Below are 57,671 nucleotides of genomic sequence, written 5' to 3'. Positions count from 1 at the left end.
TTGAGCGTGCCGTAGGGCACGAACTCGGCGGACGCCGCGATCTGGTTGGCCTCGGGCACCCAGGCCGGAACGACGTTTGCGATCCGCTCGTCGCGCTGGAGCTGTTCGATGATCGTGCGGTGCAGATTCGAGGCACTGCGGTACTTCGTGATGACGAGGCCGATCTCCCGCACCGTGTGCCCGGTCCGCTTCGCGAATTCCTGGATCTTCGTCTGCAGCGGCGGAATTCCGTAGGTGGACAGGATGTCGGGAATCGTGGGGACGAGATAGCCGTCGGCGAGACGCAAGCCGTTGAGGGTGAGGATCCCGAGATTCGGCGGGCAGTCGATCAGGATGTAGTCGTACCGGTCGGCGATGGGCCGCACGGCGGAGAGGAGGAGCTCGACGGGACGGTGCGAGCCCGGATCGGCGTACTGCTGGTGGGTGAGGCCCTCCTGGATGTCCATGAGATCCAGGGACGACGCGAGCAGGTCGAGATCGCGGACCACACGTACGGGCGAGACGCCCTTCTGGACGGCCTTCTCGATGTCGAACGCGTCGGCGTCGGGCGCGATCGCCTTACGGAAGAGTGTCGCGAGGGTCAGACCGAGCTCGTTCAGTTCGCGCCAGCGCTCCTCCCCCACCATCATCGTGGTGAGGTTGGTCTGCGGGTCGAGATCGATCATGAGCACCCGCTGCCCGAACTCCGCCGCCATGAACTCACCCAGAGCGGCCGTCGTCGTGGTCTTGCCGACACCACCCTTCAGGTTGATCGTCGCGATTACCCGTGCCACCCCACACCTCTTCGGGAAAGAAATTCACTACTCGTTGTTGCGAGCAAAACTACCCGAAGGCGGACATACGGGGCCGCCGGGTGGCAGCTGCCGGGTCAGCGACCCCTCGACTCGACCGCGAGACGAGGCATGCCGGCGAGTTCATCGGGGGTGACGTACGAATCGGAGGTCGCGAAACCGCTCAGGTACAGCGGCGGCTCACGGTCTGCGACCGCGCGCACGATCTGCCCCTCCGAGACGAAGACGATGAGCCCTTCGGCATCGGATCCCGGCATGTTCCGCCAGGTGGTCCCCGGGGTGTGCATCACGCGGTTGAGTTCGCTCATCAACACCGGGACACGGAAGTAGTACATCCGGTCCCACGACTCGACACCCGCTGCGGCCGCGACCTCCCCGAGCGTTCGGGACCGTCCGGAGACGAGCACCGATTCGAACTCCGCCTCGAGCCTCGGGTCGTCGACGACGGACACGCTCGTCGCCCCCGAGCAACCCGAGACCCCCAGCGCCGCAGCGACAGCCAGCGCAAAACCAGTACGCACGAACCGCGACGCCACCGCGCCCCCCTGTGTATCGACCCCCGATAGGACGCGAGGAAGCTACCACCGGTTCGGACAAATGCACCAGTGAAGCCGGTCACTTTCCACGAGTTCGGGGATCCGGCCCGAAGCACAGCCGAATCGATGTGACCGATGACAGTAACTCCGAGTTACTCCTTTGCGGTGAGCTCGGCGATGTCCGTCCACAGAGCACTGCGGAGCGCGACCATCGGTTCGGCCGCAGCGCCGAGCTGGTCGCCGACGAAATCGGTGTTCTCGGCAGACAACTCGCGCGCGCCCGACCTGCCGATCAGATCGTCGATCCGCTGGTCGAGGCTTGCGGTGCGCTGCGCGATGTGCGCGAGATGCAGATGGTCCTCCGCCCGCGTGAGCAGGTCGCCGATACGCGCGAGCGCGGTGACCCGCGCCAGGATCTGATCCCATACCGGTTCGAGCGCTGCCACACGGGATTCGAGACCGGACCGCGCCTCCGGTGCCGATCGGATCGCGGACTGCAGCTCGTCGAGCAGGTCGCGCAGGGCGACGGTGTCCACCGCGATCTGGGTGAGTTCCTCGGCGAGGTCGAGCTGAGCTCGTTGAACCTCGAAGTACCCCGAACGCCACGCGGCCGACGCCTCGATGCGGTCGTACAGGGACCCGGCGAGGAAGAGCAGTGTGTCGTAGCGGTCGACGAAGCGGTCGTCGCCGGAGGGCACCTCACGTCCGAGCCGCTCGGCGACGCGGCGACCCGCCTCGGCCAGCGGAGTGCGCTCGGACCAGCGACCCACGCGGTCGACGGCGACACCGAGCACCATCCCCCGGGCCTGTTCGACGGGCGCGACGGGCATGGGCGCGGGGGTGCGTTGCAGTGCGGCGAACAGTGCCTCGCGTTGTTCGATCTCGAGGTGCAGGCCGTCGCGCCGGTCGCGGCGCACGGCGCGGACGCCCTGGGCGTAGTGCAGGGGTGAGTGCACGACGGTCTGCCGCGCTGTCCGGATGCGTTTGCCGAGTTCGTTGGCCCGGTATTCGAGTGCGAGTCGCGCGGCGCCGGGACGCAGACCGTCGATGCGTGCGCGGATGCGGGCGTGCTCGTCGGACAGCCGGCGCAGCTCACCGAATCCGTCGAGGCCGGGCAGCCGGCGCCCGACGTGCCGGCGGTTCGCCAGCACCGCACGTGCCGATTCGTCGAGGTAACCGGCGGCCAGCGCGACCGCGGCGGCATCCGACAACGGAGCGTGCCTGCCCTCGATGCTGCTGGTCTCGCACCACCGGCGGACCTGCCCGGCGATACGTGTCCGCCGGTCCACCGACGGGATGTCCTGACCGAGCGCGTCGTCGCGTCCCGGGAGGTGGGGTCGATCGGCTTCGGACACGGGAATCCTCCTCGCGGCTCGTCCGCAGGCGTGCGCTGTCCACTGTTCCAGATTCCGCGCGGACTCGGAGAAATGCCCGGTAACGGCCCCGATACCGCGCGGTCCACTGTCACGATCCGACGCGTAAGCGACCGCTCTCCGGTTCGGTTGAGACCTTCGCGTTTTCGCGCCTCGTGACGGATGTCACAGCATCGTCGAGGCGGCTCGGAACGGTTTGTCCGATCCCGGATCGCGCCCGATCCGGGGCGCGCGAAAACCGGTGCGTACCAGCGGAAACGAAGGGTCGCTCGAGACAGGCTCCGGACGCCTCGGAAAGTTACCGACCGGTGTTACTGCACAGTACCGGCGGCGCCCGGAACCGGAGATCCCCGTCCCGACACCCGCTACCGAACGAAAGCCCCTGCGCGCGAATATTAGTGAGAGGACTCGACCGCGAGAAGGCCGCCGATCGCTCCGCATGGAAGCAAAACGTGACAAACCCTCATGTTTCCTCCATGCTGTTATCCGAACGGAGCCTTCGCCCAGGGGGACGTGACCGTCACACCGACGGCCGTAGCTGCGGAGACCTGTTCGAAACGGTCCTTCGGACACCGCGGATGTTGCCCGGTGGATCGACGACGAACACGCATGCCCATGCCAACCACGAGGAGCCGACCGCTACATGTTCCCGCTCGCGTCGCCAACACGAGACGTGGGACGTAGGACCGGTTAGTTTGTCCTCCTCATTGGGGTGGAGCTTCGAGACGCGCGCCCGATGCGTGCACAAACCATGGAGAACGGTGGCAACGAGTATGTTCAAGCGGATCGCAGTGGTCAATCGTGGTGAGGCGGCCGTACGCCTCATCCGGGCAGTCCGGGAGCTCAACTCCGAGCACGGTTACGACATCAGGACGATCGCTCTGCACACCGACGCCGAACGACGGGCGATGTTCGTCCGTCAGGCCGACGAAGGAGTGACCCTCCGTCCGTCGACGACGGCGGCGACCCCCTACCTCGATCATGCAGAACTCGAGCGCGCGCTCCTCGAGGCGAAGGCCGACGCCGTGTGGGTCGGCTGGGGCTTCGTCGCCGAGGATCCCGCCTTCGCCGAGCTGTGCGCCCGCCTCGGGATCACCTTCATCGGCCCCTCCGCCGACGCCATGCGCCTGCTCGGCGACAAGGTCGAGGCGAAGCTCCTCGCCGAGAAGGTCGGCGTTCCCGTCGCACCGTGGTCCGGTGGACCGGTCGATTCCCGCGCCGACGCACGCCGTCACGCGCAGGCCATCGGCTACCCGCTGATCATCAAGGCCCGCTCCGGCGGCGGTGGCCGCGGCATCCGCAAGGTCTACGCCGAGGACGAGCTCGAACTCGCCCTCGAGCGCACCCAGGGTGAGGCCGAGCGTTCCTTCGGCGACCCCGTCGTGTTCATCGAGCGTCTCGTCACCGACGCGCGCCACGTCGAGGTCCAGGTCATCGCCGACAAGCACGGCAACGTGTGGGCCCCGGGCGTGCGCGACTGCTCGATCCAGCGCAAGAACCAGAAGGTCATCGAGGAATCCGCTTCGCCGCTGCTCACCAAGGAGCAGTCCGACCACCTGCGCGCGGTCTCGGCCGATCTCGTCCGCGCCGCCGGCTACGCCGGTGCCGGCACCGTCGAGTACCTCTACCAGCCCGACCTGAAGATCTTCACCTTCCTCGAGGTCAACACCCGCCTGCAGGTCGAGCACCCCATCACCGAGGCCACGACCGGCATCGACCTCGTGAAGCTGCAGATCCTCGTCGCCTCCGGTGAGAAGCTTCCCGGCGAGTGCCCCTCCGAGTTCGGTCACGCCGTCGAGGCGCGCCTGAACGCCGAGGATGCCGCCAACGGCTTCGCGCCCGCCCCCGGCACCGTGCAGCTGCTGAAGTTCCCGCTCGGCTCCGGCCTGCGTGTCGACACCGGGATCGCCCAGGGCGACGTCATCCCGCCCGACTACGACTCGATGGTCGCCAAGATCATCGCGTGGGGCCGCGACCGCGACGAGGCACTCGCCCGCCTGCGCACCGCTCTGCGCGAGACCACCGTCGTCCTCGACGGCGGCACGACCACCAAGTCGTTCCTGCTCGATCTGCTCGATCGTTCCGAGGTCATCGACGCCTCCGCCGACACCGGCTGGCTCGACCGCACCGGCGCCGGCACCGAGACCGGTCCGTCCAAGGTCGCCGACGTCGCTCTGATCGCGACGGCCGTCGACGTCTACGACACCGACGAGGCCCGCGAGCGCTCCGCCTTCCTCGCCTCGGCCCGCGGCGGTCGCCCGCGTGCCGGGCACGCCGTCGGACGCAAGATCGAGCTGAGCTATCAGGGCCAGGCCTACGAGCTCGTCGTCGGCCAGGTCGGCCCGCACCGCTACCGCGTCGACACCGGTTCTGCCGAGTTCGACGTCGACGTCGAGCGGCTGGGCGACTACGAGTCGCGCCTGACCCTCGGCGGACGCCGCCACAACGTGGTCTCGATCGCCGGTCCCGCCCACTTCCTCGTCGAGGTCGACGGCATCAGCCACCAGATCAGCCAGGACGAGGCCGGCGTGGTGCGCACCCCTGCCCCGGCCGTGGTCGTCGCGGTTCCTATCGCCGTGGGTGACGAGGTCGAGGCCGGCCAGACGCTCGTCGTGCTCGAGTCGATGAAGATGGAGACCGCGGTCCGCGCTCCCTTCGCCGGTAAGGTCCGCGAGATCCTCGCCGTCGTCAACGCGCAGGTCGACGCGGGTGCCCCGCTCCTGCGGGTCGACCAGATCGTCGAGGAGGTCGTCACCGAGACCGTCGAGCGCGTGGAGTTCGCCGCACCGGCACCCTCGATCAGCGACGACGTCGCGGCCGACGCTCTCGCCCGCCTCGATTCGCTCGCCGCTCTGGTCACCGGGTACGACGTGTCCGCCAAGCGCACCGCAGCCCTGCTCGCCGAGTACGAGCGTCTGTCCGGCTCCGTCGACTCGTGCGCGCTCGTCCGCGCCGAACTCGCCCTGCTGACGACCTTCGCGGACGTGTGCGAACTGTCGCGCAACCGTCCGACCGAGGAGGAGAAGAACAGCGACGACCGGGTCCACAGCCCCCGCGAGTTCTTCCACGGCTACCTGCAGTCGCTCGACGTCGAGGTCGGGGGTCTGCCCGACAGCTTCCGTGCACGTCTCGCCCGCGCCCTGCGGCACTACGACGTCCTCGAACTCGATCGCACCCCGGAGCTCGAGGAGGCCGTCTACCGGTTGTTCCTCGCGCTCGAGCGCATCGAGGCCCACGTTCCCGTGGTCACCTCGCTGCTCGATCGCTGGGTCGAGCGCGACGACACCGAGGTGGGGATCTCCCACGAGCTCAACGAGGTCCTCGACCGGCTGATCGTCGCGACCCAGGTCCGCTTCCCGGTCATCGGTGACACCGCCCGCAACCTGCGGTACCGGTACTTCGAGGAGCCGGTGATCCGCAAGGCCCGCGAGCAGGTCTACGACGGGGTCCGCGGTTCGCTCGCGTACCTCGCCGAGCATCCGCAGGCGACGGACTACGCGGAGCGCATCGATTCGCTGGTCGCCACGCCCGAGCCGCTGATCGATCTTCTCGCACAGCAGATCACGCGTCCGGAGTCCGTTCCGGGCCCGCTGCTCGAGGTCATCGTCCGACGGGCGTACAAGATCCGCACCCTCGAGGACGTGCGTTCGTCCACGGTCGGCGGGCATCAGTTCGTCACCGGCAACTTCGATCTGCGCGGCACGCGTCTGTACCTGATGTCCGCGGAGGCTCCGCAGGCCGAGTTCGCGTCGCTGCTCGACGCCGTCGAGGAGTCGGCGGCCTCGGTTCCCGACACGAAGAACCTCGTGATCGACCTGTACCTCGCGTGGGACGACGCTCCGGCCGATGCCGACGCCCAGGCCGACGCGCTGCGCGCCGAACTCGCCGCACGCCCCGTGACGGGCGGTGCCCGTCGCGTGACGGTGACGGTCTGCCACACCGACACGGCCGAAGAGCATGTGTTCACCTTCCGCCCCTACGAGACCGGATACGCGGAAGAGGCCAACATCCGCGACATCCACCCGCTCACGGGTCAGCGTCTGGATCTGTGGCGCCTGAAGAACTTCGACGGCACCCGCCTGCCCGCCAACCCGGACACCTACCTGTATCACCTGGTGTCGCAGGACAATCCGTCCGACGAGCGGTTCATCGCCCTCGCCGAGGTGCGCGACCTGACGCCGCAGCGCGACGAGTCCGGCCGCATCGTCGGACTGCCCGCCTTCGAACGGGCTCTCGCGAGCTCGCTCGACGGTATGCGCCGCGCCCAGGCCACCCGCGGCGGGCGTCGTCTCGACGCGAACCGTGTGGTGCTCTACGTGTGGCCCGCCGTCGATCTCGACATGGAGGACCTGCGCCGCATCGGCCGCAACGCCGCGCCGCTGACCGTGGGTGCCGGCCTCGAAGAGATCACCGTCATCGGATCGTGGCGTGACCGTCAGGACGAGCCGGCACGCGAGGTCGCCCTGCGCTTCTCGTACCGCTCCGGTGCGGGCGTCATCGTGCGGGTCACCGAGCCGCCGAAGGAGCCGCTGAAGCCGCTCGACGAGTACACCCAGAAGGTCCAGCGGTCCCGTGCCCGCGGCACCGTCTACCCGTACGAGCTGATCCCGCTGCTCACCGGCAGCGAGGGCACCTTCGTCGAGTACGACTTCGACGAGCAGGGCACCCTGGTGCCCGTCGACCGGCCCTACGGCCGCAACACCGCGGGTCTGATCGTGGGTGTCGTCGACACCCCGACCCCGCGGTACCCCGAGGGCATGAAGCGCGTCGCGCTGTTCGGTGATCCCACCAAGGCGCTGGGCACCGTCGCGGAGGCCGAGTGCTCCCGCGTCGTCGCCGCGATCGACCTGGCGGAGAGCCTGAATGCTCCCGTCGAGTGGTTCGCGCTGTCGTCCGGCGCGACGATCTCCATGGGCTCGGGCACCGAGAACATGGACTGGGTGTCGCGCGGCCTGCGTCGTATCATCACGTTCACGCAGAACGGCGGCGAGATCAACGTCGTGGTCACGGGCATCAACGTCGGCGCGCAGCCGTACTGGAACGCCGAGGCGACGATGCTCATGCACACCAAGGGCATCCTCGTGATGACCCCGGACAGCGCCATGGTGCTCACGGGCAAGCAGTCGCTCGACTACTCGGGTGGCGTCTCCGCCGAGGACAACTTCGGTATCGGCGGCTACGACCGCGTCATGGGCCCCAACGGCCAGGCGCAGTACTGGGCTCCGAACCTCAGTGCCGCCATCGAGACGCTGTTCGCGCACTATGCCCACGCCTATGTGGCGCCGGGCGAGCGCTTCCCGCGCAAGGCCGTGTCCGCCGACCCGGTCGACCGCAACGTGTGCGTGTACCCGCACGTGCATCCGTCCAGCGACTTCACCACCGTGGGCGACATCTTCTCGTCCGAGACCAACCCGGATCGCAAGAAGCCGTTCGACATCCGCACGGTGATGCGTTCGGTGGTCGACCAGGACCACGCCGTGCTCGAGCGGTGGGCCGACATGGCCGACGCCGACACCTCGGTCGTGTTCGACGCACATCTGGGTGGAAACCCGGTGACGGTCATCGGCATCGAGTCCCGCGCGATCCCGCGCAAGGGCTGGTTCCCGGCCGACGGACCGGACCAGTGGACCTCGGGCACGCTGTTCCCCAAGTCGTCGAAGAAGACGGCGCGGGCGATCAACGCGGCGAGCGGCAACCGCCCGCTCGTGGTGCTCGCCAACCTGTCGGGCTTCGACGGCTCCCCCGAGTCGCTGCGCAACCTGCAGCTCGAGTACGGTGCCGAGATCGGCCGGGCGATCGTCAACTTCGACGGTCCGATCGTGTTCGTCGTGGTCTCCCGCTACCACGGTGGTGCCTTCGTGGTGTTCTCGGGCGCACTGAACGAGAACATGGAAGTCCTCGCCGTGGAGGGTTCGTTCGCCTCGGTGCTCGGTGGTGCTCCGGCGGCCGCGGTGGTCTTCACCCGCGACGTCAACAAGCGCACCGCGAGCGATCCGCGGGTCGTGGAACTCGAGGCCCAGCTGCGGGCCGCCGAGGACGGCGACAAGGCACGACTGGGCGTCGAGCTCACCGCTCTGCGCACCGCGGTGCGGTCGGAGAAGCTCGGTGAGGTGGCAGCCGAGTTCGAGGCGATCCACAACATCCAGCGCGCACAGCAGGTCGGCTCGGTCGACGCGATCGTGCCGGCGGTCGAGCTGCGGCCGCAGATCATCGCGGCCGTCGAGCGCGGCATGGCACGCACGCTCGCGTAACCCACGCAAGTAGAGCGAGACCCCACCGGAACACTTCCGGTGGGGTCTCGTCGTCGTGGGGCCGTCGTGCGGGTCGGTCGTCGTGATCGTCGTCCCGGTCGTCGTCGTGCAGATCGTCGCAGCGGTCGTCCCACTCGTCGTAGAAGTCCTCGACGTGGTCCGCCGCCGTGTCCTCCCAGTCCTCTAACCACGCGTCGCACGTCGTGACGTCGATGTAGGGGATGTCGGTGGGCCGAAGATGACGAAATCTTCATCCGAGACGCGTACGGATCCACTCGACCAGGATCCGGGCCACCTCGTGAGGAGCCTCCGGGACGAGGGCGTGCCCGCAACCCGGCACGACGGCCGTGGAGACGAGTCCGCTTCCGAACTCGTCGACGAGCTCGCCTCGGGTCTCTGCGGGCCGGAAGACGTCCTCTCCCGCCTGTACGTCGAGCAGAGGTGACGGTGCCACCGTCCACCACGATTCCTTGTCGGTCGCGGCCATCGCTGCCCGCTGCGAGACGATCGCGTCGGGCCACCACCCGTCGAGCCACACCGCCGGATCGTGCCCTTCGGCGAAGAAGACGTCGCGCAGGTGCACGAGCCGTTCGTCGTCGGGAAGCGACAGGTCGGAGCACTTGGCGACACGCTCGGTCAGCGAGGCCGGGAATCGGCGGGCGCCGGCGGCGAGCACGGCGACACCCCGGACGAGTTCGGGCCGGTCCGCGGCGAGGACCCGGGCCACGTAGTGCCCGAACGCGTGGCCGGCCACCACGGCGGGTGCGGCGTCGAAGTGCTCGATGACGGCGGCGACGTCGCCCGCGAGGTCGTGCAGGTCGAGGTCGGTCATGGGTCCGCGGCTGCTGCCGATACCTCGGGGTTGCGGTCGCAGAGCGGTGAATCCCGCTGCCGCGAGGTCGCTTGCAATCGGATCGAATTCGTAGGAATCGCGTCCGAGGGAGGGAAGGAGGACGACTGCCGGTCCTTCCCCGTCGAGACGCACCTCGAGTTCGGCCACCGGTGTTTCGACGAGACGAATGCTGCTCACGGGGTCATCCTCTCATCGCCGGAAGAGCTGTGCTTCGACACAATCACCCGGCATGGTGTCGAGAATCACACCGATGCGAGGTGTGGCGCGTTTTCGAACGGGGAATACAGGGAGACTCGTCCCGGTTGCAGTCCGGCGGCACGGAGTGCGCCCCTCCCCGAGGAACGCCCGGCGACAGCCTCCGCATACGATTCGTCGCAGAATCCGTTCTACTGCACCATATTTCACAGTCGCTCCCGAAACAGCTTCTCGTTCATGCCATGTGCACACAGTCGTACCTGACTTGCCGGTAGTACGTTGTGCCATTCTGGAACACTCGCATTCGTGCAGGCTGTACGTCCATGACGGGTACGGACATTCAGCATGTTCGTACCGCGCGGTAACCCATTTTCCCGACCTAATTCTATTGCAGTACATGCTTTCTCGATTCAACCGGACAAATCGGCGCGATTTCGGAGTCCGAATTGTTTCTGGTGACAACATGATCGAGGTGTTGCATGATTGTCGCCGCAGGGAGTTACGAGCCAATGGCGGCTCGTTTCAGAGGACACGCGTTCGAGTCAGGGGGATTCGAAACGTGCTCCTCCACAGGGAAATCAACGCGCAGGGGGCGTTTGCGCGACGTCGGCGACCAGCCGCGCCCTTCGCCCCCTCGCACAGCGAGGAGATCAGCATGACCAGCACCATCGAACCCAGCTCGCAGATCGCTGCCGGCGGAAACAAGCTCCGCGGACGCGTCGCCTTCGTCACCGGCGGCACGCGCGGCATCGGTGCGGCGATCAGCCGCAGCCTGGCGAGCCAGGGCGCGACCGTCGCCGCAGGCTACGGACGCAACACCGCCCAGGCGGATCAGTTCCTCGCAGACCTGAACGAGACGGGTCGCAAGGACGTCCGTTACTCGGTGCACCGCGGTGACGTCGCGAACGCCGACGACTGCCGACGCACCATCGACGAGGTCATCGAAACGCACGGCCGTCTCGACATCCTGATCAACAACGCCGGCATCACCATCGACCGCACGGTGCTGAAGATGCAGGACGAGGACTGGGACACCGTCATCGGCGTGAACCTCTCGGGTGCGTTCTACCTGGCACAGGCCGCACTGCGGCACATGCTCGAGCGTGGCACCGGACGCATCGTCAACGTCTCCTCCGTCATCGGCGAGACCGGCAACATCGGCCAGGCCAACTACGCGGCATCGAAGGCCGGCCTGTTCGGTCTCACCAAGACCCTCGCCAAGGAAGCGGCCTTCTACCTGGCCAAGAACGACAAGCTGGACCCGAACGGCATCGGCGTCACCGTCAACACCGTCACCCCGGGCTTCGTCGCCACCGAGATGGTCGAGGCCATCCCCGAGAAGGTTCTCGCGCGCATCACCGACACCATCCCCGTGAAGCGACTGGCCGACCCGCAGGAGATCGCCCGGGTCGTGCACTTCCTCGCCGCGGACGCCTCCTCGTACATCACCGGTCAGGTGTGGGGCGTCAACGGCGGCCTGGACATGTGATCCGGCCACCCCACCCATTACTTCGAATCGAACGGTCCCCTCGCACATGCAGCCCTTCGAGCTCAATCGGCACGGCCGAATAGTCTTCCCCTCCAATTTCGTTCCCGAACTCGACTTCTCCACGCTGAGCAGCGTCGACCACCTCGACGCCGTCATCCGCCGCGACTTCGACACCAAGGCACCCACCGTCTCGGAGATCCTCTCCCGACACGAACTGGGCAAGTACGCCTCGAAGTTCGAGATCATGCGGGACATGGCCCTGAACGTCTTCTGGGCCGACCGATTCCCGCTGATGATGTTCGAGCGGCGCGTCACCCGCTGGGGCGACGTTCCCCGCAACCGCGACGACGTCTACATGCCGCGCCTGACTCCCTGGCCTGAGGCCGAGGAGCGGTTGGGCGCGGTCGAGGAGGCCTACCGCGCTCTCCCCCGCGCCTGGGACAGTGCCGCCGAGGACCGCATCTTCGATCGGCTCTTCGCGGTCTTCGGTTCGCGCCGCCACTTCGCCGGCGACCTTCCCACGGTCAAACCGACCGTGCCGCAGCTGCTCTCCGATCCGGAGAACATCACCCTGCGCGTTCGCCACTACGATCCGAACCACCCCGTCTTCGGATACGACGAGATCCTCGACTGCCACGAGGACATCGCCGAACTCGAGGCCCTGAGCCGCTGGTCGATGGTTCTGCACAACCAGCAGCCCTGGGACGGAAGCGAAACCGAACTCGTCCGGGTCGCGGACCTGAAGGACGACGACTACGTCGTGGTGTCCCATCCGCGCAATCGCGAGGTCCAGCGGTTCATCAACCGGGTCATGTCGGGCAAGACCCGCAAGGCCACCTCGTACACGCGGCACGAACCTGTGGCTCCGTCTGCGCCCTACCCGGCCGTCGACGTGCGCTCGGAGTTCGCGATCGCACCGCGCATCGACGCGATCGCGGTCGCGCACGGCGACCAGGTGTGCACCAACGAGGACCTGATCCGCAACACCGCCTACAACTGGTCACCCATGTCGGCCGACGAGATCACGGCCAAGACCGGGATCGAGCAGCGCCGGTACACCTCGGGAACCTTCGAGGACCTGGCCCTGACGGCGGCGAAGCAGGCGATCGCCCACGCCGGTGTCGGCCCGCAGGACATCGGCGCGGTCATCACCTGCACGTGCACGAGCGGCCGGCTGATCCCGTCGCTGGCCACGTGGATCTCGGGCGAACTGGGCATCGGGCAGACCCATGCCTCGTTCGACCTGATCGCGGCGTGCGCGGGAATGCCCTACGGCCTGGCCGAGGCGACCCGCATCCTGCAGCAGGTCAAGCGCCCCGTCCTCGTGGTGTGCGTCGAGAAGTTCTCGGACAAGATCGGCACGGTCCGGCCGTCCCGGATGATCTTCGGTGACGGCGCCGCGGCAATGGTGATCTCGCCGGCCGCCGAGGGCGAGGCACCCGACCTCGAGTTCTTCAACAGCTACGCGAGCGGCCCGACGAGCGAGGTCAACTCGATCATCTGGCCGAATCCGGACTTCGACAACTTCATCACGGTCTACGGACCCGAGGTGAAGACGCTCGCCGGTCGCTATCTGACGCAGATGCTCGACGAGATCAAGGCCATTCCGTCCCCCGACGACGCCGAGCGTTCGCTGCTCGACGACATCGATCTCATCGTTCCCCACCAGGCGAACAAGACGATGGTCATCGAGCTGGCTGCGAACGCCGGACTCTCGGCCGACCGGTTGTACTTCAACATCGAGAAGGTCGGCAACACGTCGTCGGCGAGCATCCCGCTCGCGATCCACGACGCCGTCCGCGAGGGAGTCATCACCGAGCCGGTGCGCATCTTCGCTCCCGGCTTCGGCGCCGGAGCGGTGGCGGGGTACACCGTCATGCGGATCGACCCGAAGGTGGTCGTGCCGTTCGAGGAGACCGCCGCCGGCTGAGCCGGCAGATGACGACCGCCGGCTGAGCCGGCAGATGATGACCGCCGGCTGAGCCGGCAGATGGACCGACGCCGGCTGATCCCGGCGTACGACAGGCATCCGGGCCGTCCCCCGGCAGGCCCGGAGTACATCGGCCCGCTCGCGACATCCGGTCGCGAGCGGGCCGATCGTCGTCTGCGACCGCGCGACGTAACATCCGCGACATCCAGGCCGACATTTCGTTCGGATCCGGCAAATCGGATCCGGACGAAGTACAGAAAGGCCTCGCGCATGAAGTTCCGCCGCATCGTCGCTGCGACGCTGGGGTGTGTGGCTCTGACGGTCGCCGCACCCTCGACCGCCAGCGCCTTCCCTCTCGTGGACCTGCTCCCGAAGGGCATCGCCGATCTCGTTCCGAGCGGATCGTTCAATCCGTTCGCTCCGCCGCCGGCACCTCCGGCTCCCCCGGCCCCGCCGGCACCCCAGGCGGCTCCGCAGGTGGCACCGGCTCCCCCGGCTCCCCGTCCGGCTCCGTCCGCACCGAGCGGCGGGTTCAAGAACTGCACCGAGGCATGGAACGCGGGCGCTGCTCCGGTCCACCGCAACGACCCCGGATACGCTCCGCGTCTCGACCGCGACAACGACGGGATCGGTTGCGAGCGCGATCCGCGCTGACCGTTCCGACCGATGAACGGGCGAAGGCCCTTCCGTCCCCGGGGACGGAAGGGCCTTCGCCCGTTCGTACGTGCAGAAAGCTCAGAGCCACCGCGGCGGTGCGAGTTCTCCGCCGGTGATGCCGACGGCTCCGCGACCGGCCGCCCAGCGGACGACACCGGCGAGATCTCCTCGGACCGTGTGGGTGGTCTCGGCGTCGCCGTTCACGCGGACCGCGTCGCGTCCCTCGACCTCGAGCGCGATGCCCGCACCGAGGTCCTTCTTGCGCCACATTCCGACGATGTCGTCGAGCAGCGAGTCGAGGACGACGGGCGGGAAGTCGCCGAAGCGTCCACCGTTGTCGAGGTCGACGGCGTGGATCCACACTTCGCGCGTGCGCATCCAGGCGGTCTCCTCGGCCGGCACGAGCCGGCCCTGTGCGGTGCGCACCTGCGCCTGCCACGCGGTCTCCGGCAGGTGCCGCCACTTCTCGTCGAGACGGGCGACGGTGTGCGAGAACAGGTTCCGCAGAGCGGCGGGATTCAGCGTCGCGCCCTCGGCGATCTCCTGCGCCCGCTGCTCGGTGGAGGAGTACATCGGGGTCTCGACACCGGTCGCCGCCCAGTCCATGAGCCGGCACAGTGCCGCGGCGTTGTAGCCGATGTGCGCGACGAGATGCCGGCGCGTCCACCCCTCGAGCAGGGTGGGACCGTCGAGTTCGTCGTCGGTCAGCTCGGCCAGGCGCTGCGACAGGTACGCCGTGCCCCGGCGGGCGATGAGGAGTCGCTCGGACAGGTCGAGATCGTTGAATCCCACGGTCGGCTTCTCCTACTTGATGATCGTCTTGTTCCGGACGGTGCCGAGGCCCTCGATGGTGACCTCGCAGACCTCGCCGTTGCCGATGTACCGCGCGGGCTTGCGGGCGTGGCCGACACCGCCGGTGGTGCCGGTGATGATGACGTCGCCGGGCTGCAGGGTCACGATGTGCGAGATGTAGTCGACGAGCTTGGCCGGGGTGAAGACCAGGTCGTTGGTGTTCGACGACTGCATGACCTCACCCTCGAGGCGGGTCTCGATGGCGGTGCCGAGCTGGTAGTCGGTGTCGAGGAAGGGACCGAAACCGCTGGTCTTCTCGAAGGTCTTGCCCTGATCCCACTGCAGCGTGCGGTACTGGTAGTCGCGCATCGTGTAGTCGTTGATCACAGAGTAGCCGGCGATGTACTCGGCGGCGTCGGCCTCGGAGACCTGGTAGGCCTGCTTGCCGATGACCACGGCGAGCTCGGCTTCCCAGTCGAGCTGCGAACCCGCGTAGGCGGGAACGACCACGTCGTCGTAGGGGCCGGTGAGGGCTTCCTTGAACTTCGAGAACAGGGTCGGGTACTCCGGCAGGTCGCGGCCCATCTCCTTGATGTGGGTCGCGTAGTTCAGGCCGACGCACACGATCTTGCCCGGGGCGGGGACGACTGGTGCGTAGTCGGCGGAGCCGAGGTCGACGGTCTTTCCGGATGCCTGCTCGGCGACCGACTTCCAGTTCTGATCGGCGAGCAGTGCGGACAGGTCGGCGTAGCCGTCGATGACGGTGGCGCTGGAGTCGCTGTCGACGCGGACGGCGGCGGTGCCGCCGTCGAGGCGGAGGGTGGCGAGACGCATGGGGTTCAGGCTCCTTCGGAGATGATGGTGCGGTTGAAGTGCAGACGTTCGACGATCGGCGCGTCGGAGAAGGCGAAGAGATCGACACCCTTGTCGGTCTCGAGCGACCACTCGACCCAGGACGGGACGACGATCATGTCGCCCTTGGTGACGTCGTGGCTCTTGTCTGCGAGATGGAAGCGGCCCTCACCGTCGAAGACCTGGAAGACCACGGATCCGACGTCGCGGCGGGCGCGGGTGTGCGCGCCGGCGCGCAGCCGGTGGAACTCGGCGCGGATCGTCGGCATGACGTCGCCACCGGTGGTGGGGTTGGTGTAGCGGACTGCGGCGTGGCCGGGTTCCGGGGTGGCGGCGTAACCCTCGTCCTCGAGGGCGAGCTGCTCGTTCAGCGCACGGTCGGTGTGCTCCCAGCGGTAGCACGCGATCGGCGAGCTGGTCTTGCGGTCGAGGCCCACGAGCGGGCGCAGACCGGGGTGGACCCACAGTCGCTCGGACCGGGAGATGTCCGGGGTGCCCTCGTCGGTGACACCGTCGGAGCCGAACTCGAAGAAGCCTGTGTCGGTGTAGTGCACGAACGGGATGTCGAGGCCGTCGATCCACGCCATCGGCCGATCGGTCTCGTTGTGATGGCCGTGGAAGTTCCAGCCCGGGGTGAGCAGGAAGTCGCCGCGGCGCATGGCAACCGGGTCTCCGTTGACCACGGTCCACACGCCCTCACCCTCGACGACGAAGCGGAAGGCGTTCTGGGAGTGCCGGTGCTCGGGAGCGGTTTCCTTCGGGCCGAGGTACTGGATCGCCGCCCACAGCGTGGGGGTGACGTACGGGACGCCACCGAGACCCGGGTTCGCGAGCGCGATGGCGCGACGCTCACCGCCGCGGCCGACCGGCACGAGATCTCCGGCGCGCTGGGCCAGCGGGTACAGCGTCGACCACTTCCAGACGAAGGGGACGGCCTTGGACGTCGGGACCATCGGCATCAGGTCGCCGATCTGGGTCCACAACGGGTTGAGGTGTTCGGTCTCGAAGTCGTCGTACAGCTTCTGGAGCTCGGGATCGACAGGCTCGGTGGCAGTCATGAAATCTCCTTGTCCGGCGTTGTCTCCAAACTAGGGGCGCCGGAACCGGGGAATCCATCTATTTCTGCATAGTGGAATTCAGGACGTCCGGACCGGCGATATCGGCGACGTCGACCTCGATGCCCCGCACCGCCGCCTGCATCTGCGCGACCAGCCTTCCGCGCAGATGCTGCCGGTAGCGGGTGACCGGCACGGCCACCGTCAGGGCACCGATCGCAGTGCCCCGGCCGTTGCGGATCGCCACCCCGATCGCCGCGACACCCTCCTCCGTCTGCTCGACGTTGACCGCGAAACCCAGCTTGCGTGCCGCCTCGAGTTCGTGCGCGAACTCCTCGAACTCCCCGATGGCCATCCGGCGGTCGGTCTCGTAGGCGGGACTCGGCCCCTGACTGATGTGGGGCTCGTCCGGGGGTCGCAGATAGAGCTGTTCGAGCACCGCACGGGGCAGCTCGGCGAGCAGGATGCGTCCGCCCGCGGTGAGCTCGGCGGGGAGTACCTGACCTCGGCGATCGCCCACACGCAGGATCGATGCCGCCTCCGCCGTCCACAGGAAACGCGCCTGCGAGCCCACCCGGATCACGAGGTTGACGGTCTCGTCGGCGAGCGTGGCGAGGGCCTCCATGTGGGGGCGGCAGAGGTCGGTGAAGTCCCGCGTCCACCCCTGACTGGCCGGACCGACACCGAGCGCCGGCCCCGGGTGGTACATCCGTTTCTCGTCCTGCACGGCGAAGCCGCGATAGACGAGCATCGCCAGCAGACGGTGCGCGGTGGACGGCGCCGTGCCGAGTTCCGCGGCCGCGTCCTTGAGCCGGATCGCACCCGCATCGCGGAGCAACTGCAGCAGCCGCAACGCGTTGTCGACCGACTCGAGCATGTAGGTCGGCTTGCGGATCGTGCCCATCGGCTTGTTCTGCATAGCAGAACTTTATTGCATCGCCGGGCGGCGCGCGCCCACCGTTGAAGAATGCATCTGGAGAACGAGGCTTCACCGACGCGGGCCGGAGGCAACATCACACTCCCCCGTGCTCACGTCATGGCGGTGATCGTCTGCTGGCTGTTCGTCGTGTTCGACGGCTACGACCTCATCGTCTACGGCAACGTCATATCGAGCCTCCAGGGCGAGTGGGGCATCAGCGCCTCCACCGCCGGTACCCTCGGAAGCCTGGCGTTCGTGGGCATGATGATCGGCGCGGTCCTCGCCGGCCGACTCTCCGACGCGATCGGACGCAAGAACGCCGTCATCGGCTGCGTCGTCGTCCTCTCCGTCTTCACGGCCTTGTGTGCGGTGGCGCCCGGGCCCGTGATCTTCGGTCTCCTGCGCCTCGTCGCCGGTATCGGACTCGGCGGACTCGTACCGACGTCGAACGCTCTTGCCGCCGAACTGGTGCCGGACAAGTGGCGCGCCGCGGTCGCGACGATGATGATGTCGGGCGTCCCGATCGGCGGCTCGATCGCCGCCCTCATCGGCATCCCGGTCATCCCCAACTGGGGCTGGCGCCCGATGTTCGCGTTCGCGCTGATCCCCCTGCTCGTCCTCGTCCCGCTGGCGATCAAGGTGCTGCCGAAGCACGCCGTCTCGAACGCCCATCCGGACAACTCCGCGGGTGGTTTCAAGGAACTGCTCGGCTCGCGTTTCCGCACCGTCAGCATCATGTTCGCGGCCGTCACCGTCGTGACCCTGCTCGCCTGGTACGGCCTCGGCACCTGGCTGCCCAAGCTCATGCAGGGCGAGGGCACCGATCTCGGCAACGCCCTCACGTTCTCCCTGGCCCTGAACCTCGGCGCCGTCGCCGGTTCGTTCATCACCGCCTGGGGCGGCGTCCGCTGGGGTTCGGTCCCCACCAGCATCATCGCCGCACTCATCGCCGGCGTCGCCCTGCTGACCCTGCTGCTCGACCCGCCGGTCGCCGCGGTCTACCTGATCTTCGTCCTCGCCGGTGTGGGCACCCACGGCACGCAGGCACTGATCATCGCCGCGGTCGCGTCCTACTATCCCGACCACCTGCGCGGTACCGCTCTCGGCTGGGCCCTCGGTGTCGGACGCATCGGTGCCGTCGCGGCCCCGCAGATCGGTGGCTGGCTGCTCGCCGCCGGCCTCGGTGCCCACTCGAACTTCGTCCTCTTCGGTGTCAGCGCCCTGATCTCGTCGCTGCTGCTGACGGTGATCTGGAAGAAGTTCCCCGCACGCCACGAATCGCTCCGCCCGGTCTCCGCTCACTGATCGCACCGCGGCCGATCGCGCCGCGATCGATACGCGCTGACCGCGCCCCGTTCCCCTCTGCTTCACACGATCCGAAGGAGTGTCATGTCCGATCTGAAGGACGCTCGAGTTCTCATTGCCGGTGGCGGCATCGGCGGTGTCGCCAATGCCCTCGCTCTCGCGCAGAAGGGCGCCCAGGTCACGCTGTTCGAGCGTGCCCCCGAGTTCGGTGAGGTGGGCGCAGGACTCCAGATCGGCCCGCACGGCTCGCGCATCCTGCAATCGCTCGGTGTCTACGACGAGGTCATCGCGAAGGGCGTGCTGCCCAAGAACCTCGTCTTCCGTGACGCCGTGACCGCGGAGATCCTCACGAAGGTCGATCTCGGACGCGACTACCAGCAGCACTACGGCGGTGTGTACTTCGTCGTGCACCGCTCGGATCTGCACTCGGTGCTCGTCGAGGCCGCCCGCAAGGCCGGAGCGGATCTGCGGACGAACTCCACGGTGACCGACGTGATCACCGAGGGCGACACCGTGCGGGTGATCCTGGAGAACGGTGAGGAGCACGTCGGCGACGTCGCACTCGGCATGGACGGCCTGCACTCGCGCCTGCGTCCGAAGCTGTCCGACGACCAGCCCGTCGGCTCGGGTTACGTCGCCTTCCGCGGCACCTTCCCGATGAACGAGGTTCCGCTCGAGGAAGAGATCGAGGACGTCGTGGGCTACATCGGCCCGCGCTGCCACTTCATCCAGTACCCGCTGCGCCAGGGCGAGATGCTCAACCAGGTGGCGGTCTTCCAGTCCCCCGCATTCCTCCGCGGTGAGGAGAAGTGGGGCAGCCCCGAGGAACTCGCGCACGCCTACGACCACTGCCACGAGAGCGTGCAGACCGCGCTGAAGTACCTGTGGACCGATCGCTGGTGGCCGATGTTCGACCGCAACCCGATCGACAACTGGGTCGACGGCCGGATGATCCTGCTCGGCGACGCCGCGCACCCGCCGCTGCAGTACCTCGCCTCCGGTGCCGTCATGGCGCTCGAGGATGCGAAGTGCTTCGCCGACTACGCCGCCGAGGACCTGCAGGGCGACAGCGCGAACTGGCCGAAGATCCTGAAGGACGTCAACGCCGAACGCGCACCGCGCTGCAACCGCATCCTCACCACCGGACGCATGTGGGGCGACCTGTGGCACCTCGACGGTGCCGGTCGCGAGGCCCGCAACGAGCTGTTCCGCACCCGCGACACCTCGAGCTACAAGTACACGGACTGGCTCTGGGGCTACAGCTCCGACCGCAATCGCTGAGCACTCACACAGCGCCGCAGAGGAATTCGTCCCGTTCCGGACAATGCCGTCCCCGATTCACCGATCGGGGACGGCATTCGCCGTATATGCGTCGTTCGTCCCGCACCGAAAGGTGCCGGAGCGACCGTGACCAGCACATACTGAAAGCATGACCGCGTCACGGCAGGCGTCGGCGCTCCGCAGCGAGGTTCGGGACATCGCACTCGGAACCGCCGACCCGGCCGAGTTCCGGCACGCCGTCCTCGACACGATCCGGCGGCGCATCCGTTACGACATCGGATGCATCGCCCTCGTCGATCCGGCGAGCATGTTGTTCACGGCCGTGACCATGGTCGACGCCGACGATCCGTCCGGTCGTGCTGCGGAGACGGTGGCGCACATCGAATACGGCACGTCGCGCTTCGCGAACACCTACGGCAGGCTCGCCCGGACACGTACCGGTGTGCAGACGATCCGCGAGGCGATCGACGGCGACCTCCGCGATTCCCTGCCCTACAGCGAGATCCTGGAACCGCAGGGAATGGACGACGAGGTGCGCCTCGTCTTCCGGGGTCGTGACGGCCGCATCTGGGGCGGCGGCGCTCTCATGCGCGGCCCCGGCCGGCGCTTCGACGCCGACGACGTGGCAGCGCTCGCAGGATGTGTGGGCGAGATCAGCGACGGACTGCGGTTGTCGTTGCTCCGCGAATCCCCTCGCCTCGCGGCGGACGCATCGCCCGGCGGTTCCGGTCCCGCGGTCGTGGTGGTGGGCGCGGACAACGAGATCGAATCGGCCACTCCCCAGGCGGTGGAGTATCTCGAGCGACTCGGCACCCAAGCTTCCTTCATGCTCCCCGCCGTGGTCGTCGCCGTCCGCTTCCGCTACGAGGGTTCCGCTGCGCGCGTCGTCCGTGTCCGTACGGAGGACGGTCAGTGGCTCGTCCTGCGGGCCGGGTCGCTGGACGGCCGAGGGGAATCGGCCCGGATCGTCGTCGCGATCGAACCCGCACAACCCGGTCAGCTCGTGGCTCTCACCGCCGCCCTGCACGGTCTCACGGAACGGGAGACCGATGTCCTCGCCCGTGTTCTCGCGGGAGAGACACGCACCGAGATCGCCCGTGGACTGTTCATCAGTCCGTACACCGTGCAGGACCATCTGAAGAGCATCTATGCGAAGACGGGTGTGAACAGTCGCCAGGAACTCGTCGCACGATTGTTCTTCACGCACTGCCTCCCCCGGATCGGTACGGAGATCGGGCCGGACGGGTGGTTCGTCGAGAAACCGGCGCCGACGAACGACCCGGTCGGTGCACATCGGAAGAGGTGAACCGTGGCACGCATCCTGATCGTCACCCTGGAAGGCGGTGGGAACTACCCGCCCGAAGCAGCACTCGGATGCGAGTTGCACCGCCGCGGACATCACGTTCGGGTTCTCGGTCACGAATCGCAACGGAAGGTCGCGGAGGACGCCGGTCTCGTCTTCTGCGGCTACCGGCACTCGCCGACCTGGACTCCCCACGTAGAACTGAGCACCCCGAAAGTGCTGACCATGGGCTACGCCATGATGACCGACCGCGCCGTCGCGCGGGATGTGGAGGACGAGATCACCCGGGAGCCGACCGATCTGGTGATCGTCGACTGCATGCTGTTCAACGCCCAGGACGCTGCGGCGCGTACCGGGGTGCCGCACGTGGTGCTGTTCCATTCCTTCTTCGCCGCATTCGACGGCGCGTTCCGGCACGGACCGTTCGGGATCGGTTCGCGACTACGCGGCCTGGGGCCGAAGCGACTGTGGGAACAGGCCGACATGCGACTCGTGTGCTCGGACCGAATGCTCGACCCGGCCGCGCGACGGCGCACGGACGGCTCGATGACCTGGACCGGTGCGATCCACGACGCGAAGGCCGCGGCGGTCGGACGAACACCGCCGCGCGTGCTGGTCAGCCTGAGCACCGCCGGTTTCCCCGGCCAGCGCCGCACCTACCAGAACATCTTCGACGCCGCGGCGGAGATGGACGCCGAGTTCGTCGTCACGACCGGGCCGGCGATCGATCCCACCGGATTGCGTGTACCGCCCAATGCGACCGTCCATCGGTACGTCCCGCACCACGAACTGATGCCGACCTGCTCGGCGGTCGTCGGGCACGGCGGGCACGCGACGGCCTTCCGGGCTCTCGCACACGGACTTCCGATACTGATCATGCCCATGTCGGCGGTGACGGATCAGGCGATCATCGGTCGTGAGGTCGCGAAGACCGGGGCGGGCATCCGCCTGCGGAAGACCGCCTCGCCCGAACAGATACGCGCGGCTCTCGCGAGTCTGCTGACCGACGACGGTCATCGCACGGCTGCAACACAACTCGGAGCCCGGCTCCGCACCGTCGACGGTGCATCGACTGCCGCCGACCGGGTGTTGACGCTCGTCGACCACTGACGAACACGCGAAGGACCGGCACCTGTCCGGTAGGTGCCGGTCGATCCTTCGCATCCCCCTTCGATCGTATCTCCCTCCTCCAGAAGCTGTTTCGCATGTTCGAGGTTGTTCCGCACATCGCGCGCGTACAGCTTCTCCACGACCGGCTGGGTGAACCTGCCGAAGAAGTTCCCGACGTCCTCGGTGTCCTGGTGGAAAGTGACGCGGGTTCCCGTCTCCACCGGCTCGAAGCGATAGACGGTCTCGTACCGGATCGGGCTCTTCACACTGCGGCGGTGCTGGGCTCTGCCGGGCTCGACCCGGGCCAGTTCCTCGGTGAGTTCGATCCGCCGTCCGGCAACCTTGACGGTGGCGCGCGAGACGGATCCCTCCTTGCCGCCCTCACCCGAGACCAGCTCGTAGTCCATGACGTTCGTCATGTAGACCGGGGCGTTCTCCGGGTCGGCGAAGAAGGCGAAGACTTCGTCGACGGGCTTGTCGATGACGACGGATTCCTCGGTTACGGGCATGACTTTCCTCCGTTCGGATCGGTGTCGTAGTTGCTGTTACTGGTGTACTGCAACGGTTTTCATGAACAATGCGTCAGGATGCCTGACGCGGGACCATCCCTCCGAGGGCGATGTCGTATTCCTGCGCCTGCTCGTCGAATCCGACGCTGTAGACGGTGGGATACCAGGCCGAGTGCTGATAGGCGGCCGGCAACTTGATCTGTTCGCGGATCGTCGGACGGGTCAGCAACCACTCCCGCGTGATCATGGGTTCCATGAACGTGTAGTCGCCGTCCCACGATCCGTTGACGAAGGTCTCGGTGAAGTCGTAGACACCCGGGACCATTCCTTCCGTGATGTCGAGCCAGTGCACACCCATCAACGGCACCGCGAGTTGCGATGCGAGCATCCCCGGCGGGGTCACGTAGTCGCTCGGCATGTACTTCGGGTCCGGGAATCGTTCCGCGCGAGCGGCGTAATCCGGTGCGGCCGGGTCGATTGCTTCGATCGACGCCATGTCGGTCATGTAGAAGTGCATGTCGAAATGGGGCTTCCCGAACAGCACGGTGGGGTCGTGTCCGCGCGGGTTCCAGTTCAGCATGACGTGGTCGAACACCGTGTCGGATGCCTGAGCGGGCAGGTGCAGCATGTACATCCCGTCGACATCGGGCAGTCCGTCGAGGGCCGCCGGCGAGAAGCGGATACCGACGGCGGTCGGGGCACCGTTCTCGTCGACGGTGGCGTACGCACGCGCGGTTCCGTCACCGACGCTCACGGCCTGACCGAAGTGCAGGTGGGCAGGTGTGGGCACCGCCGACGCCACGCCGCCGACCGCCACGGCGACGCACGCGGCGAGGAGCACTGCGATGGAACGAGATGAACGATGTTTCTTCATGGCACTATCCGATCGACGAGGGTTCTCGGTGAACCTCTCCATTCCGTGGATCCAGTCTCGGCCGGTGTTCGTGACCTCGGCTATCCCTCACTCGGGGGATTTCGCCGAGCGATCCGACAGAAGAGCCCGTCGTCACAGCGTCGCGACATATACTCGCCGGACTGCGGGCGGACGTCACGATCCGCGGAGAACAGGGAGCGGCACTTGAGTATTCGCAACCTTCGCGTCGCGGTGGTCGGTGGAGGGATCATCGGTGCCGCGACCGCCCGGCAACTCGCCCTCTCCGACGCCGACGTGACCTTGTTCGAGAAGGAGGACCGGCTCGCCGCGCATCAGACGGGGCACAACAGCGGCGTCGTCCACGCCGGCCTCTACTACACGCCCGGCAGTCTCAAGGCGCGGTTGTGCAGGCGCGGTGTGGAGTTGTTGCAGACGTTCACCACGGCCAAGGGCCTGCCCTACGACGAGTGCGGCAAGGTCGTCGTCGCCCTCGACGACTCGGAACTCGGCCGGCTCGACGCGATCTTCTCGCGGGCCACGGCGAACGGGGTCCCCGGCATCAGGCGCATCGGTGCCGACGAGATCACCGCGATCGAACCGCACGCCGTCGGGATCGCAGCCCTGCACTCCCCGCACACGGCGATCATCGATTTCGTCGCCGTCACCCGCGCGCTCGCGGACGACGTCGTCGCCGCGGGTGGCACGGTGCGGACCGGTACCGCCGTGACGGCGATCCGCGAGGCGGGCGAGCAGGTCGTCGTCGACATCCCGGGCGATCAGTTGGCCTTCGACCTGGTGATCACGTGCGCGGGACTGCAGTCCGACCGTCTCGCCCACACCTCGGGCGACACCCGCGACCCGCGGATCGTCCCGTTCCTCGGCGACTACCTGCTGCTCGAACCGGACGCGGCGGCGAAGGTGCGCGGGTTGATCTATCCGGTGCCCGACCCCCGCTATCCGTTCCTCGGTGTGCATCTCACCCGCCGGATCGACGGTGAGGTGATGGTGGGACCGAACGCCTTCCTCTCCCCCGGCCGCGAGGCCTATCGCGGCGGGCGCGGATCGTGGCGGGATCTGCGCGACGCCGTCGCCTGGCCCGGTTTCTGGCGGTTCGCCGCCCACAACCTGCCCGCAGCGGGCCGGGAACTGCGCACGGCGAGCAGCACTCGACGGTTCGTCGCCGATGCGGCCGCGTACATGCCCGGGCTGACCGTCGACGACGTGCGGCCGGGTCCGCGCGGCATCCGCGCCCAGGCGATGAACTCCGACGGAGGTCTCGAGGACGACTTCGTCGTCACGGGGCACGGACGGGTCGTGCACCTGCGCAACGCCCCGTCGCCCGGCGCCACCTCGTCGATGGCGATCGCGGAGTATCTCGTCGACCGCGCCCTCGAACGCATCGCCTGATCGGGTCACCCGGCGGCGGACGTCACGGTTCGCGGTGACCGGTTCCGGGCATGCTGCACGGAAACCACTTCATCGTCAGGAGGTCTCCATGGCACGAATCGCACTCTTCGGAGGACACGGCAAGGTCGCGTTGCATCTCGAGCGGCTGCTGGCCGATGCCGGTCACGAGACCAGTGCGTTCATCCGCAATCCCGATCACGCCGACGATGTGCGCGCTGCCGGTGGCACGCCCGTCGTCGCCGATGTCGAGAAGATGGACATCGCCGAGATCACCGAGCTGCTGCGCGGCCACGACGCGGTGGTCTGGTCCGCGGGGGCGGGCGGAGGGAATCCCGAACGCACCTACGCGGTGGACCGCGACGCGGCGATCGCCTCGATGACCGCCGCGCAGGAGGCCGGGGTCCGCCGGTACGTGATGGTGTCGTACTTCGGGGCCCGCCCCGACCACGGCGTCCCCGAGGACAACAGCTTCTACGCCTATGCCGAGGCCAAGTCGGCCGCGGACGCCCATCTGCGGGGCACCGACCTCGACTGGACGATCCTCGGTCCGAGCGCACTGACCCTCGACTCGCCCACCGGCCGCATCGAGATCGAGGGGCACGGGGCGAGCGACAAGGGACAGGTCTCGCGCGCCGACGTCGCGGCCGTCGCCGCAGCGGTGCTCGAGCGGCCGGGGACGGTGGGACGCACCATCGAGTTCAACAACGGTGACGTCCCGATCGACGAGGCACTCGACGCGCTGCGGTAGTTCCCGCGCAGCAGTCCGCCCCCGGTAGCAGGGGGCAACCGGGGGCGGACATACGAGCGATGTGATCGCTCAGGCCTGCGGGGCGAGTTCCTCCACGCGCAGCGGCGAGGTGTCCGCGGCGGCCGCGATGGCCTCCTCGAACTGCCGGCGGTCGACCTGAGAGCCGAGCACCAGCGCGAGTCGCGTCAGGAAGCCCTCGCGGTCGTCCTCGGCGGCCTGGTCCAGGGCGGTCGACAGGCCGAGCCAGACGTTCTCACGACGCTGGTCGTCCTCGGTGACCTGCTCGGTGGGCCGGGCCGGGAGTTCCGCGCCGGCCGGGGCGGCACCCGAGCGCAGGGACGCGGCGACACCGTCCAGGTCGGCGACCGGCACACGGCACAGCAGCAGACCGTCGGGGCGGATCACGAAGGCCTCACCGGCCGTCGCGCCGAGTGCCTCGACGAGATCGGGCGCGTCGAGGAGTGTCACACCGTCCACCTCTGCGCTGTCGACGGCGAGGGTTGCGACGCTCTCGGGTGCGAGTGCCTGCGCAAGGCCGTCCGCGGCGACGGTGAGGGCGGCCGAGCCCGCTGCGTCGAGGCCGACCCCGAGCACGGCGAATCCGGTGCCGCGCGCGTCGTTCAGCGACGTCTCGCGACCGGCGATGCGGATCCGGCGGTCCTCGACGGGATCGCCCGGGAGCACACCTTCGGTGCCGGGGGCGACCGACCAGGTCAGCGGCGACAGTCGGGCGTGCGTGGCGCTGGACTGACGCGGGTTGATCAGGTGCCCGAACTCGGGGCGTCCCACGGCGAGCGCGAGGATCGCGTCACGCGTGGTGCGGTAGCCGTGGCTGCCGGGGCTCATGATGAGCGTGGACTTGCCGGCGTTGGCGACGTTCTGCTCCCACGCGTTGTAGCGTTCGAACGAGTACGCCGTCAGCAGGGCGGGTTCGGCGTTGCCGTTCACGACCGCGGCGAGCTGCCACGCGAGGGTCTCGGCGTCCTCCATGCCCGAGTTGAGTCCGCGCACACCGAAGATCGGCACGAGATGGGCCGCGTCACCGGCGAAGAGGAGACGGTCGTGGGTGAACTCGTCGAGGGCGAGTGCGCGGGCGCTGTAGAAGCCCTTCCACTCGAGGGTCCACGGCAGGTCGTTCTGCAGCCAGTCGAGGTGCTTGGCGATGCGGGCGCGGATCGCCTCCTCCTGCGTCTCGATCTCGGCGTCCTCGGACGGGTCGAGCTGGTAGTCGATGCGCCAGATGTTGCCGGGCTGCTTGTGCATGATGATCGTCGAGCCGGGGTTGCTCGGCGGGTCGAACCAGACCATGCGCTCCGCGGGGAGATCGGACTCCCAGTGGATGTCGGCGATGACGTAGCGGCCCTCGTAGCTGGTGCCCTGCAGACGCAGGCCCGCGAGTTCGCGCATGCGGCTGCGGCCACCGTCGGCGGCGACGACCCAGCGTGCGCGCAGGTGCCGCTTGCCGGCGGCGGTGTCGACCTCGAGGGTGACCTCGTCCTCGCCGCGCAGGATCCCGGCGATCGGCGCCTGCCAGTGCAGGGTGATGAGGGGGTTCTGCTCGATGGTGTCGACCATGATCTGCTCGAACTCAGACTGGGAGACGTTGATCATGGGCGGGCGGACGTCGAAGTCACGCTGCGGCATCTGGAAGTGCAGGACCTGCTGGTCGCGGTAGAAGCTGCGACCGCCGACCCACGGCAGCACGATCTTCTCGAGTTCGTCGCCGAAGCCGAGGCGGGCGGCGGCCTCGAGGCTGTGGCGCGAGATGCAGATGGCGCGCGAGCCGAAGGACACCTGATCGGCGGCCTCGAGGATGGTGACGGGCACACCGCGCTGGGCCAGTCCGAGGGCGACGGCCATGCCGACCGGTCCGGCACCGACCACGACGACGGGCAGCGTCTCGTCGGCGGGAGTCATCGACTCGAACTCCGAGGCGGGGTACTTGGGCGGCTGGTAGTAGGTCGACATGATCAGGCACCTTCCTCGGGAGAACGGCGGGAGTCGGTGGTGTTCGCGTGCCCGGCGGACGGCACGCGCAGCAGCAGGATGCTCATGAGGCTGATCAGCGCGATCAGCACGAAGTAACCGGTGATGGACATCGAGGTGCCCGTCGCGGCGAACAGGGAGGTCGCCACCATCGGTGCGAGACCGCCGCCGAGGATCGCGCCGACCTGGTAGCCGAGCGACGCACCGCTGTAGCGGATCTTGGCGGGGAACAGTTCGGCGAACAGTGCCGACTGCGGACCGGCGCAGCAGCCGAGGGTGAAGCCGAGGCCGACCATCGCGAGGAGCATGACCGGCAGGAGCGCCGTGTCCATCAGGGGGAAGAACAGGGCGGCGGCGACGACCAGGCCGGCCGAGGACCGGATGTAAACGGTGCGGCGGCCGACGAGATCCGAGCGCCAGGCCGCGAAGGCCATACCGGCCATCCAGAACGGGCACGAGGCGATGAGCAGCCCGAGCATCGTGGTCTTGCTGAACCCGAGCGTGGCCTCGCCGTACTTGAGGACGTAGACCATGTAGGCGTAGGCGATGCCGTTGGTGGCGATGAAGGTGCCACCGGCGAGCAGCACGGTCTTCCAGTGCTGGGTGAGCACCTCGAGGATCGGCAGCTTCTCCTCGGCCGCGGGGGCGTCCTTGGCGGCCTTGAACTCCTCGCTCTCCTCGAGACCCAGGCGGATCCACATGGCGACGAAGACGAGCACCGCCGAGGCGAGGAACGGGATGCGCCAACCCCACGCGTTGAAGGTCTCCTCGCTGAGGAAGGCGGTCAGCGGCAGGTAGACGAGGTTCGCGAGGAGCACACCCGCCGGCACACCGATCTGCGGTGCCGCGCCGTAGAGGCCGCGCTTGCCGGCCGGGGCGTTCTCGGTGGCGACGAGCACCGCTCCGCCCCACTCACCGCCGACGCCGAGCCCCTGGATGAATCGCAGGGCGACGAGCAGGATCGGTGCCGCGACGCCGATGGCCGCGTAGTTCGGGAGCACGCCGATCGCCACGGTCGCGAAGCCCATCAGCAGCAGGGAGACGACGAGCATGGACTTGCGGCCGATGCGGTCGCCGAAGTGGCCCATCACGACGCCGCCGATGGGGCGCGCGATGAAGCCGACGGCGAGCGTGGCGAAGGCGGCCAGAGTTCCGGCGACCTCGGACGAGCCGGGGAAGAACTGCGGGCCGAGCACGAGTGCCGCGGCAGTGCCGTAGATGAAGAAGTCGTACCACTCGATGGCGGTACCGACGAAGCTGCCGAGCGCGGCTTTGCGTGCGGCTCTTGCCGACGTCTGCGGCGTCGAGTCAAGGACTGTCATGTTCAGTGCCCTCTCCGGCGGTCGATCCGAGGCATCCGATTAACGAGCGTTCGGACGCAGTGGGACCAATCATGAGAGCGGTCACATCGTTTGCAAAGCGCACAAAGTCGGTGAATATCCCCGGAAAATCCGTAGATAGGGACGTTCGGCCACGTCAGAGTGCCTGCGAGGTCCTTGCGACGTCGACGACGAAGTCCGTGAAAGTTTGGGCAACACGGCTCGGAAGGGCGTCCTTGCGCCACGCGAGCACGACCGGCACCGGTTCCGGAGTCGGGTCGACGACGGGCAGCAGGACGAGTTTCCGGCCCTCGTAGGTGACGTCGACGGCGGGTCGCTGCACGAGCAGGGTCCACCCCAGTCCGCGCCCCACGAACGATCGTGCCGTCTCGAAGGTCTGCGTCCGGTACGCGATGGACGGGGTGAAGCCGGCCTCCGCGCACACCCGCAGAGCGTGCCCCGAACTCGGCGGGGCGTCGAGGAGCACCATGGGCTCGTCGGCGAGATCGCGCAGGCGTACCTGCGAGGCTCCGGCGAGCGGATGGTCGGCCGAGACGAGCACCATCGGCTCGCGCACGTCGAGGGTGACCGTCTCGAGTCCCGGTTCGAGATCGAGGTCGTAGAGGAAGGCCACGTCGAGCTCGTGCGAGTCGAGCAACATCCGCAGACGGTTCTGGGTGTCCTCGCGGAAGTCGACGTCGGCGCGCGGATGGGCGCGGGTGAACTCGGCAATGAGGGCGGGCAACAGCGTCGGCGCGAGGGAGAGATAACACCCCACCGCCACCGGACCGACGATGTCGCCTGCCTCCGACCGCGCGTCGCTCTCGAGTTCGCTCGCATGGTGCAGCAGCATCTTCGCCCGCTCGAGCACCGCGTGACCGGTCGGTGTGAGCTTGACGCCCCGCGCGCGTTGTCGGACGAGGAGCTTGACCGCGAGAGCCTTCTCCAGATCGGTGATCGCGGACGAGAGCGCCGAGTGGGACATGTGCATCGCGTCGGCGGCCGCGGTGATGGTGCCCCACTCGGCGACGGCGACGAACGCGGCGAGTTGCCTCATCGTGTACGTGGGCACCGCGTCCGTCCTGGGCATGGTCCTACCGTAGTCCCGGGTCCCGGCCGCTCTTGCGGGCGGAAGCGCTCACACGAACCGGAAGAGCGGCGGGATCGCGACGACCGCCAGTGCCGCCCACCCGCAGTAGACGGGCAGGTAGCGCATCTGCCACCGCTCGACCGCCGCGAAACCGGAGCGACCCCGCAGGAACGAGATGCCGAGCCACGCCGCCCACACGAGGTTCACCAGGAGGACGAGGTTCAGGCCGAGGGCGGTGACCTTGTTGGCGGTGAAACCGAACTCGGCGATGCGGGTGGCCATCGCGGTGAGCATCAGCAGGTCGACGGCGAGCGCCGCGGCGATCAGCACGACCTGCAGCAGATCGAAGACGTCCGGTGCGGCGTGCGGGTCGCGGGCGGAGATCGAGTAGAGCAGGAGCCCGAGGACGAGCACGAGGATCAGGTCCATGAGGATCAGCAGGCCCCGGTCGACGTCGAGGACGCTGTGGGACGCGATCACCGCGACGAACAGCGCGACCAGCATGAGGATCGTGACGGGCGTGAACACCCGGGTGAGAACGGGAGCGATGTTCTCCACGACCTGCTGTTTCGCCTCGACGAGCCAGGCCGCGACGACGATCGCTCCGGCCGGCCCGAACGGGACGATCCACTGTTCGAAGAACGGTTCGATATCGATCCCCAGGGCGCTGAAGGCACCCGCGGTCAGCCCCATGAGCACGCCGCCGCCGAGCGCGAGCAGCGCCAGGTACACGGCGCACTCCCCCGTGAAACGCACGAAGTCCATGCGACGGCGATGGGATCGCCACTGCCCCGCCACGTAGGCCGCTCCGACGACGAACCACAGGGCGACCGGGGCGTGGATCGCCGCGATGATCTCGGTGGCGCCGCCCGGTTCGAACGGGAAGACGTTGAGCACGATCGCCGCGAGGACGAACGGAACGGCAAGGAGCGCACTGCTCTTCGGGCTCATCTCCCGCTTCCACGCGAAGTACAGTGCGAGGAAGGGCAGCACGAGCACGGCGGCGTTGCGCACCAGCGCGGTTTCCGGGAGCCATTCGAATCCGGCCCGGACGGCCAGACCGGCACCGAGCGCGCAGGCGAGGACGACCGCGAGTTCCCTACGGCGCCGAGGGGTTCCGGATTCCTCATCGCGGCCACCACCGGAGAGGACGAGTTGCTTCCACAACCGGTCGGAGTGTTCCTGGGCGAACTCGCGGGAGATCTCGTCGAGACCGCCCATCCGGCCGACCGCGACGAGGAATGCCTCGTCGGCCGACAGTCCGACCGACACGAGATCCGAGATCTGTTCCCGCAGATGATCTTCCATCTCGTCGATGTCCGAGGACGAGATGACCCGATGGTCGGCGACGTAGCTGCGCCAGCCGGCGATCCGGTTCTCGAGATGCGCGTCGAGTGTCATCACGACCACCCCGGCGCGACGGCGGGAGGCAACTGGGCCGACTGCCACACCTGATGCAGCGCCTCGGCGACGACCGTCCACTGCGCCGCCCGTTCGGCGAGGACCTCGCGGCCCGCGTCGGTGATGGCGTAGTGCTTGCGACGGCGGCCGTTGTCGGCCACACGCCAGGCGGCGGACACGTGCCCCGCCCGCTCGAGACGGTGCAGGAGGGGATAGAGCATCCCGTCGGTCCACTGCATCCGGCCCTGTGACAGCTCGTTGACGCGCTTGATGATCGCGTACCCGTACGACTCGCCCTCGGCGAGGATGCCGAGCACGAGCGGGGTGGCGGACGCGGCCACCAGATCCTTCTCGATGAACATGTCGTCCTCATACCTAGAAGTTCTATGGATAACGGTGACCCTAGCAGATCTAGGTATAAGGACCGAGCACTCTCCGCGAAGCGGTGCGAAAGCGTCTACTGCCGGTCGTCGGATCCGGCGGTTGCGGAATCGGCAGATCCCGAAGCGGAGGATTCCGAAGCGTCGGAGCGACTCCACGTCTCCGTCACCCGCGCCCGCCCGCGCTCGAACACGTCGCCGAGGACGCCCCCGACCGCCTTGAGCGGGCTGCTCATCGAGTCCAGAGCCTCGGCGATCACCGGGTCCTCGTCGTCGAGCCAGCCTGCCTCGTCGGCGCGGCACGCCCACCGGAAGTCGTCGAAGTCCTGACGCAGACCCGCGAGCACCTTCGTCGTCCGTCCCGACGACAGGCGGCGGACGACCTCGATCGGGGTGCCCTCCGCGAACCGGGCGAGCGCGGCACGGGCGCGGCGCAGCAGTTCGGCGTCCTGCGTGAAGTGGTCGGCCAGGACCTGACGGGCAGAGGCCAGCGCGTCGCGCAGTTCGTCGTCGGGCGTGCGCGCCAGATGCACGCGATGCCACAGGAACAGGCAGTCCTCGACGATCACGAGCAACTGCAGCGTCTCCCCCAGCGCCTCCTCCACCGCGACCTTCTGCAGCAGTTCGACGTGCTCACCCACCGCCGCGTCGAGTCCGAGATCGTCGAGCGACGACGAGACGTGCCCGCGCAGCCGCGTCACCGTCCGGGCGAGGACCTCCCCGAGGTCGGCGATCGCCTGCCAGTCCCGGTCGGGCAGACCGCCCGTGTGGTCGACGATCGATGCCGCCCTGGTCAGAGCATTGTGGGTCGCGACGATGTCGCCGGCCGGCTCTGCACCGGCCAGGTCGAGCACGCGGTCGACGGTTCCGGGCGCCGCGTCGTCGCCTTCGAGACGCACGACGGCGGCCTCCACCGACGCGACTGCTCCCCGCAACGCTTCGAGGACCGCGTCGGGGGCGGTGGGGACTGCAGCGGTGGGTTTCGACGTGTCGACCATTCCCCAATCGTGCTACGTCGGAGGGCCGGATGCATCACGTCTTCCGGGTCGGTTCGGGACGCGGACCCATTTCCCGCTCGGTTCGGGACGCGGACCCATTTTCCGCTCAGTTCGGGACGCGGACCCAGGCTTGTTCGAGCAGGGCCACCACTTCGGTCTCCCTGCGGGCCCGGTAGGCCGACAGGATCCGGCGCGGGCGCGACTCCCCGTCGAGGCCGAGAGCGGACGCCAGCGCCGACGCGATCCGTTCCTCGGGGACGGTCTCCGGTTCGGTGTGGCCGATGAGCGAGAGCGCCTTGCGCAACGGTTCGGCGTTGTCGGCGACGGTGCGCAGCGGCAGGACGTCGAACCGGCCGTCGGTGCGGACCTCGAGCAGCAGCTCGTTGTCCTCCTCCACCCCGACGTCCTCGAGGAACCGGCGGATCGACGACAGACGCGGCACCGGTCCCGTCCAGCGCAGGGTCTGCCCGCCCAGGCGGGACGGGAGCACCACGTGCCCACCCGGCGCGCACCCGGCGATCGCCGCGACGGCGGACGGAACCGTGAACTCGGCTCCCCGCAGGTGGTCGCGGGTCGCGGGGATCCGCAGGCGCCAGGCCTCGCCCAACCGGTAGAGGCGGCGCGTGCGCTCGGGGACGGCGATCGGGACGTGCGCGCGGTGACGACGCCGGACACGGCCGTCGACGACCTCGAAATCTCCTCCGGCCGTGAACGTACGGGCGGAATCCTCGGAGATGCCGAACCGGTCGACGAGTGCGGCGACCACCATGTCGCGATCGGCACTTCCGCCGCGGGAATCGACCAGCCGTGCGATGCGCGTGCGGATGGCGGTGACCACGTCGACGTCCCACTCGGCCAGCGCCCAGCGTTCACCGTCGGACGTGAAGCGCTCGTCGTCGGCGAGTTCGGAGACGAGGGTGTGGACGTCGGCGTTGACCCCCATGCGCGCCACGAGCGTGTCGGCGGTCAGCGGGTCGCCGAGCACCTCGAGGACCTGAGCGGCGCGACCGGCGAGTCCGTCCGGCGGGGACAGCAGACGGCCTTCGAAGGTCGTCGTCCCGCAGTACCGGGTCCACGCCTCGAACTCGTCGTCGGGAAGCGACCACACGGCCTTCACGGCAGCGGGCTCGACCACACCGTTCGGTGATTCGAACTCCGAGAGCAGTCCGCGGGTCTGCTTCTCGGCGTCGGGCAGGTCCGGTACCGCGATCCACCCGTCCGCGACCTCGAAACGGTCGTCGAGGCGGTGCAGCACCCGCCACAGGGGCACGTCGAAACCCGGGACGGTCCGGCCCAGCACCGGATGGGTGCGCACCATCCGGTCGAAGGCCGCCACCGGCCGCACGTCGACGCGCAATGCCGCGAGCAGGTCGCCGACCGCCGTGCCGAACGGGAAGGTGGACGGCGCGGCCGGGTCGTCGACGCCGTCGTGGACGCGGCGGCGCAGGGCCGTGCGTTCCGCGTCGGGCAAGCCCTTCAGGTAGTCGGTGAGTTCGGCGATCGGATCGGCCGGCGCCGCCACCGGCAGGTCGCGGGCGGTGAGTGCCCGCAACCGGGCCGCGGCGTCCTGGATCTCCTCCGGCGCCCCGTCGTCGATCACGGCCTGCAGGAGAGGAGCATCGTCGCGGCCGCACACGCGACTCCACCGCGCCAACGCCGCCAGGTCGTCGAGGAGCAGCGCCGCGGCGGGCACCCGCGCGGCACGCGGATCGGCTTCGAGGGTGGCCGGTTCGCGGAGCACCGTCGCGACGAGCGCGGCGCAGACGATCTCCTCCACCGCGTCGCGGTCGGCGCCGCGGATCCCGAGCAGATCGGCCGGACTGCGACTGAACAACTCGGCGGTGGTGGGTGCGTGCGGAAGGCGCGCGACGAGGGTCGCGGCGGCCGGACCGAGATCGAGTGCGGCCACGGGCACTTCGTCCTCACGCAGCAGACCGTCCGCGAAGCGTAGCTCCGGGTGGTCGGTGACGTAGATGTGGGCGAGTTCGGCGCACAGCTCGGGGATCTCGGTGTGCTCGCAGGTCTCGGCGGGCGACTCGTTCTCCCACCAGCGGGGCGACGACACGAGCGCCCCGAGGGCGGCGGTGCGGGCCGATCCGTAGCGGTCGATCCACGGCATCAGATCCACCCAGCGACGACTGTCGAGTTCGTCCGACGACAAGGCACGAGACCACAGCGACACTGACCGATGCTCCTCTTCCACGCCCGGCGGAGGCCGCGGGCCCCCTCTCCGGCGTCGACGCCGCGCTCGTGCAGCGCGTCCACGCGAGGCGTCCTCGACCCGGACGCCGGTTCTCACCCTACAGTCCGAACGCCCTGTTTCCCGTCAGGTGAGCGCAGTGTCGACCGCTCAGGTGAGCGCAATGTCGGAGTCGGAGTCGTCACGCGCCTCCGGACGCAGCCGCAGCAGGACGAGTCCCGTCACCGACGCGACGATGAGCGAGGCCACCAGCCCGTTCACGTGCAGCGCCCACACGGCGATCACCGCCCCGGCCAGTCCCCCCAGCAGAGCGATCCAGAGCAGTACTTTTCCCAGGACCGAAGCCATTTCCCTGCACCTTCCGGCAATTCACGATCAGAACGGTGAGGATAGTGTCATCTGTCACAGTCCTCGCGAAAGTCCATCGGTGTGTCGACGGATCGTGCCCCCACGGTGACCGGGGCATACTGGTGCGGTTCGAGACGGTGGGGTCGGCAGGAACACGACGGGGAGGCGCAAAACAGTGACGGGACCGACGAGTGACCGAACACGCACGGACGTGATCCTGCGGGACGTGACGCTGCGCGACGGACTGCAACTGACCGGCAAACTGCTCCCCACCGAACGCAAGATGGAGATCGTCCGGGCGCTGCTCGCAGCGGGCGTGCCCGAACTCGAGATCGGGTCCCTGGCACGCGCCGACCTCGTGCCGCCGATGGCGAACACCCTCGACCTCGTGGCGGCGCTGACCGAGGAGGAACTCGACCGCTGCTGGATCTGGGTCGCCACCCCGCGCCACGTCGAGAAGGCGATCGCAGCCGGTGCCCGACGGTTCCAGTACTGCTTCTCGGTCTCCGACGCCCACAACCGCGCCAACATCGGCCGCGACACCGAGGACAGCATCGCCGCGATGCCGGCGGCGATCGAACGCGCCCACGCCGCCGGCGGCAGCATCCAGTTGTGCCTGGCCACGTCGTTCACGTGCCCGTTCGACGGGCCGGTCGACCCCGACCGGGTCGTGGAGATCGCGTGCGACCCGCGCACGGACGGAGCCGCCGACATCGTCGTCGCCGACACCCTGGGTCAGGCCGTGCCCGGCCAGGTGTCGTCGCTGGTCGCGAGGCTGGCCGCCGAATCCCCCGACCGGCGGATCGTCTACCACGGTCACGACACGTGGGGTCTCGGTGTCGCCAACAGCCTCGCCGCGATCGACGCCGGGGCGACCGTCGTCGACGGCGCACTCGCCGGCCTGGGCGGATGTCCGTTCGCACCGGGCGCGAGCGGCAACACCGCGAGCGAGGACCTGCTGTTCGCGACCCGTCCGTCGTGGCTGGATCCGGAGGTCTTCCGCTCCCTGGTCCGCCTCGGCGAGGACATCGTCGCCGAACTGGACGAACCGAACCGGTCGCGTGCCCGGCAGGGTGCCCGGTCCAAGGCCGAGGCCTTCGACTGGGTGCTCCGGTGACCCGCATCCTGATCGCCCCCGACAGCTTCAAGGGCACCTACACCGCCGTCGAGGTCGCCGACGCGATCGCTTCCGGGGCGGAGAGCACCGGACAGACCGCGATCCGGATGCCCGTTGCGGACGGTGGCGAGGGCACCCTCGACGCGCTCGCCGGGCCGCTCGGTCTCGCCCGGATCGAGGTCGAGGCCGTGAACCCCTGGCGGGCACCGTGCCGCGGGCTGCTGGGGATGTCGGCGGACGGCACGGCGGTCGTCGAACTCGCGACGGCGAGCGGCATCACCACTCCGCACGACGGTCTGCGCGACGCCGTCACCGCCGACACCTACGGCACCGGGATGGTCATGGCCGAAACCGTTCGGCGCGGAGCACGGCACATCGTCGTCGCGGCCGGTGGGTCGGCGACGACCGACGGTGGTGCGGGTGCGATCGCCGCGATCGACGAGCGGGGTGGCCTCGGCGACGCCCGCGTGACCGTGCTGTCCGACGTGACGACCCGCTACACCGATGCGGCACGGATCTTCGGGCCGCAGAAGGGCGCCGACGCGGCGGCCGTCGCGCTGCTCACGCGCCGCCTCGAGGAGACGGCACTGACGCTCCCCCGCGACCCGCGGGAAGTCGACGGCTCGGGAGCGGCCGGTGGTTTCTCCGGTGGGATGTGGTCGCGGTTCGGCGCCGAACTGCGGTCGGGCGCCGACTTCGTGCTCGACGCAGTGGGATTCGACGACGCCGTGCGCACCGCCGATCTCGTGGTGGTCGGCGAGGGACGGCTCGACGGCCAGTCGCGGGCGGGCAAGATCGTCTCGGCGATCCTCGCGCGCTGCGGCGACGTTCCGGTGGTCGCGGTGGTCGGTTCGGTCGGCGACGACCTCGGCGACTACCGCGAGCGGTTCGCCGACGTCGTCGTCGCATCCGATGCGGAAGCGCTGACGCGCGCCGGTCGGGCACTGCGCGCCTGAGGGATGCGCCTTTCGGCGCTGCGCACCTGAGAGTCGCGTCCGATCACCGGCCGCTCACGGAGCGGTGGGAGGCGCGCTGCCGCAGGGGATCTCGGTGGGCGTCTCGGGCGTCGGCACCGGGTCGACCGGATCGGACGCGCGGGCCGGCCACGATGCCGGTCGCGCCTCGGAGCACGGGTCGGCGACGGGTGTGCGGTCGGGCGACGGCACCGGAGACGGCGGGGGCGCCACGGCGGTCTGCAGACCGGGCGCGGAGCGTTCCGCCTGCACACCGCTGCTCACCGCGACGGCCAGTCCCCCACCCAGCAGGGCGACGAGCGCGACGAGCGTGGCCAGCAGGACGGTGCCGCGACGACGGTTCGTGGGCGCGGCGACGACCGTCGGGGCACGGCGGGCGGATGCGACGAGTGCGGCACCGGTCGCGCGGTGCCAGGGCACTCCGTGCGGAGTCACGAAGGGAACACCGAGGACGGTGGCGAGTTCCCGTGCCGGACGGGCGTCGCCGGGACGCAGATCGAGGAAGACCACGGCGTCGGGCGAGGTTCCGGCGCGGGCGACCGCTTCGTCCATCGCCTCGGGCAGGGACTGTGTGTAGGGACCGAACTCGTCGCCGTCGGGGCTGACCGTGGACAACACCGTGCGCGAGGGGACGTCGACCATCGAAGCCGATTCGACGCCGTAGGTGCGGGTGTGCAGAGCCAGGACCGGCAGTTCCGCGAGTTCGGGTGCGCCGGCGAGGAAGGCCAGTCGCGCGTCGTCGAGCAGGACCGTGTCGACGTCGATACCGAGCACGGCCCGCACCGCCTCGGTGACCGGTGCGGCGTCCTCGTCGTTCTCGGGACCGGTCACCACCGCGGCCGCGGACAGGGTCAGCGACGCTGCGGCGGCACGTTCCGCCATGGCGGAGGCGGCAGCAGCGGCGGCCTCGGCCGGTGTGTCCCCGGGTGCGCCGAAACCTCGCTGGGAGTCGAACGGACCGAGACTCGGCACGTCGGCATCGACCAGGACCGCGCACACTTCACCGTCGTCGACGGAGATGCCGAGCATCGGGCGCATCTGTTCGTCCCTCCACGGCTGCCAGCACGAATCACGACGGCCCGAGCGGCCGTCGCTCGGATGAGCCTAACCGACACCCGCGCTTACTCCCGGTAACAACCGACGGTGAGTCCGACGGTCGCGGCGACGTAACTGCCGAAGGTGATGTACGAGCCGTCGGCGGCGAACATCCGGACCGCGAAACCTGTGTCCGGGGGCAGCACATGGCGACCGTGGAAGCCCGCCCGCGCGGCGGTGTCCTCGAAGACCCGGGCAGCGCGGTCGAGTTCGTCGACCGGCACCGGCCTGCCCGAGCCGTGGATCGGGAGGTGCACCGTCAGGCCCGAGGTGCCGTCGGGCAGCGTGCATCCCGCGGTGGTGCTCGCGTACTTCGGTTCGAATCGAACGCCGGGGAACTCGGCGGACAGTGCCGTGAGGACGTCGCGCTGCACGGCGGTGTAGAACTCGACCGCACCCGCGCTGGTCGTGGCGACCGGTTCGGGCATCGCGACCGGTGTCACCGTGGTGGTGCAGGCGGCGAGCAGTGCTGCCGGAACGACGACGCACACCCCGAGCCGGGAACTCCACGCAGAGATCACGGCGTACTCCGTTCTGCGGTGCCCGCGACGACACCGGCGATGTGGTGGGAACTCGACGTTCCGGGAGTGAGATAGGAGCTGTGGCCGGTGATGCCCGCGAGCGGGACTCCGGCGGGCGTGGTGCCGGGACCGGCGGGAAGATGCGTCAGGCCGGCGAGGAAGCTCGGGTCGCCGCCGAAGGTTCCGACGTCGGCGACGATGTCGCATTCGGCTTCGACGAGATAGGCGGAGCCGGGCGGGATCCGCAGGTCGGTCACGTCGCCGGTCCCGATCCCGGGAGCCCCGACGAACACCGCGGCGTCGACCGCACCGGTCTCCCTCAGCGCCAAACCGGAGACGACGGCCCCGTACGAATGCCCGACCGTGGTGATACGCGGGTCGTCGGGGCGCGAGGCCGCGATGCCGTCGAGGAAGTCGACCAGGCGAGGCGCGGCGATTCGGGCGGCGAGGTCGGAGACCGGACTGCGCTCGGTGAACGCGAGACCCCATCCCCAGTGGGGCGCCTGGTAATTCAGCCAGGTGACCGCCGCGACGGAGGGATCGCCGCCGGTGAGGTGGAGCCGAGCGGAGTCGCGCAGCGCCGCGACCTGCGCGTCGTAACCCTGCAGATTGCCCTGCACGGTCGAGCCGGCGCCGGGGACGAAGACGGCCAGGTGGTCGGCGGTGTCGACGTCCCCGACGGCCACCGCCGCCATCGCTTCGCGTCCGGACAGGTCGAGGGCGATCAGTTGCCGGTCGCCGTGGGCGAGGGTCGCGTCGATCGCGTCGAGGGCCTCGATCTTCCGCACTGTCTGTTCGAGCCCGGCATCGGCGTCGGTGAACAGTCCGGTGACGCCGAGAGGGTCGATCACGGTGCCACCGAGGAACATCGCGTCGAGCTCGGCCCGCAATTGCGTCGCGACGGATTCGAGGCGGCGGCGTTCGTCGTCGAGCAGGGCACGATTGGCGAGATCGCGAGCCGCAGCGGGTAGTCCGTCGAGGGCGCCGATCCGTTCGGGATGTTCGGCGACCAGCGCGGTGCGTGCCGTGTCGTCGAGACCGTTCCACCACTGCGCGACCTGCACGGGATCGGTGGCCGGGTCCGGCAGGGTCGGCAGCGTCGTCGATCCGGATCGCGGAAGCGCGGTGTGGAGGAGATCCTGTTCGCCGAGAACCGTTGCCGGTGGCTCGGATTCGGTGCTCAGGCGAGCGGCGGCCTCGCGGTCGAGCCCGTCGACGCGGACGAGCAGCGATCGCAGCGAGGCCGCGAGCAGCTCGTCGTCGTCGAGAGGGAAACCGCGTACGGCGGCCCTGGCCTGCAACTCGCCCAGTTCGGCGTGCAGTGCCCTCAGTCGCGGCACGACGAACCGCGCACACGCGGACACGCGCCGATACGCCTCGGCTTGCGCCCCGAGATCTCGCCCGTACGAGGCGAATGCGGACGTCGCTCCGTCATGCGCCGCACCGCTCCAGGCGTCGTCGAAGGACGCCGACCGCACGACGTCGCCGGCCACGGCGTCGACGGCGTCGGCACATGCCGCGAGCTCGGTCGCCGTGCGCTCGAGCGCATCCGGATCCCATCCCGCCAGATCGTCCACCTGCACACCACCACCCCCTGCCGCGGAAGCATAAGGGGCACCGACGACGACCGGCCCGCGGAATGCTCCGCGGGCCGGTCGCTGTGGACAACTCCACTGCCTGTGGACAACTCGTGTCCCACAGGCACTTTCTGCCTACATGTCGCTGATCGCCTCGAGCGGCGGTGTCTTCGCCGCACGCTGACCGGGCCACAGCGCCGCGAGGACACCGATGATGCCCGACGCGACGAGCATGCCGACGACCTGCGACCACGGCACCGAGATGATGTCGAGTCCCTGATCGGCGAGGGTGCGTACGAACGCCCAGCCGAACGCGAGACCGAGCACGACACCCACGACCGCACCGAAGACCGCGATGAGCAGCGACTCGAGGTAGATCGTGCGACGCACCTGGGCGCGTTGCATACCGACGGCGCGGAGCATGCCGATCTCCCGCCGCCGTTCCACCACCGACAGCGCGAGGGTGTTGACGATGCCGAGGATGGCGATGACCACGGCGAGGGCGAGCAGGCCGTAGAGGATCGCGAGGAGCATGTCGATCTGCTGCGCCTGCTGACCCTTGAACTGCTCACGGTCGAGGACCTGCACGATCACGTAGTCCTTGACGGCCTCTTCGATCGACGCACGCACGGTCTCCGGATCGGCACCGTCGACGGTGTTCATGAGGACGACGAGCGCCGACCGGTTGTTCGGCGGCGTGAACTGCTCGAACAGCTGCTGCGAGACGACCCACGGACCGATCAGCTGGTTGTCGGCGAAGATGCCGGCGACCGTGGTGTCGACGGTGTCGCCGTCGCGGCTGGTGAGCGGAACGGTGGAGCCCACCTCCCAGCCCCGGTCGTCCGCCGAGGTCTGCGAGACCAGGATCTCGTTCCCGGTCACCTCGAAGGCACCCGCGACCATGTCCAGGTCGAGAACGTCCTGGAGGGGTCCGCCCGCTCCGGTGCCGAACTCGAAGTCCTCGTCGATCTTGGCCTGCACCCCGTAGGCGGGCACGACCTCCTCGATGCCGTCCACCCCGCGGACCGCCTCGGCGGCGGGGGCCGGGACGCCGAACATCTGCGGCCCGGTGAGCATGAAGTCCGCTTCGACACCGTTGTCGACGAGCGCGTCGACACTGGCCTTCGCCGACGACCCGAACACACCGATGACGGAGACGAGCATCAGCCCCAGGGTGAGGGCGAAGGCGGTCGCGGCGGTGCGACGGGGATTGCGGGTCGCGTTGGTACGCGCGAGCCGGCCGATCGCCCCGAAGGGCCGGGCGAAGACCGCGCCGAGCGCGTTCACGACGGGCCGGGACAACGCCGGTGCCGCGAGCAGCACCGACAGGATCAGCAGGAAGGCACCGATGCCGACGGTCGCGGCCGCGCCGCCACCGACCTGCTGTGCGCCCACCACGACGAGCGCCGCACCGACGATCGCGCAGAGCACACCGATGATCGTGCGGATGCGCAGCGATTCGACGGTCGCCGTGGATTCCTCGCGCATCGCGGCGACGGGCGGAACGTGGGTCGCGCGCCGCGCCGGGGCGTAGGCGCTGACCATCGTCACGACCACGCCGACGAGCAGCGCGACGATCACGGTGCGCGGGGACAACTGCAGCGGGCCCGACGGCAGTCCGAGATCCGCGGCGTTCAGTGCCGCACGCAGACCGTAGGCGAGCGCGACGCCCGCGGCGATACCGATGATGCTGCCGATCAGGCCGACGACGAAGGCCTCGAGGGTGACCGACCGGCCGACCTGCTTGCGGCTCGCGCCGATCGCGCGGAGCAGGGCGAGTTCGCGCAGTCGCTGGGCGACGATCATCGAGAAGGTGTTGTAGATGATGAACGTGCCGACGAGCAGTGCGATCGCACCGAACGCGAGCAGGAAGTAATTGAGGAAGTTCAGGGCCTCGGCGACCTGCGACTTGGTCTCCTCGGTGACCTCGGCTCCGGTCTGCACCTTCAGATCGGGCAGCGCCGCCGCGATCTCGTCGCGCAGCTGCTCGGGCGAGAGCGAACCGTCGCCTGCGACGTCGAGGAAGCCGACGTGCCGGCCGTCGGTGAACAGCTGTGAGGCCTGTTCCTCGGTGAACAACGCACCGATGTAGCCGCCGGTGTCGGTCTCGAGTTCGTAGATGCCGCTGACGGTCACCGGCACCATGCCCTGCGAGATGGTGAGCACGGTCGTGCTGTCGCCGATCGAGAGATCACCGCGTTCGGCCGCGCTCTCGTTGAGCGCGATCTGCCCGCTCTCCGCCGGCGGTCCACCGGCCACGAAGGTCTCCGGATCGCCGACGAGACGGTCGGGCGGGATGTAGGCGTAGCCCTCGGCGGGTGCGCCTCCGGTCTGGATCGCGGCGCCCTCGGAGTCGAGGACGATGATGCCGCCACCGATCGACGGGGACGTGCGCTCGACGCCGGGGAGGGCGGCGACCTGGTCGACGGCGTCGATCGGGACACCGCTGGTGCCGTACTGCTCGGTGCTGACGCGGACGTCGACACCCTGGGCGACGTCGCCGAAGATGTCGTCGAAGGTGCGCTGCAGCGTGTCGGTGAAGACGAACGAACCAGTGATGAAGGCCGTGCCGAGCACCACGGAGAGCACGGTCAGGGCGAGCCGCACCTTGTGTGCGGCGAGATTGCGCAGGGCAACCCTGCGGATGGGATTCCCACTCATCGCGGTGTCTCCTATTCCGCCACGGGAGCCGCGGAGGCGGGATCGAACTGCTTCATCCGGTCGAGCACTCGTTCGGCCGTCGGTTCGCGCATCTCGTCGACGATGCGTCCGTCGGCGAGGAACACCACGCGGTCGGCGTAGCCGGCGGCGCGCGGGTCGTGGGTGACGATCACGACGGTCTGGTCGAACTCGTCGACGGCCGCCCTCAGGATGGACAGCACCTCACCGGACGAACGGGAGTCGAGGTTGCCGGTCGGCTCGTCGCCGAAGATGATCTCGGGCCGGCCCGCGAGGGCACGCGCGCACGCGACACGCTGCTGCTGGCCACCGGACAGTTCGCCGGGGCGGTGTCCGAGACGGTCGGTGAGACCGAGCCGGGTGACGACGGTGTCGAGCCATTCCTGATCGACCTTGCGGCCCGCGATGTCCACCGGGAGGGTGATGTTCTCGAGCGCGGTGAGGGTGGGGACGAGGTTGAACGCCTGGAAGACGAAGCCGATGCGGTCGCGCCGCAGCTGGGTCATCCCCTTGTCGGACAGGGTCGTCAGATCGGTGTCGCCGATGAAGACCGCTCCGGAGGTCGCGCTGTCGAGACCTGCGAGGCAGTGCATGAGAGTCGACTTGCCCGATCCGGAGGGACCCATGATCGCGGTGAACTCACCGGCGGCGAAATCCGCGGTCACACCGTCGAGGGCGTGTACCGCGGTTTCTCCGGTGCCGTAGATCTTCTTCAGGTCCTGGGCGCGGGCTGCTGGGGCCGAGTGCAGTGGCATGCACCCATCTTCCCGGTGCCGGGACCACTGCACCATCGGGGAGGACCCCGATCTTCGATTCGGGGATACGGGCGTATGCCGCAGGGGTGGCTCAGGCCCAGCGTGCCTGGCCTCCGTCCAGCGGGATCGTCGCGCCGGTGAGATAGCGTGCGTCGTCGCTCACAATCCACGCCACGGCGCGTCCGATGTCCTCCTCGGGGTCGCCGATGCGGCGGAGCGGGATGGATTCCACGAACTCGGCGGCTTCCTCCGGGTTCGTCTCCGTCCACCACTTCAGGCCCGGCGACAGGGCGTGCGGGGCGATGGCGTTGACGCGGATGCCGTCGATCCCCCATTCCGAGGCCGCGGTGCGGGTGAGCGACCGCAGCGCCTCCTTGGTCGAGGCGTAACCGCCGTAGCCGCTCATGTCCCAGCGCACTGCCGCGGAAGTGACCATGTTGACGATCGATCCGCCGCCGCGTTCCTTCATGATCGGGTGGACGAGCTGCATGGCGTGCAGCGCCGCGAGCGGACCCGAGCGGTACGCCTTCTCCAGCACCGCCGGCTTCAGGTCGAGCAGCGGCCCGAGCGGATTGAAGCTCGCGTTGTTGACGAGGATGTCGACACCACCGAAGACCGAGACCGTCCGGTCCACCGCGGCGGCGATCGCATCCGGATCGGCGATGTCGCACACGACCGGCTCCGCGGTGCCACCGAAGGCGCGGATCTGCTCGGCGGTGTCGACCAGCTTCGATTCGGTCCGGCCGGTGACCGCGATGGCCACTCCTTCGCGGGCCAGCGCGAACGCGACCCCCTGACCGATCCCCTGCCCCGCGCCGGTGATCAGCGCGATCCTGCCGTCGAGTGTGCCGCCTTCGAGTGTGCCCATGCGAGGAGTCGAGCAGATTCCGGGCACGTCCGGGTATTGCGGTCCCGGTCGGCGGGACACTGGCCTAACCTGTGGCACATGCGGATAGGTGCGCACGTCCGGCAGGACGACGATCCCATCGGTCAGGGCGAACATCTCGGTGCCGATCTGGTGCAGGTGTTCCTGTCGGACCCGCAGAAGTGGACGAAGCCCGGTGAGCATCCGCGCACCGAGGAGATCCTCGCGTCGGACGTCGACGTGGTCGTGCACTCGCCGTACGTCATCAACGTGGCGAGCCTGAACAACAGGGTGCGGATGCCGTCGCGCAAGGCCGTCGCCGACCACGCCGAGGCGGCCGCGCGGATCGGTGCGCTCGGGCTGGTGGTCCACGGTGGGCACGTGCGCGCCGGTGAGGACGTCGCCGCCGGGGTCGAGAACTGGCGCAAGCTGTTCGAACGGCAGGAGGACAAGGGCGGCTTCGGAGTGCCGATCCTCGTCGAGAACACCGCGGGCGGCGACTTCGCGATGGCCCGCTACATCGACGCGATCGGACGTCTGTGGGACGCCATCGGCGACTACGGTCCCGGCTTCTGCCTCGACACCTGCCATGCCTGGGCGGCCGGGGAGGATCTCGTCGGTGTCGTCGAACGGGTGCGTGCGGTCACCGGGCGGATCGATCTGGTGCACCTGAACAATTCGCGTGACGAGTTCGATTCGGCCCGCGACCGGCACGCCAATCTCGCCGACGGGCAGATCGATCCGCAGTTGCTGGCGGAGATCGCGGTGGCGGCCGACGCACCGATCGTGCTCGAGACCCCGGCGGAGGGACTCGCCGACGACATCGCCTTCCTGCGCGAGCACGCATCCCGCGCCTGAGTACGACCGCAGGTCCCTACGGGCGGGACGACTCGGCGCCCCACTGTTGCGTACCGCCCCACTGCTGCGTACCCACCACGCGCAGCAACGCGAGCGACTCCGCGGCAGGGGTACCGGGCGCGGCCGAGTAGACGATGACGGATTGGTCGACGTCGGGCACGTGCAGGGTGTCGCAATCGAGGACGATCGGCCCCAGGGCCGGGTGGTTCACGGTCTTGGTGTGCGTGCGCCACCCTCCCGGCTCGGCCGTCGCCCAGAGCTCCGCGAAGTGCTCGGACCCGCTCCGCAATTCGTCGATCAGCTCCTGCAGTCCCGAATCACGGGGATAACGTGCTGACGCGGACCGCAGGCTCGCGACCGACTGGTGCGCCGTCGCCGCGAACTCCGCCTCCGTGCCGCCGACACTGCTGAGCGGTGGGTCCGCGTCGTCGGGCAGGAACCGCAGCCGGTGGATGTTGCGCCGCTCGGGCGCCACGGCCGACCAGTCGCCGTGCAGTGCCGACGCCATCGCGTTCCACGCGAGTACGTCCCCTTTCGCGCTCATCACCACCACCGGGAGGTCCGCGAACCGGTCGATCAGGCGCAGCACGCTCGGTCGGACGTGCATGTCGATCGTGCCCGGGCCGGGAGGGGAGACCCCGGCCAGGTGGAACAGCTGGTTCCGTCCGTCGAGGTCGAGTCGCAGCGCCCGGGCGAGGGCACCGAGGACCTGCACCGACGGGACCGGGCCTCTCCCCTGTTCGAGGCGCACGACGTAGTCGACGCTGATCCCGGCGAGCATCGCGACCTCCTCGCGGCGGAGCCCCGGAGTTCGGCGGCGTCGGCCGGAGGGCAACCCGACGTCGCCCGGATCCACCCGTTCGCGGGCCCGCCGGAGCGCTGCTGCAAGCTCGGTGCGATCGACACTCACATCGACCAGCATGACCTGTGGTCCGGCGGTATGGGTAGGACCGCCGATCCCACGATCGTCACGTCCTGGCACGGGCCGCCGCGGGCTCCGATGGTGGAATCCATGACAACGCAGAATTCCACGCAACCGTCCCTGTCCGTTCTCGTCACCGGTGCAACCGGTGGACTGGGTTCCGAGACCTCACGCCGCCTCGCCGCAGCCGGTCATACCGTCTGGATAGGCGTGCGCGACACCCACGCCGGCGAGGAGACCGCCGCGAAGATCCGGGCCGACCACCCCGACGCCGATCTGCGGGTCGTCGAACTCGACGTGACCGACGACGAATCCGTCACCGCCGCACACAATGTCGTGAGCACGTCGGCAACAGGACTGGACGTGCTCGTCAACAATGCCGGGATCCTCGGCAACTTCGGCGATCCCGTCGACACCGTTCCCGCCGACTTCCTCCCGGTCTTCGGGGTGAACCTGCTCGGACCGGTCCGCGTCACCCACACCTTCCTGCCGCTGCTCCGCCGGTCGTCGACACCTCGGCTGGTGATGGTGTCGAGCGGCATGGGATCGTTCGCCGTCACCTCCGATCCGCAGCGGGTCGAATCCACCCTGCCCGGCCTGGTGTACACCTCGTCGAAGGCGGCCCTCAACATGGTGACCACGATGTACGCCAAGGCATTGCCCGACGTGCGTGTCGTGGCTGTGGACCCGGGGTACACCGCGACGGCACTCAACGGCTTCTCCGGCACCCAGTCGGTGGAGGAGGGCACCGACGCCATCCTGACGGCCTGCCTCGCCGAGACCCTCGAGGGCCTGTTCGTCGATCGCCACGGCGTCGTGCCGTGGTGATCCGATCGACCGTCACGTCTCCGGCAGGTCGCCGGTCAGATAGCGCTGCACGGTGGGGGCGACGATCCCGACGAGCTGCTCCGAGGGCATCGACGCGAGCGGTTCGAGTCCGATGATGTAGCGCACCAGCATGATCCCGGTCATCTGGGTGGCCACCAGTTCGGCCCGCAGCCGACCGGTGCCGACGGGACGGTCGATGCGCTCGAACAGCGGTGCGAGCGCGACTTCCAGCAGGAACGAGCGGATCAGACCGCTGTCGCCCCCGGCGATCTGCGCACGGAACATCGCCACGGCCGCGTCGCGATGTGGGGAGTCCCACACACCGAGAAGGGCGGTCGTGAGGGCACGACCGAGATCCTCGGGCGGCGCCGCGTAGACGGGGGCGAGGACGTCGCGCGGATCGACCGGCAGCGCGATGGACGCGGTGAACAGTTGCAGCTTGGTGCCGAAGTAGTGGTGCACGAGTGCCGGGTCCACCCCGGCACGGGCTGCGACCGCACGCACGGTCGTCTTGTCGAAGCCGTTGGCGGCGAACAGTTCCCGGGCGCTCGCGAGGATGTCGTCGCGCGCGCCCGAGTTCCCGGGACGACGGCCGGGGCGTCGCGTCCCGGCCTCGCTCGTCACGGGGTGCGGCGGCGCAGTGTCGCCGCACCGAGCGCGAGGGCCGCGGCGGCGAACGCCGCGACGACGATCAGATCCCGCACCATGACGCCGGTGATCCCCGGGTTCACGGTGATCTCCTGCAGGGCCTCCACCGCGTAGCTCAACGGCAGTGCGTTGCTGATCCAGCGCAGCCAGTCGGGCAGATCGTCCCGGGCGACGAGCAGCCCGCACAGCAGGAACTGCGGGATGACGATCACCGGCATGAACTGCACGGCCTGGAACTCGGTGCGGGCGAAGGCGCTGCACAGCAGCCCCAGGGAGACCCCGAGGACGGCGACGAGAACCGCGACGACCAGCACCCACAACACCGATCCGGCGCTGGTGACGTCGAGCAACCAGAAGGCCACCACACATGCGAGGCCGGCCTGGACGGCCGCCGCGAGCGAGAAGGCGCTGCCGTAACCGGCGAGCAGGTCGAGTTTCGTCAGCGGTGTGGTGAGAAGCCGTTCGAGGGTGCCCGAACTGCGTTCGCGTTGCATCGCGATGGAGGTGACCAGGAACATCACGACGAACGGGAGGATCCCGAGCATCGTGACGGCGATCCGGTCGAACAGCGAGACTCCGCCCGGACCGGTGGGGGCGTTCTGGTACATGAAGTACAACAGCGTCATCAGCAGGCTCGGGACGAGCACGATCATCGCGACGGTGCGATGGTCGGCTCGCAGCTGACGCAGGATGCGGGTGGTCGTGGTGGCATAGATGACGGCGCTCACGGTCGTGCTCCCGTCCGGTTCCGGATGAGTCGGAGAAAGGCGTTCTCGAGGCCCGTCTCCCCCGTCTGTTCGCGCAGTTCGGCCGGGGTCAGCTGGGCGACCAGCCGGCCTTCGCGCAGGAGGACGAGCTCGTCGCAGTGGTCGGCCTCGTCCATGACGTGGCTCGACACGAGCAGGGTGGTGCCGCGGTCGGCGAGTGCGCGGAAGTGCTCCCACAGTTCGGCGCGCAGCAACGGGTCGAGTCCGACGGTGGGTTCGTCGAGCACGAGCAGTTCGGGATCGCCCACGAGTGCACACGCGAGCGACACCCGGCCGAGCTGGCCGCCGGAGAGGGCCGCCGTCCGGTTGTCGGCGTGGTCGGTGAGCCCGACCGCCGCGAGGGTGTCGGTGACTGCGGCGCCCTTCCGCCCGTAGAGGGAGGCGAAATAGGAGACGTTCTCGGTGACGGTCAGGTCGGGGTAGACGCTCGGCGACTGGGTGACGTAACCGATGCGACGGCGCAGTTCGGCGCTGCCCGCGCGCAGGCCCAGCACCGTGACCGTGCCGGATTCGACGATCTGGGTGCCGACGATCGTGCGCATCAGGGTGGTCTTCCCGCAGCCCGAGGGCCCGAGCAGTCCGGTGATCGACCCGCGCGGGACGCGCACGCTCACGTCCTCGAGAGCTCGGTGGGTGCCACGCCGGACGTGCAGGTCGCGGATGTCGACGGCGTCGGAAATGGGGTCGATGGTCATGGTCCACTCAATTCATCGAGTGTTGAAATCATCCTCGGATGAATTGTGCGCCTCACGTCTCGATCCGGTCAACCCCCGCGAGCGTCGCCAGGGGCCGCCGGGAGCTCCGACGTACCATGAGCCCCATGAAGCACACGCGTCTCGCTCTGGCCGTCACCGCAACAGCACTGGTCCTGGCGGGATGCTCCGCCGGCGGCGACGAGCCCGCGCCCTCCCCCGCCGTCTCGGTCGACACGCCGACGTCCTCGGCTCCCGAGACCACCACCTCCGACGAGGTCCCGCGCGACGCGCGCGAGAAGGTCTCCCCGGCCGGAGAGGGCGCGAAACTCACCGTCGTCGACATCCGCACCGGACGTCACGAGGGCTTCGATCGCGTGGTCTACGAACTCGGCGGCGAGGGCACACCGGGGTGGCGGGTCGGCTACGTCGACGAGGCGCTCCAGCAGGGCAGCGGCAACGAGGTCCCCGTCGCCGGCGACGCCGTGCTGCAGGTGCTCATCGACGGCTCGGCCTATCCGTTCGACAGCGGTGTCGAGCAGTACGACGGCCCGGATCCCGTGCTCGCCGATGCCGGCGGATCCGTGGTGGAGGTCAGCGGGTCGGGTGTCTTCGAAGGTGTCACCCAGTCGTTCATCGGCGTCGCCGCGCACGGCACCCCGTTCTCGGTGTACTCCCTCACCGGGCCGACCCGCGTGGTGATCGACGTGGCCCGCTGACACCTCTGCCTGTCGTGGCGCGAGCCTAGGCTTGACCTCGAGCGCACTCGAGGTCCTAGCCTCGGCTGCGACCCGAGGAGGCCGACACCATGAGCATGGAAGTCACCGCGTGGAACGCGATGTACAACGCGATGCACGCCGAGAGCGACCGCAGGCCGTTCTCCCGAGCGAGCCTGCGGCGGATCGCGGAGTTCGCCCGGCCGCACCGCCGCAACATCACCTTCTATCTCGTCCTGAGCGTGACCATCGCGGCGCTCGGCGTCGCGACACCGGTGCTCGCGGGGCGGGTGATCGACGCGATCGTCGACGGTGCCGCGGTCTCGGTCGTGGTGCTGCTCGCGGTGATCATCGCCGCGATCGCACTGATCGAGGCCGGCCTCGGGATCGCGAACCGCTGGTTGTCGGCGAGCATCGGCGAGGATCTCATCCTCGATCTGCGCACCACGGTCTTCGACCATGTGCAGCGCATGCCGGTCGCCTTCTTCACGAGAACCCGTACGGGCGCGCTCGTCTCGCGCCTGAACAACGACGTCATCGGTGCGCAGCGCGCCTTCAGCGACACCCTGTCCGGCGTGGTCGGCAACATCGTCACCCTCGCGATCACCCTGGTGGTGATGGTCGGGATCTCCTGGCAGATCACACTTCTCGCACTGCTGCTGCTCCCGATCTTCGTGGTCCCCGCCCGGCACATGGGTGCCCGGCTCGCGCAGCTCAGCCGGGAGGCGGCCAACCACAACTCGGTGATGAACACGCAGATGACCGAACGGTTCTCGGCTCCGGGCGCCACCCTGGTCAAGCTGTTCGGCCGTCCGGCGCAGGAGTCGAGGGAGTTCGCCGTCCGGGCGAAGCGGGTCCGCGACATCGGGGTACGCACCGCGATGCTGCAGAGCGTGTTCGTCACGGCCCTGACACTGGTGTCCGCGCTCGCGCTCGCGCTCGTCTACGGCCTCGGCGGCTTCTACGCCCTGCGCGATCAGCTCGATCCCGGTTCGGTGGTCGCGATGGCGATGCTCCTCACTCGCCTGTACTCGCCGCTGACGGCGCTGGCCAGCGCCCGCATGGACGTCATGAGTGCGATGGTGAGCTTCGAGCGGGTCTTCGAGATCCTCGACCTGAAGCCGCTGATCGAGCAGTCGCCCGACGCCCGGCCGGTGCCCGGCGGCCCGGTCGCAGTGGAACTCCGGGACGTCGCCTTCGCGTATCCGTCCGCCGACAAGGTCTCGCTCGCCTCCCTCGAGGAGGTTGCGGTGCTCGATTCGCGGGGCGGCGAAGAGGTGCTGCACGACGTGTCGTTCCGCGTGGAACCGGGCCGGATGGTCGCGCTGGTCGGATCGTCCGGTGCGGGCAAATCGACCATCGCCCAACTGATCCCGCGACTATATGATGTCGATTCCGGTGCCGTGCTGCTCGGCGGAGCGGACGTCCGCGAACTCACCGCCGATTCGATCCGCGCGACGGTCGGGCTCGTCACCCAGGACGGTCACCTGTTCCACGACACGGTCCGCAACAACCTGCTGCTCGCCCGCCCCGAAGCAGGCGAGGACGAACTGTGGGACGCCCTGCGTCGCGCACGCCTCGAGCCCCTGATCGCGTCGTTGCCGAACGGACTCGACACGGTCGTCGGCGAACGTGGCTACCGGCTCTCCGGTGGTGAGCGTCAGCGGCTGACGATCGCGCGGCTGCTGCTGGCCCATCCGCGGGTGGTGATCCTGGACGAGGCCACCGCTCATCTCGATTCGACCTCGGAGGCCGCCGTGCAGGAGGCGTTGACCGAAGCGCTCGAGGGTCGCACCTCGGTGGTCATCGCACACCGTCTGTCGACCATCCGCGCCGCCGACGAGATCCTGGTCGTCGAGGCCGGACGCATCGTCGAACGCGGCAACCACGACGATCTCCTGGCGGCGGGCGGCCGCTACGCGGAGCTGTACCGCACGCAGTTCGCCGATTCGGGACCGAAGGTGTCGGCGGGAGCCCCCATACTCGACGCATGAGCGCCCGAGAACACGACCTGTTGCTGAAGTTGCTCTCCAACCAGTTCGACGCCCTGCGCAACGCGCTGTCGGGCCTGATCGAGGATCAGGCCCGCAGCGCGCCGAGCACATCGTCGATGAGCCTGGCGTCGCTGGTCAACCATCTCGTCGACGGTCTCGTCGCCACGGACGGCCGGATCCGCGGCGACAACCCTCGCGACGCCGACCCGGTCGCGGCGTGGCAGGCCGGGTGGCGGGTCGAGGAGAGCGAGACGGTCGCCGACCAGCTCGCCCGCCTCGACGCCGAGGCCGAGCGGTTCGCCGCGACGGTTCACGGCGAAGCCGACCTCGGCCGGGTCGTCGAGATCTCCCCCGGCGTCGCGCAGTGGCTCGATCAGGGCGAACCGTTCACAGTCCGGTTCCTGATCCTGCATCAGATCGAGGAGTGGGCCCGCCACGCCGGGCACGCCGACATCATCCGCGAGTCGATCGACGGAGCCACCGCCGACGTCCTGGCGCAACGGACGAGCTGACGGCCGTCAGTCGCGGTAACCGCCGCGACCACCACGGTCGTTGCGGTCGCTGCGGTGTGTGAAGTCGCCGGAGCGGCCACCACGGCTGTCGCCGTACTCGCGCTTGCCGCCGCGGTCGCGCTTGCCGTGATCGCGCCGGTCTCCCCCGCGTCGATCGTCGCCGCGACGGTCGTCGCGTCCGCGATACGAGCTCGGACGTCCGGACGGTGCGCCGGAGTCGGGCTGCAGCTGGATGAGCACACCCGAGATGCGGGTCGAGCGCAGTGCCTCGAGGGTCTGCGGCGACAGATCCTTCGGCAGCTCGACGAGGCTGTGATCGGCACGGATGCTGATGTGCCCGAAATCGCCGCGGCGCAGCCCGCCCTCGTTGGCGATGGCACCGACGATCGCACCGGGCTGCACGCGGTGACGCTTGCCCACGGCGATGCGGTAGGTGGTCATCTCCTGGCCGTCGCGACCGACCTTCGGCCCGTCGTCGAAGCGACGCGGCGGACGCTCGCGCTGTTCGCGCTGTTCGCGCTCGCGGCGCTGCGGAACGAACGGCTCGGGATCGGCCTCCATGAGGAAGGACTCGCCGTCGCGCGACAGCACCGCCAGCGCAGCGGCGATGTCGGCGAGGGGCACGTCGTGCTCGCGCTCGTAGTCCTCGATGAAGGTGCGGAACAGCTGCAGGTGATCGGAGGCGAGCGCCTCGGTGATCGAGTCGTTGAACTTCGACACGCGCTGGGCGTTGACGTCCTCGACGGTGGGCAGCTGCATCTCGGCGAGCGGCTGGCGGGTGGCCCGCTCGATCGCCTTGAGCAGGTGGCGCTCGCGCGGAGCGACGAAGAGCAGCGCGTCGCCGGTGCGGCCGGCGCGGCCCGTGCGGCCGATGCGGTGCACGTACGACTCGGTGTCGTGCGGGATGTCGTAGTTGACGACGTGGCTGATGCGCTCGACGTCGAGACCACGCGCGGCGACGTCGGTGGCGACGAGGATGTCGAGCGTGCCGTTCTTGAGCTGGTTGATCGTGCGCTCGCGCTGGGCCTGCACGATGTCGCCGTTGATCGCGGCCGCGGAGAAACCGCGGGCCCGCAACCGCTCGGCCAGGTCTTCGGTGGCCTGCTTCGTGCGCACGAAGATGATCATGGCCTCGAAGGTCTCGACCTCGAGGACCCGGGTCAGCGCGTCGAGCTTGCGCTGATGGGAGACGAGAACCCAGCGCTGGGAGATGTTCGCCGACGTCGTCGTCTTCGACTTGACGGTGATCTCCTGCGGATCCTTCAGGTACTGCTTCGACAGCCGTCGGATCGCGCCCGGCATGGTCGCGGAGAACAGCGCGACCTGCTTGGTGTCGGGGGTGTCGGCGAGGATGCGCTCGACGTCCTCCTGGAAGCCCATGGTGAGCATCTCGTCGGCCTCGTCGAGGACGAGGAATTCGAGCTCGGAGATGTCGAGGGTGCCCTTGGCGAGGTGATCGATCACACGTCCGGGGGTACCGACGATGACCTGGGCGCCGCGGCGGAGACCGGACAGCTGTACACCGTATGCCTGGCCGCCGTAGATGGGCAGGACGTTCAGGCCCGGGATATGGACGGAATACTTACCGAAAGCCTCCGCGACCTGCAGCGCGAGCTCTCGGGTGGGCGCCAGCACCAGCGCCTGGGGCCGCTTCACGGAGGTGTCGATACGCGAGAGGATCGGCACTGCGAAGGCGGCGGTCTTGCCGGTGCCGGTCTGAGCGAGACCGACGACGTCCCGTCCCTCCAGCAGCGGTGGGATGGTCGCCGCCTGGATCGGCGACGGGGACTCGTAACCCACATCCGAAAGAGCTTGCAGCACACGGGCGTCGATGTCGAGATCGGCAAACGTGAGAGCTGCGGTCTCCTGGTCGGGGGCGTCTTGAATTTCACTCATTTGACCAGCAGTTTATCGGATGAACCCGCCTCTTCGCGCCCGGACCCGGCCACGACCTGGGCTCGAGCGCGCAGATAATGACACACCCCACCCCGTCTGCGACATCCGGGGCGCGTCACACTGGGCGGGTTCCGTGTCCCCGACCGAAGGATTCCACAGTGACGGCCACCCCCTCCGCGCAGGCATCCACGACGCCCCCGTCCGTCGCCGATTCCGGCATTCCGACCCACTGGTACAACATCGTCGGCGACCTCGAGGTGGCCCCGCCGCCGCACCTGCACCCCGGCACCCGCGAGCCGATCACCGCCGACGATCTCGCGCCGCTGTTCGCCTCGGGACTGATCGAGCAGGAACTGTCGACCGAGACCGACATCGAGATCCCGGAGGCCGTGCGCGAGGTCTACGCCGGATACCGCACCACTCCCCTGTTCCGCGCCCGCTCGTTCGAGAAGGCACTCGGCACCCCGGCCCGCATCTACGTCAAGTACGAGGGTGTGAGCCCGGTGGGCAGCCACAAGGTGAATTCGGCGGTGGCCCAGGCGTACTACAACTCACTCGACGGCGTCACCCGACTGACGACGGAAACCGGTGCGGGACAGTGGGGTTCTGCCCTGTCGTTCGCGTGCGCGAAGTTCGGTATCGATCTCGAGGTGTGGCAGGTCCGCGCCTCCTACGACTCGAAGCCCTACCGCCGCTTCCTCATCGAGACCTACGGCGGCACAGTGCATCCCAGCCCGTCCGACCTGACGGAGGCCGGTCGCGCCGTCCTCGCCGAGCACCCGGACACTCCCGGCTCACTCGGCATCGCGGTCTCGGAGGCCGTGGAGGTCGCAGTGAAGGACGCTGCCGCCCGCTACACCCTCGGCAGCGTGCTCAACCACGTGGTGCTGCACCAGACCGTCATCGGACTCGAGGCCGTGGAGCAGCTGCGGGCCGCGGGTGAGGACCAGGCCGACGTGGTCTTCGGTTGCGCGGGCGGCGGTTCGAACCTCGCCGGCCTGTCGTTCCCGTTCCTACGTGAGGTCATCCACGAGCGGGCGACCACGCGTGTCGTCGCCGTCGAGCCCGCGGCGTGCCCGTCGATCACCCGCGGTGAGTACCGCTACGACCACGGCGACATCGCGGGCCTGACGCCGCTGCTGAAGATGCACACCCTCGGCCAGGACTTCATCCCGGATCCGATCCACGCCGGCGGGCTGCGCTACCACGGCATGGCGCCGCTGCTCAGCCACACGGTCGAGCTCGGCTACGTGCAGGGACAGTCCGTGGCACAGACCGACGCCTTTTCCGCGGCGGTGCTCTTCGCCCGCAACGAGGGCATCGTGCCGGCGCCGGAGTCGTCACACGCGATCGCGGCGGCCGCGGAGTATGCGCGCGGCCTCACCGAGCCTGAGGTGATCGTGATCGGCCTGTCCGGCCACGGCCAGCTCGATCTGCCCGCCTACCACTCCTACATGTCGGGCGAGCTCGACTGAGATCCCCGTCGGTCCGTCCGGGCGGCGAATGCTCGCCCGCCCGGGCGGACCGTCCCATACTGGACGTGTGCGGTACGCCACGCGCGAGGAGGCGGGCCGGCGACTCGCCCGGTCGGCCGGGCACCTGCGTGACGCCGACCCGGTGGTTCTCGCACTTCCCCGCGGCGGCATCCCCGTCGCCCGCGAACTCGCCGCCGCCCTCGACGCCCCACTGGACGTCCTCGTCGTCCGCAAGCTGGGCGTGCCCTGGCATCCGGAACTCGCGATGGGCGCGATCGCCGAAGGCCCGGACCTCGAGTCCGGGGAGCCGGCAGACGGCGTCTTCCGCGTCCTCAACGAGGACGTGATCCGGCGCGGGCGGATAGCCCCCGAATCCGTGGACAACATCGAGAGGCGCGAACTCGCCGAACTGACCCGCCGCGCCGATTTCCTGCGCGCCGGCCGCGCCCGCATACCACTGGAGGGCCGCACGGCGGTCATCGTCGACGACGGGGTGGCCACGGGCGCGACGGCGGCGGTGGCCTGTCTCGCCGCGCGCGCATCCGGCGCCACCCGCGTGATCCTCGCGGTGCCGGTGGCCTCCCCGGAGGCGTTGCGCCGCGTGGGCCGGGCGGCCGACGAGGTGATCTGCCCCTGGACGCCGGTGGACACCGACAGCGTCGGCGCTGCGTACGCCGATTTCCATCAACTCGACGACGACGAGGCCGTCCGCCTCCTCCGCGATACCGGTACTTCGGGTACCGGAAAAACCGACGAGACTATCCGATAGTGGTAATCCTCGTTACCGGCGGGTAGCATTGTTACGTAGATCACTGCTTATCGGACTGT

At 68.9% G+C, this 57,671-nt stretch carries 48 protein-coding genes (1 of these 48 only partly in view); 19 read left to right on the top strand and 29 right to left on the bottom strand.

The annotated features are described in order from the left end of the window. From B9C99_RS01490 to B9C99_RS01480, 3 genes are all read right to left on the bottom strand, one after another. A protein-coding gene (locus B9C99_RS01490; protein WP_088896734.1) for a ParA family protein crosses the window boundary here: on the bottom strand, positions 1–773 show its 5' portion. It extends 85 nt beyond the left edge of the window; 773 of the gene's 858 nt are visible here — the first part of the coding sequence; its start codon is at positions 771–773; its stop codon lies beyond the left edge, outside the window. Between the two features lie 95 nt (positions 774–868). Then, positions 869–1,312: a hypothetical protein gene (locus B9C99_RS01485; RefSeq protein WP_253249937.1), complete on the bottom strand. Its 444-nt coding sequence runs from the start codon at positions 1,310–1,312 to the stop codon at positions 869–871. A 167-nt stretch (positions 1,313–1,479) separates the two neighbouring features. Continuing rightward, complete coding sequence (locus B9C99_RS01480; RefSeq protein WP_088896732.1) at positions 1,480–2,682, bottom strand: hypothetical protein; 1,203 nt, start codon at positions 2,680–2,682, stop codon at positions 1,480–1,482. A gap of 791 nt (positions 2,683–3,473) precedes the next feature. Here B9C99_RS01480 and B9C99_RS01475 point away from each other — a divergent pair. After that, positions 3,474–8,951, top strand: a complete 5,478-nt coding sequence (locus B9C99_RS01475) for a carboxyl transferase domain-containing protein (protein ID WP_088896731.1) — start codon at positions 3,474–3,476, stop codon at positions 8,949–8,951. A 250-nt stretch (positions 8,952–9,201) separates the two neighbouring features. Here B9C99_RS01475 and B9C99_RS01470 read toward each other — a convergent pair whose 3' ends face one another. Then, the gene (locus B9C99_RS01470; RefSeq protein WP_088896730.1) at positions 9,202–9,981 is read right to left on the bottom strand and encodes an alpha/beta hydrolase; all 780 of its coding nucleotides are present in this window, start codon (positions 9,979–9,981) and stop codon (positions 9,202–9,204) included. Between the two features lie 673 nt (positions 9,982–10,654). On the opposite strand from B9C99_RS01470, the gene B9C99_RS01465 reads away from it, so the two are divergent. From B9C99_RS01465 to B9C99_RS01455, 3 genes are all read left to right on the top strand, one after another. Further along, positions 10,655–11,488 (top strand): 3-oxoacyl-ACP reductase family protein, encoded by an 834-nt coding sequence (locus B9C99_RS01465; RefSeq protein WP_006553955.1) that lies wholly within the window; start codon positions 10,655–10,657, stop codon positions 11,486–11,488. 46 nt (positions 11,489–11,534) lie between these two features. After that, positions 11,535–13,418, top strand: a complete 1,884-nt coding sequence (locus tag B9C99_RS01460) for a ketoacyl-ACP synthase III (RefSeq protein WP_016694207.1) — start codon at positions 11,535–11,537, stop codon at positions 13,416–13,418. A gap of 270 nt (positions 13,419–13,688) precedes the next feature. Continuing rightward, a complete protein-coding gene (locus B9C99_RS01455; protein ID WP_088896729.1) occupies positions 13,689–14,072 on the top strand; it encodes an excalibur calcium-binding domain-containing protein in 384 nt (127 codons plus the stop codon). A gap of 81 nt (positions 14,073–14,153) precedes the next feature. Here the strand turns inward: B9C99_RS01455 and B9C99_RS01450 are convergent, their stop codons facing one another. Genes B9C99_RS01450 through B9C99_RS01435 form a run of 4 tightly spaced genes read right to left on the bottom strand, consistent with a single transcriptional unit; the run spans position 14,154 to position 17,693 of the window. Continuing rightward, positions 14,154–14,867 (bottom strand): maleylpyruvate isomerase family mycothiol-dependent enzyme, encoded by a 714-nt coding sequence (locus B9C99_RS01450; protein WP_088896728.1) that lies wholly within the window; start codon positions 14,865–14,867, stop codon positions 14,154–14,156. Positions 14,868–14,879: 12 nt separating this feature from the next. Further along, a complete protein-coding gene (locus tag B9C99_RS01445) occupies positions 14,880–15,701 on the bottom strand; it encodes a fumarylacetoacetate hydrolase family protein (RefSeq protein WP_016695623.1) in 822 nt (273 codons plus the stop codon). Between the two features lie 5 nt (positions 15,702–15,706). Continuing rightward, the gene (locus B9C99_RS01440; RefSeq protein ID WP_016695624.1) at positions 15,707–16,777 is read right to left on the bottom strand and encodes a cupin domain-containing protein; all 1,071 of its coding nucleotides are present in this window, start codon (positions 16,775–16,777) and stop codon (positions 15,707–15,709) included. Between the two features lie 58 nt (positions 16,778–16,835). Next, on the bottom strand, positions 16,836–17,693 hold the full coding sequence (locus B9C99_RS01435) for an IclR family transcriptional regulator (RefSeq protein WP_088896727.1): 858 nt from the start codon (positions 17,691–17,693) through the stop codon (positions 16,836–16,838). A 117-nt stretch (positions 17,694–17,810) separates the two neighbouring features. On the opposite strand from B9C99_RS01435, the gene B9C99_RS01430 reads away from it, so the two are divergent. The 4 genes from B9C99_RS01430 to B9C99_RS01415 all read left to right on the top strand — a co-directional run bounded on the left by B9C99_RS01430 (position 17,811) and on the right by B9C99_RS01415 (position 22,692). After that, positions 17,811–18,998 (top strand): aromatic acid/H+ symport family MFS transporter, encoded by a 1,188-nt coding sequence (locus tag B9C99_RS01430; protein ID WP_232622241.1) that lies wholly within the window; start codon positions 17,811–17,813, stop codon positions 18,996–18,998. An 84-nt stretch (positions 18,999–19,082) separates the two neighbouring features. Further along, positions 19,083–20,279, top strand: coding sequence for an FAD-dependent monooxygenase (locus B9C99_RS01425; protein WP_016695627.1), 1,197 nt, complete (start codon positions 19,083–19,085; stop codon positions 20,277–20,279). 148 nt (positions 20,280–20,427) lie between these two features. Continuing rightward, the gene (locus B9C99_RS01420) at positions 20,428–21,585 is read left to right on the top strand and encodes a helix-turn-helix transcriptional regulator (protein ID WP_088896726.1); all 1,158 of its coding nucleotides are present in this window, start codon (positions 20,428–20,430) and stop codon (positions 21,583–21,585) included. A 3-nt stretch (positions 21,586–21,588) separates the two neighbouring features. Continuing rightward, complete coding sequence (locus B9C99_RS01415; protein WP_016695629.1) at positions 21,589–22,692, top strand: glycosyltransferase; 1,104 nt, start codon at positions 21,589–21,591, stop codon at positions 22,690–22,692. Here the strand turns inward: B9C99_RS01415 and B9C99_RS01410 are convergent. Both B9C99_RS01410 and B9C99_RS01405 read right to left on the bottom strand, forming a co-directional pair. Continuing rightward, entirely contained in the window at positions 22,596–23,201 is a 606-nt protein-coding gene (locus B9C99_RS01410; protein WP_253249935.1) for an SRPBCC family protein, read from the bottom strand. The two genes, B9C99_RS01415 and B9C99_RS01410, sit on opposite strands and share 97 nt — an antisense overlap. 73 nt (positions 23,202–23,274) lie before the next feature. Then, positions 23,275–24,075, bottom strand: coding sequence for a DUF5602 domain-containing protein (locus tag B9C99_RS01405; RefSeq protein WP_026061791.1), 801 nt, complete (start codon positions 24,073–24,075; stop codon positions 23,275–23,277). Between the two features lie 210 nt (positions 24,076–24,285). Between B9C99_RS01405 and lhgO the strand changes: the two genes are divergently transcribed. Together lhgO and B9C99_RS01395 are read left to right on the top strand one after the other, a co-directional pair. Then, entirely contained in the window at positions 24,286–25,482 is a 1,197-nt protein-coding gene (lhgO, locus tag B9C99_RS01400; protein ID WP_026061792.1) for an L-2-hydroxyglutarate oxidase, read from the top strand. 88 nt (positions 25,483–25,570) lie between these two features. Next, positions 25,571–26,230 carry an SDR family oxidoreductase gene (locus B9C99_RS01395; protein ID WP_016695633.1) on the top strand — a complete coding sequence of 220 codons (660 nt, stop codon included), beginning with the start codon at positions 25,571–25,573 and terminating at the stop codon, positions 26,228–26,230. Between the two features lie 69 nt (positions 26,231–26,299). Here B9C99_RS01395 and B9C99_RS01390 read toward each other — a convergent pair whose 3' ends face one another. The 8 genes from B9C99_RS01390 to B9C99_RS01355 form a co-directional block, all read right to left on the bottom strand. Next, the gene (locus tag B9C99_RS01390; protein ID WP_088896725.1) at positions 26,300–28,198 is read right to left on the bottom strand and encodes an FAD-dependent monooxygenase; all 1,899 of its coding nucleotides are present in this window, start codon (positions 28,196–28,198) and stop codon (positions 26,300–26,302) included. Positions 28,199–28,200: 2 nt separating this feature from the next. Then, on the bottom strand, positions 28,201–29,538 hold the full coding sequence (locus B9C99_RS01385; protein WP_088896724.1) for an MFS transporter: 1,338 nt from the start codon (positions 29,536–29,538) through the stop codon (positions 28,201–28,203). A gap of 154 nt (positions 29,539–29,692) precedes the next feature. Continuing rightward, a complete protein-coding gene (locus B9C99_RS01380) occupies positions 29,693–30,625 on the bottom strand; it encodes a LysR family transcriptional regulator (protein WP_026061793.1) in 933 nt (310 codons plus the stop codon). Positions 30,626–30,673: 48 nt separating this feature from the next. Beyond that, positions 30,674–32,026: a permease prefix domain 1-containing protein gene (locus B9C99_RS01375; protein ID WP_088896804.1), complete on the bottom strand. Its 1,353-nt coding sequence runs from the start codon at positions 32,024–32,026 to the stop codon at positions 30,674–30,676. Further along, complete coding sequence (locus B9C99_RS01370) at positions 32,026–32,388, bottom strand: PadR family transcriptional regulator (protein WP_016691962.1); 363 nt, start codon at positions 32,386–32,388, stop codon at positions 32,026–32,028. The genes B9C99_RS01375 and B9C99_RS01370 overlap by 1 nt, the downstream gene beginning before the upstream one ends. A gap of 95 nt (positions 32,389–32,483) precedes the next feature. Next, positions 32,484–33,404: a hypothetical protein gene (locus tag B9C99_RS01365; protein ID WP_088896723.1), complete on the bottom strand. Its 921-nt coding sequence runs from the start codon at positions 33,402–33,404 to the stop codon at positions 32,484–32,486. 106 nt (positions 33,405–33,510) lie between these two features. Continuing rightward, entirely contained in the window at positions 33,511–35,586 is a 2,076-nt protein-coding gene (locus B9C99_RS01360) for a hypothetical protein (protein ID WP_088896722.1), read from the bottom strand. Between the two features lie 168 nt (positions 35,587–35,754). Beyond that, on the bottom strand, positions 35,755–35,952 hold the full coding sequence (locus tag B9C99_RS01355; RefSeq protein WP_059382923.1) for a hypothetical protein: 198 nt from the start codon (positions 35,950–35,952) through the stop codon (positions 35,755–35,757). 211 nt (positions 35,953–36,163) lie between these two features. Here B9C99_RS01355 and B9C99_RS01350 point away from each other — a divergent pair, with 211 nt between their 5' ends. Then, positions 36,164–37,069, top strand: coding sequence for a hydroxymethylglutaryl-CoA lyase (locus B9C99_RS01350; protein WP_088896721.1), 906 nt, complete (start codon positions 36,164–36,166; stop codon positions 37,067–37,069). Further along, positions 37,066–38,025 (top strand): glycerate kinase, encoded by a 960-nt coding sequence (locus B9C99_RS01345; protein WP_088896720.1) that lies wholly within the window; start codon positions 37,066–37,068, stop codon positions 38,023–38,025. Before B9C99_RS01350 ends, B9C99_RS01345 begins: the two co-directional genes overlap by 4 nt. A 54-nt stretch (positions 38,026–38,079) precedes the next feature. Here B9C99_RS01345 and B9C99_RS01340 read toward each other — a convergent pair whose 3' ends face one another. From B9C99_RS01340 to B9C99_RS01315, 6 genes are all read right to left on the bottom strand, one after another. Next, positions 38,080–39,081 (bottom strand): hypothetical protein, encoded by a 1,002-nt coding sequence (locus B9C99_RS01340; protein ID WP_016691968.1) that lies wholly within the window; start codon positions 39,079–39,081, stop codon positions 38,080–38,082. An 83-nt stretch (positions 39,082–39,164) separates the two neighbouring features. Next, on the bottom strand, positions 39,165–39,659 hold the full coding sequence (locus tag B9C99_RS01335) for an LppA family lipoprotein (protein ID WP_088896719.1): 495 nt from the start codon (positions 39,657–39,659) through the stop codon (positions 39,165–39,167). Further along, positions 39,656–41,236, bottom strand: coding sequence for an alpha/beta hydrolase (locus B9C99_RS01330; protein WP_253249934.1), 1,581 nt, complete (start codon positions 41,234–41,236; stop codon positions 39,656–39,658). Before B9C99_RS01330 ends, B9C99_RS01335 begins: the two co-directional genes overlap by 4 nt. 135 nt (positions 41,237–41,371) lie before the next feature. Next, positions 41,372–43,897 carry an ABC transporter permease gene (locus tag B9C99_RS01325; protein ID WP_088896717.1) on the bottom strand — a complete coding sequence of 842 codons (2,526 nt, stop codon included), beginning with the start codon at positions 43,895–43,897 and terminating at the stop codon, positions 41,372–41,374. Between the two features lie 11 nt (positions 43,898–43,908). Continuing rightward, on the bottom strand, positions 43,909–44,670 hold the full coding sequence (locus tag B9C99_RS01320) for an ABC transporter ATP-binding protein (RefSeq protein WP_026061094.1): 762 nt from the start codon (positions 44,668–44,670) through the stop codon (positions 43,909–43,911). Between the two features lie 91 nt (positions 44,671–44,761). Beyond that, complete coding sequence (locus B9C99_RS01315; RefSeq protein WP_016691973.1) at positions 44,762–45,538, bottom strand: SDR family NAD(P)-dependent oxidoreductase; 777 nt, start codon at positions 45,536–45,538, stop codon at positions 44,762–44,764. A gap of 78 nt (positions 45,539–45,616) precedes the next feature. On the opposite strand from B9C99_RS01315, the gene B9C99_RS01310 reads away from it, so the two are divergent. Next, positions 45,617–46,393 carry a deoxyribonuclease IV gene (locus B9C99_RS01310; protein ID WP_016691974.1) on the top strand — a complete coding sequence of 259 codons (777 nt, stop codon included), beginning with the start codon at positions 45,617–45,619 and terminating at the stop codon, positions 46,391–46,393. Positions 46,394–46,409: 16 nt separating this feature from the next. On the opposite strand, the gene B9C99_RS01305 is transcribed toward B9C99_RS01310, so the two are convergent. Then, positions 46,410–47,303 carry a helix-turn-helix transcriptional regulator gene (locus B9C99_RS01305; RefSeq protein ID WP_253249933.1) on the bottom strand — a complete coding sequence of 298 codons (894 nt, stop codon included), beginning with the start codon at positions 47,301–47,303 and terminating at the stop codon, positions 46,410–46,412. A 102-nt stretch (positions 47,304–47,405) separates the two neighbouring features. On the opposite strand from B9C99_RS01305, the gene B9C99_RS01300 reads away from it, so the two are divergent. Beyond that, complete coding sequence (locus tag B9C99_RS01300; protein WP_253249932.1) at positions 47,406–48,143, top strand: SDR family NAD(P)-dependent oxidoreductase; 738 nt, start codon at positions 47,406–47,408, stop codon at positions 48,141–48,143. Between the two features lie 12 nt (positions 48,144–48,155). Here the strand turns inward: B9C99_RS01300 and B9C99_RS01295 are convergent, their stop codons facing one another. From B9C99_RS01295 to B9C99_RS01285, 3 genes are read right to left on the bottom strand one after another with little or no spacing between them, the layout of a single operon-like run. Next, positions 48,156–48,767: a TetR family transcriptional regulator gene (locus B9C99_RS01295; RefSeq protein WP_016691977.1), complete on the bottom strand. Its 612-nt coding sequence runs from the start codon at positions 48,765–48,767 to the stop codon at positions 48,156–48,158. Then, positions 48,764–49,519 (bottom strand): ABC transporter permease, encoded by a 756-nt coding sequence (locus tag B9C99_RS01290; RefSeq protein WP_016691978.1) that lies wholly within the window; start codon positions 49,517–49,519, stop codon positions 48,764–48,766. The genes B9C99_RS01295 and B9C99_RS01290 overlap by 4 nt, the downstream gene beginning before the upstream one ends. Further along, positions 49,516–50,253, bottom strand: a complete 738-nt coding sequence (locus B9C99_RS01285) for an ABC transporter ATP-binding protein (protein WP_088896714.1) — start codon at positions 50,251–50,253, stop codon at positions 49,516–49,518. Before B9C99_RS01285 ends, B9C99_RS01290 begins: the two co-directional genes overlap by 4 nt. A 125-nt stretch (positions 50,254–50,378) precedes the next feature. On the opposite strand from B9C99_RS01285, the gene B9C99_RS01280 reads away from it, so the two are divergent. The 3 genes from B9C99_RS01280 (at position 50,379) to B9C99_RS01270 (ending at position 53,472) form a co-directional block, all read left to right on the top strand. Continuing rightward, positions 50,379–50,969 carry a hypothetical protein gene (locus B9C99_RS01280; protein ID WP_016691980.1) on the top strand — a complete coding sequence of 197 codons (591 nt, stop codon included), beginning with the start codon at positions 50,379–50,381 and terminating at the stop codon, positions 50,967–50,969. 89 nt (positions 50,970–51,058) lie between these two features. Further along, positions 51,059–52,960, top strand: coding sequence for an ABC transporter ATP-binding protein (locus B9C99_RS01275; protein ID WP_026061095.1), 1,902 nt, complete (start codon positions 51,059–51,061; stop codon positions 52,958–52,960). Next, entirely contained in the window at positions 52,957–53,472 is a 516-nt protein-coding gene (locus tag B9C99_RS01270) for a DUF664 domain-containing protein (protein ID WP_088896713.1), read from the top strand. The genes B9C99_RS01275 and B9C99_RS01270 overlap by 4 nt, the downstream gene beginning before the upstream one ends. A gap of 6 nt (positions 53,473–53,478) precedes the next feature. Here the strand turns inward: B9C99_RS01270 and B9C99_RS01265 are convergent, their stop codons facing one another. Continuing rightward, positions 53,479–55,368 (bottom strand): DEAD/DEAH box helicase, encoded by a 1,890-nt coding sequence (locus B9C99_RS01265; RefSeq protein WP_016691983.1) that lies wholly within the window; start codon positions 55,366–55,368, stop codon positions 53,479–53,481. Positions 55,369–55,526: 158 nt separating this feature from the next. Here B9C99_RS01265 and B9C99_RS01260 point away from each other — a divergent pair, with 158 nt between their 5' ends. Beyond that, positions 55,527–56,843 carry a TrpB-like pyridoxal phosphate-dependent enzyme gene (locus B9C99_RS01260; protein WP_088896712.1) on the top strand — a complete coding sequence of 439 codons (1,317 nt, stop codon included), beginning with the start codon at positions 55,527–55,529 and terminating at the stop codon, positions 56,841–56,843. 67 nt (positions 56,844–56,910) lie between these two features. After that, on the top strand, positions 56,911–57,612 hold the full coding sequence (locus B9C99_RS01255; protein WP_016691985.1) for a phosphoribosyltransferase: 702 nt from the start codon (positions 56,911–56,913) through the stop codon (positions 57,610–57,612). Positions 57,613–57,671 lie beyond the last annotated feature (59 nt).

Source organism: Rhodococcus sp. BUPNP1, from assembly GCF_002215235.1.
Classification (GTDB): Bacteria; Actinomycetota; Actinomycetes; order Mycobacteriales; family Mycobacteriaceae; genus Rhodococcus.
Note: the sequence above shows the minus strand (reverse complement) of the source record. Positions and strands in the feature narration are given on the sequence as shown.

Bases quoted from the DNA above. Each gene is read 5' to 3' on its own strand.
- B9C99_RS01405 (WP_026061791.1), bottom strand. From the start codon at position 24,075: ATGAAGAAACATCGTTCATCTCGTTCCATCGCAGTGCTCCTCGCCGCG.
- B9C99_RS01375 (WP_088896804.1), bottom strand. From the start codon at position 32,026: ATGACACTCGACGCGCATCTCGAGAACCGGATCGCCGGCTGGCGCAGC.
- B9C99_RS01385 (WP_088896724.1), bottom strand. From the start codon at position 29,538: ATGACAGTCCTTGACTCGACGCCGCAGACGTCGGCAAGAGCCGCACGC.
- B9C99_RS01435 (WP_088896727.1), bottom strand. From the start codon at position 17,693: ATGCAGAACAAGCCGATGGGCACGATCCGCAAGCCGACCTACATGCTC.
- B9C99_RS01310 (WP_016691974.1), top strand. From the start codon at position 45,617: ATGCGGATAGGTGCGCACGTCCGGCAGGACGACGATCCCATCGGTCAG.
- B9C99_RS01420 (WP_088896726.1), top strand. From the start codon at position 20,428: ATGACCGCGTCACGGCAGGCGTCGGCGCTCCGCAGCGAGGTTCGGGAC.
- B9C99_RS01325 (WP_088896717.1), bottom strand. From the start codon at position 43,897: ATGAGTGGGAATCCCATCCGCAGGGTTGCCCTGCGCAATCTCGCCGCA.
- B9C99_RS01340 (WP_016691968.1), bottom strand. From the start codon at position 39,081: ATGCGCCCGATGCTCGGCATCTCCGTCGACGACGGTGAAGTGTGCGCG.
- B9C99_RS01465 (WP_006553955.1), top strand. From the start codon at position 10,655: ATGACCAGCACCATCGAACCCAGCTCGCAGATCGCTGCCGGCGGAAAC.
- B9C99_RS01300 (WP_253249932.1), top strand. From the start codon at position 47,406: ATGACAACGCAGAATTCCACGCAACCGTCCCTGTCCGTTCTCGTCACC.
- B9C99_RS01320 (WP_026061094.1), bottom strand. From the start codon at position 44,670: ATGCCACTGCACTCGGCCCCAGCAGCCCGCGCCCAGGACCTGAAGAAG.
- B9C99_RS01285 (WP_088896714.1), bottom strand. From the start codon at position 50,253: ATGACCATCGACCCCATTTCCGACGCCGTCGACATCCGCGACCTGCAC.
- B9C99_RS01440 (WP_016695624.1), bottom strand. From the start codon at position 16,777: ATGACTGCCACCGAGCCTGTCGATCCCGAGCTCCAGAAGCTGTACGAC.
- B9C99_RS01455 (WP_088896729.1), top strand. From the start codon at position 13,689: ATGAAGTTCCGCCGCATCGTCGCTGCGACGCTGGGGTGTGTGGCTCTG.
- B9C99_RS01315 (WP_016691973.1), bottom strand. From the start codon at position 45,538: ATGGGCACACTCGAAGGCGGCACACTCGACGGCAGGATCGCGCTGATC.
- B9C99_RS01265 (WP_016691983.1), bottom strand. From the start codon at position 55,368: ATGAGTGAAATTCAAGACGCCCCCGACCAGGAGACCGCAGCTCTCACG.
- B9C99_RS01370 (WP_016691962.1), bottom strand. From the start codon at position 32,388: ATGTTCATCGAGAAGGATCTGGTGGCCGCGTCCGCCACCCCGCTCGTG.
- B9C99_RS01410 (WP_253249935.1), bottom strand. From the start codon at position 23,201: ATGCCCGTAACCGAGGAATCCGTCGTCATCGACAAGCCCGTCGACGAA.
- B9C99_RS01430 (WP_232622241.1), top strand. From the start codon at position 17,811: ATGGCGGTGATCGTCTGCTGGCTGTTCGTCGTGTTCGACGGCTACGAC.
- B9C99_RS01275 (WP_026061095.1), top strand. From the start codon at position 51,059: ATGAGCATGGAAGTCACCGCGTGGAACGCGATGTACAACGCGATGCAC.
- B9C99_RS01355 (WP_059382923.1), bottom strand. From the start codon at position 35,952: ATGGCTTCGGTCCTGGGAAAAGTACTGCTCTGGATCGCTCTGCTGGGG.
- B9C99_RS01395 (WP_016695633.1), top strand. From the start codon at position 25,571: ATGGCACGAATCGCACTCTTCGGAGGACACGGCAAGGTCGCGTTGCAT.
- B9C99_RS01460 (WP_016694207.1), top strand. From the start codon at position 11,535: ATGCAGCCCTTCGAGCTCAATCGGCACGGCCGAATAGTCTTCCCCTCC.
- B9C99_RS01380 (WP_026061793.1), bottom strand. From the start codon at position 30,625: ATGCCCAGGACGGACGCGGTGCCCACGTACACGATGAGGCAACTCGCC.
- B9C99_RS01365 (WP_088896723.1), bottom strand. From the start codon at position 33,404: ATGGTCGACACGTCGAAACCCACCGCTGCAGTCCCCACCGCCCCCGAC.
- B9C99_RS01270 (WP_088896713.1), top strand. From the start codon at position 52,957: ATGAGCGCCCGAGAACACGACCTGTTGCTGAAGTTGCTCTCCAACCAG.
- B9C99_RS01425 (WP_016695627.1), top strand. From the start codon at position 19,083: ATGTCCGATCTGAAGGACGCTCGAGTTCTCATTGCCGGTGGCGGCATC.
- B9C99_RS01475 (WP_088896731.1), top strand. From the start codon at position 3,474: ATGTTCAAGCGGATCGCAGTGGTCAATCGTGGTGAGGCGGCCGTACGC.
- B9C99_RS01280 (WP_016691980.1), top strand. From the start codon at position 50,379: ATGAAGCACACGCGTCTCGCTCTGGCCGTCACCGCAACAGCACTGGTC.
- B9C99_RS01390 (WP_088896725.1), bottom strand. From the start codon at position 28,198: ATGTCGACCTACTACCAGCCGCCCAAGTACCCCGCCTCGGAGTTCGAG.
- B9C99_RS01445 (WP_016695623.1), bottom strand. From the start codon at position 15,701: ATGCGTCTCGCCACCCTCCGCCTCGACGGCGGCACCGCCGCCGTCCGC.